Annotated in this window: 49 protein-coding genes, 2 tRNA genes and 5 pseudogenes (2 of these 56 running past the window's edge); 18 read left to right on the top strand and 38 right to left on the bottom strand. The window is 40.3% G+C overall.

The window, feature by feature from the left end:
- Together msbA and P4S60_RS07065 are read right to left on the bottom strand one after the other, a co-directional pair.
- Positions 1–69, bottom strand: partial view of a lipid A export permease/ATP-binding protein MsbA gene (gene msbA, locus P4S60_RS07070; RefSeq protein ID WP_337115472.1) — the beginning only. The gene continues 1,674 nt to the left of window position 1, outside the view; only the first 69 of its 1,743 coding nucleotides appear in the window; it begins with the start codon at positions 67–69; its stop codon lies beyond the left edge, outside the window.
- A 59-nt stretch (positions 70–128) separates the two neighbouring features.
- The gene (locus tag P4S60_RS07065) at positions 129–2,018 is read right to left on the bottom strand and encodes a DNA internalization-related competence protein ComEC/Rec2 (RefSeq protein WP_337115471.1); all 1,890 of its coding nucleotides are present in this window, start codon (positions 2,016–2,018) and stop codon (positions 129–131) included.
- Between the two features lie 360 nt (positions 2,019–2,378).
- Between P4S60_RS07065 and P4S60_RS07060 the strand changes: the two genes are divergently transcribed.
- Positions 2,379–2,888 carry a DUF2062 domain-containing protein gene (locus tag P4S60_RS07060; RefSeq protein ID WP_063706174.1) on the top strand — a complete coding sequence of 170 codons (510 nt, stop codon included), beginning with the start codon at positions 2,379–2,381 and terminating at the stop codon, positions 2,886–2,888.
- A gap of 91 nt (positions 2,889–2,979) precedes the next feature.
- On the opposite strand, the gene P4S60_RS07055 is transcribed toward P4S60_RS07060, so the two are convergent.
- From P4S60_RS07055 to P4S60_RS06955, 21 genes and pseudogenes are all read right to left on the bottom strand, one after another.
- Entirely contained in the window at positions 2,980–4,716 is a 1,737-nt protein-coding gene (locus P4S60_RS07055) for a DUF3466 family protein (RefSeq protein ID WP_337115470.1), read from the bottom strand.
- Positions 4,717–4,727: 11 nt separating this feature from the next.
- Complete coding sequence (gene uup / locus P4S60_RS07050; RefSeq protein WP_188727750.1) at positions 4,728–6,638, bottom strand: ATP-binding cassette ATPase Uup; 1,911 nt, start codon at positions 6,636–6,638, stop codon at positions 4,728–4,730.
- A 14-nt stretch (positions 6,639–6,652) separates the two neighbouring features.
- Positions 6,653–6,886: a glutaredoxin family protein gene (locus P4S60_RS07045; RefSeq protein ID WP_337115469.1), complete on the bottom strand. Its 234-nt coding sequence runs from the start codon at positions 6,884–6,886 to the stop codon at positions 6,653–6,655.
- Entirely contained in the window at positions 6,879–8,996 is a 2,118-nt protein-coding gene (gene rlmKL, locus P4S60_RS07040; protein ID WP_337115468.1) for a bifunctional 23S rRNA (guanine(2069)-N(7))-methyltransferase RlmK/23S rRNA (guanine(2445)-N(2))-methyltransferase RlmL, read from the bottom strand. The genes P4S60_RS07045 and rlmKL overlap by 8 nt, the downstream gene beginning before the upstream one ends.
- A 78-nt stretch (positions 8,997–9,074) precedes the next feature.
- Positions 9,075–9,605 (bottom strand): cell division protein ZapC domain-containing protein, encoded by a 531-nt coding sequence (locus tag P4S60_RS07035; protein ID WP_337115467.1) that lies wholly within the window; start codon positions 9,603–9,605, stop codon positions 9,075–9,077.
- A gap of 120 nt (positions 9,606–9,725) precedes the next feature.
- Positions 9,726–10,736, bottom strand: coding sequence for a quinone-dependent dihydroorotate dehydrogenase (gene pyrD / locus P4S60_RS07030; protein ID WP_337115466.1), 1,011 nt, complete (start codon positions 10,734–10,736; stop codon positions 9,726–9,728).
- Positions 10,737–10,851: 115 nt separating this feature from the next.
- Entirely contained in the window at positions 10,852–15,690 is a 4,839-nt protein-coding gene (locus P4S60_RS07025; protein WP_337115465.1) for an NAD-glutamate dehydrogenase, read from the bottom strand.
- A gap of 212 nt (positions 15,691–15,902) precedes the next feature.
- On the bottom strand, positions 15,903–18,227 hold the full coding sequence (locus tag P4S60_RS07020) for an efflux RND transporter permease subunit (protein WP_337115464.1): 2,325 nt from the start codon (positions 18,225–18,227) through the stop codon (positions 15,903–15,905).
- Entirely contained in the window at positions 18,227–19,231 is a 1,005-nt protein-coding gene (locus tag P4S60_RS07015; RefSeq protein WP_337115463.1) for a WD40/YVTN/BNR-like repeat-containing protein, read from the bottom strand. Before P4S60_RS07015 ends, P4S60_RS07020 begins: the two co-directional genes overlap by 1 nt.
- Positions 19,232–19,355: 124 nt before the next feature.
- Positions 19,356–20,720, bottom strand: a complete 1,365-nt coding sequence (locus tag P4S60_RS07010) for a DUF1329 domain-containing protein (protein ID WP_337116836.1) — start codon at positions 20,718–20,720, stop codon at positions 19,356–19,358.
- Between the two features lie 12 nt (positions 20,721–20,732).
- A pseudogene (locus P4S60_RS07005) lies at positions 20,733–22,816 on the bottom strand (DUF1302 domain-containing protein).
- A 288-nt stretch (positions 22,817–23,104) separates the two neighbouring features.
- Complete coding sequence (locus P4S60_RS07000; RefSeq protein WP_337115462.1) at positions 23,105–23,326, bottom strand: DUF2835 domain-containing protein; 222 nt, start codon at positions 23,324–23,326, stop codon at positions 23,105–23,107.
- On the bottom strand, positions 23,326–25,920 hold the full coding sequence (pepN, locus tag P4S60_RS06995) for an aminopeptidase N (protein WP_337115461.1): 2,595 nt from the start codon (positions 25,918–25,920) through the stop codon (positions 23,326–23,328). The genes P4S60_RS07000 and pepN overlap by 1 nt, the downstream gene beginning before the upstream one ends.
- A gap of 41 nt (positions 25,921–25,961) precedes the next feature.
- Positions 25,962–27,443, bottom strand: coding sequence for a Na+/H+ antiporter NhaC (gene nhaC, locus P4S60_RS06990; protein ID WP_063705570.1), 1,482 nt, complete (start codon positions 27,441–27,443; stop codon positions 25,962–25,964).
- Positions 27,444–27,621: 178 nt separating this feature from the next.
- Complete coding sequence (gene prc, locus P4S60_RS06985) at positions 27,622–29,646, bottom strand: carboxy terminal-processing peptidase (RefSeq protein WP_337115460.1); 2,025 nt, start codon at positions 29,644–29,646, stop codon at positions 27,622–27,624.
- A gap of 27 nt (positions 29,647–29,673) precedes the next feature.
- Positions 29,674–30,324 carry an RNA chaperone ProQ gene (gene proQ, locus P4S60_RS06980; protein WP_063705575.1) on the bottom strand — a complete coding sequence of 217 codons (651 nt, stop codon included), beginning with the start codon at positions 30,322–30,324 and terminating at the stop codon, positions 29,674–29,676.
- Between the two features lie 14 nt (positions 30,325–30,338).
- Complete coding sequence (locus P4S60_RS06975; RefSeq protein ID WP_063705577.1) at positions 30,339–30,617, bottom strand: hypothetical protein; 279 nt, start codon at positions 30,615–30,617, stop codon at positions 30,339–30,341.
- A complete protein-coding gene (locus tag P4S60_RS06970; protein ID WP_063705580.1) occupies positions 30,614–31,075 on the bottom strand; it encodes a GAF domain-containing protein in 462 nt (153 codons plus the stop codon). Before P4S60_RS06970 ends, P4S60_RS06975 begins: the two co-directional genes overlap by 4 nt.
- 123 nt (positions 31,076–31,198) lie before the next feature.
- The gene (locus tag P4S60_RS06965; RefSeq protein ID WP_337115459.1) at positions 31,199–31,594 is read right to left on the bottom strand and encodes a hypothetical protein; all 396 of its coding nucleotides are present in this window, start codon (positions 31,592–31,594) and stop codon (positions 31,199–31,201) included.
- Between the two features lie 152 nt (positions 31,595–31,746).
- Positions 31,747–31,837 (bottom strand) — tRNA-Ser (locus P4S60_RS06960).
- Between the two features lie 40 nt (positions 31,838–31,877).
- Positions 31,878–31,968 (bottom strand) — tRNA-Ser (locus tag P4S60_RS06955).
- A 258-nt stretch (positions 31,969–32,226) separates the two neighbouring features.
- On the opposite strand from P4S60_RS06955, the gene P4S60_RS06950 reads away from it, so the two are divergent.
- From P4S60_RS06950 to P4S60_RS06895, 12 genes and pseudogenes are all read left to right on the top strand, one after another.
- Positions 32,227–32,892, top strand: a complete 666-nt coding sequence (locus P4S60_RS06950) for a Bax inhibitor-1/YccA family protein (RefSeq protein WP_063705584.1) — start codon at positions 32,227–32,229, stop codon at positions 32,890–32,892.
- 55 nt (positions 32,893–32,947) lie between these two features.
- On the top strand, positions 32,948–33,301 hold the full coding sequence (gene tusD / locus P4S60_RS06945; RefSeq protein WP_337115458.1) for a sulfurtransferase complex subunit TusD: 354 nt from the start codon (positions 32,948–32,950) through the stop codon (positions 33,299–33,301).
- Positions 33,298–33,654 carry a sulfurtransferase complex subunit TusC gene (tusC, locus tag P4S60_RS06940; protein WP_337115457.1) on the top strand — a complete coding sequence of 119 codons (357 nt, stop codon included), beginning with the start codon at positions 33,298–33,300 and terminating at the stop codon, positions 33,652–33,654. The genes tusD and tusC overlap by 4 nt, the downstream gene beginning before the upstream one ends.
- Positions 33,651–33,917, top strand: a complete 267-nt coding sequence (gene tusB / locus P4S60_RS06935) for a sulfurtransferase complex subunit TusB (protein ID WP_337115456.1) — start codon at positions 33,651–33,653, stop codon at positions 33,915–33,917. Before tusC ends, tusB begins: the two co-directional genes overlap by 4 nt.
- Before the next feature lie 3 nt (positions 33,918–33,920).
- The gene (tusE, locus tag P4S60_RS06930; RefSeq protein ID WP_063705594.1) at positions 33,921–34,250 is read left to right on the top strand and encodes a sulfurtransferase TusE; all 330 of its coding nucleotides are present in this window, start codon (positions 33,921–33,923) and stop codon (positions 34,248–34,250) included.
- Complete coding sequence (locus tag P4S60_RS06925) at positions 34,250–34,897, top strand: pseudouridine synthase (RefSeq protein WP_337115455.1); 648 nt, start codon at positions 34,250–34,252, stop codon at positions 34,895–34,897. Before tusE ends, P4S60_RS06925 begins: the two co-directional genes overlap by 1 nt.
- On the top strand, positions 34,890–35,324 hold the full coding sequence (locus P4S60_RS06920) for an NUDIX hydrolase (RefSeq protein ID WP_337115454.1): 435 nt from the start codon (positions 34,890–34,892) through the stop codon (positions 35,322–35,324). The genes P4S60_RS06925 and P4S60_RS06920 overlap by 8 nt, the downstream gene beginning before the upstream one ends.
- 87 nt (positions 35,325–35,411) lie before the next feature.
- On the top strand, positions 35,412–36,512 hold the full coding sequence (gene mnmA / locus P4S60_RS06915; protein ID WP_337116835.1) for a tRNA 2-thiouridine(34) synthase MnmA: 1,101 nt from the start codon (positions 35,412–35,414) through the stop codon (positions 36,510–36,512).
- Positions 36,512–37,113: pseudogene (hflD, locus tag P4S60_RS06910) on the top strand (high frequency lysogenization protein HflD). Before mnmA ends, hflD begins: the two are co-directional and overlap by 1 nt.
- A 33-nt stretch (positions 37,114–37,146) precedes the next feature.
- Positions 37,147–38,517 (top strand): adenylosuccinate lyase, encoded by a 1,371-nt coding sequence (gene purB, locus P4S60_RS06905; RefSeq protein WP_063705605.1) that lies wholly within the window; start codon positions 37,147–37,149, stop codon positions 38,515–38,517.
- 73 nt (positions 38,518–38,590) lie between these two features.
- Positions 38,591–39,735, top strand: a pseudogene (locus P4S60_RS06900) (JmjC domain-containing protein).
- Between the two features lie 12 nt (positions 39,736–39,747).
- Positions 39,748–40,206: a GNAT family N-acetyltransferase gene (locus P4S60_RS06895; protein WP_063705610.1), complete on the top strand. Its 459-nt coding sequence runs from the start codon at positions 39,748–39,750 to the stop codon at positions 40,204–40,206.
- Positions 40,207–40,276: 70 nt separating this feature from the next.
- Here P4S60_RS06895 and P4S60_RS06890 read toward each other — a convergent pair whose 3' ends face one another.
- From P4S60_RS06890 to P4S60_RS06865, 6 genes and pseudogenes are all read right to left on the bottom strand, one after another.
- On the bottom strand, positions 40,277–40,723 hold the full coding sequence (locus P4S60_RS06890; protein WP_063705612.1) for a DUF4826 family protein: 447 nt from the start codon (positions 40,721–40,723) through the stop codon (positions 40,277–40,279).
- 113 nt (positions 40,724–40,836) lie between these two features.
- Positions 40,837–41,367 (bottom strand): DUF924 family protein, encoded by a 531-nt coding sequence (locus P4S60_RS06885; protein WP_337115453.1) that lies wholly within the window; start codon positions 41,365–41,367, stop codon positions 40,837–40,839.
- Positions 41,368–41,376: 9 nt separating this feature from the next.
- Entirely contained in the window at positions 41,377–42,621 is a 1,245-nt protein-coding gene (locus P4S60_RS06880) for a lipoprotein-releasing ABC transporter permease subunit (RefSeq protein WP_063705616.1), read from the bottom strand.
- Positions 42,611–43,309 carry a lipoprotein-releasing ABC transporter ATP-binding protein LolD gene (lolD, locus tag P4S60_RS06875; RefSeq protein WP_337115452.1) on the bottom strand — a complete coding sequence of 233 codons (699 nt, stop codon included), beginning with the start codon at positions 43,307–43,309 and terminating at the stop codon, positions 42,611–42,613. The genes P4S60_RS06880 and lolD overlap by 11 nt, the downstream gene beginning before the upstream one ends.
- Positions 43,302–44,518 (bottom strand): annotated as a pseudogene (locus P4S60_RS06870) (lipoprotein-releasing ABC transporter permease subunit). Before P4S60_RS06870 ends, lolD begins: the two are co-directional and overlap by 8 nt.
- A gap of 89 nt (positions 44,519–44,607) precedes the next feature.
- Positions 44,608–45,488: pseudogene (locus P4S60_RS06865) on the bottom strand (LysR family transcriptional regulator).
- A gap of 110 nt (positions 45,489–45,598) precedes the next feature.
- On the opposite strand from P4S60_RS06865, the gene P4S60_RS06860 reads away from it, so the two are divergent.
- Both P4S60_RS06860 and fghA read left to right on the top strand, forming a co-directional pair.
- The gene (locus P4S60_RS06860; protein ID WP_063705626.1) at positions 45,599–46,720 is read left to right on the top strand and encodes an S-(hydroxymethyl)glutathione dehydrogenase/class III alcohol dehydrogenase; all 1,122 of its coding nucleotides are present in this window, start codon (positions 45,599–45,601) and stop codon (positions 46,718–46,720) included.
- Positions 46,721–46,775: 55 nt separating this feature from the next.
- The gene (gene fghA / locus P4S60_RS06855; RefSeq protein ID WP_337115451.1) at positions 46,776–47,612 is read left to right on the top strand and encodes an S-formylglutathione hydrolase; all 837 of its coding nucleotides are present in this window, start codon (positions 46,776–46,778) and stop codon (positions 47,610–47,612) included.
- Positions 47,613–47,626: 14 nt separating this feature from the next.
- On the opposite strand, the gene P4S60_RS06850 is transcribed toward fghA, so the two are convergent.
- The 3 genes from P4S60_RS06850 to P4S60_RS06840 form a co-directional block, all read right to left on the bottom strand.
- A complete protein-coding gene (locus P4S60_RS06850) occupies positions 47,627–47,935 on the bottom strand; it encodes a hypothetical protein (RefSeq protein WP_337115450.1) in 309 nt (102 codons plus the stop codon).
- Positions 47,925–48,266 carry a hypothetical protein gene (locus tag P4S60_RS06845; protein ID WP_337115449.1) on the bottom strand — a complete coding sequence of 114 codons (342 nt, stop codon included), beginning with the start codon at positions 48,264–48,266 and terminating at the stop codon, positions 47,925–47,927. Before P4S60_RS06845 ends, P4S60_RS06850 begins: the two co-directional genes overlap by 11 nt.
- A gap of 75 nt (positions 48,267–48,341) precedes the next feature.
- Positions 48,342–49,835: a BCCT family transporter gene (locus P4S60_RS06840; protein ID WP_337115448.1), complete on the bottom strand. Its 1,494-nt coding sequence runs from the start codon at positions 49,833–49,835 to the stop codon at positions 48,342–48,344.
- 227 nt (positions 49,836–50,062) lie between these two features.
- Here P4S60_RS06840 and P4S60_RS06835 point away from each other — a divergent pair, with 227 nt between their 5' ends.
- The gene (locus P4S60_RS06835) at positions 50,063–50,479 is read left to right on the top strand and encodes an MgtC/SapB family protein (RefSeq protein WP_063705635.1); all 417 of its coding nucleotides are present in this window, start codon (positions 50,063–50,065) and stop codon (positions 50,477–50,479) included.
- An 80-nt stretch (positions 50,480–50,559) separates the two neighbouring features.
- On the opposite strand, the gene P4S60_RS06830 is transcribed toward P4S60_RS06835, so the two are convergent.
- Positions 50,560–51,561 carry an energy transducer TonB gene (locus P4S60_RS06830; RefSeq protein ID WP_337115447.1) on the bottom strand — a complete coding sequence of 334 codons (1,002 nt, stop codon included), beginning with the start codon at positions 51,559–51,561 and terminating at the stop codon, positions 50,560–50,562.
- A gap of 102 nt (positions 51,562–51,663) precedes the next feature.
- On the bottom strand, positions 51,664–53,562 hold the full coding sequence (locus tag P4S60_RS06825) for a beta-ketoacyl synthase (protein ID WP_337115446.1): 1,899 nt from the start codon (positions 53,560–53,562) through the stop codon (positions 51,664–51,666).
- Positions 53,563–53,689: 127 nt separating this feature from the next.
- Between P4S60_RS06825 and P4S60_RS06820 the strand changes: the two genes are divergently transcribed.
- The gene (locus P4S60_RS06820; RefSeq protein WP_337115445.1) at positions 53,690–54,700 is read left to right on the top strand and encodes a GlxA family transcriptional regulator; all 1,011 of its coding nucleotides are present in this window, start codon (positions 53,690–53,692) and stop codon (positions 54,698–54,700) included.
- A 119-nt stretch (positions 54,701–54,819) separates the two neighbouring features.
- Complete coding sequence (locus P4S60_RS06815; RefSeq protein WP_337115444.1) at positions 54,820–56,019, top strand: GAF domain-containing sensor histidine kinase; 1,200 nt, start codon at positions 54,820–54,822, stop codon at positions 56,017–56,019.
- 10 nt (positions 56,020–56,029) lie between these two features.
- Here the strand turns inward: P4S60_RS06815 and P4S60_RS06810 are convergent, their stop codons facing one another.
- The 4 genes from P4S60_RS06810 to P4S60_RS06795 all read right to left on the bottom strand — a co-directional run.
- Positions 56,030–56,470, bottom strand: a complete 441-nt coding sequence (locus P4S60_RS06810; protein ID WP_337115443.1) for a GNAT family N-acetyltransferase — start codon at positions 56,468–56,470, stop codon at positions 56,030–56,032.
- Between the two features lie 3 nt (positions 56,471–56,473).
- Positions 56,474–56,770 (bottom strand): hypothetical protein, encoded by a 297-nt coding sequence (locus tag P4S60_RS06805; protein ID WP_337115442.1) that lies wholly within the window; start codon positions 56,768–56,770, stop codon positions 56,474–56,476.
- A 122-nt stretch (positions 56,771–56,892) separates the two neighbouring features.
- Entirely contained in the window at positions 56,893–57,387 is a 495-nt protein-coding gene (locus tag P4S60_RS06800) for an MgtC/SapB family protein (RefSeq protein ID WP_063705648.1), read from the bottom strand.
- A 30-nt stretch (positions 57,388–57,417) separates the two neighbouring features.
- On the bottom strand, positions 57,418–57,671 hold the 3' portion of the coding sequence (locus P4S60_RS06795) for a GNAT family N-acetyltransferase/peptidase C39 family protein (protein WP_337115441.1). Its footprint extends 850 nt past the window's final position; 254 of the gene's 1,104 nt are visible here — the last part of the coding sequence; the start codon falls outside the window, past its right edge — the gene reads right to left on this strand; its stop codon occupies positions 57,418–57,420.

The following is a 57,671-nucleotide window of genomic DNA, read 5'->3' as shown; positions in this document are numbered from 1 at the left end:
CGCGATTAACTTATAATCACCCACATAACTGATTAATCGCTTATAGATTTGGGATGTAGTTTGATCCATAACACTCTCTTATTCATAGACTTCGACTATTGTAGCCTCATGGGGTTAAAAACAAAACGTCAATCTTGTTCGAACCAATAACTTTCCTGCTCGCGGGCAAATTCTAAACGATAACTATCACGATAAAATAGAATACGAATGTGCCCCTGCTCGGCGGTAGAGAATTGAGGTATATGGCGTTGCTGATAGCGTTTTACAACCTCTGGGTGCGGAAAATGCCATTGACCTTGATAAGCCGATGAATGAATCACCATTTCTGGGTTTACAGCATCAATAAAACGAACACTCGATGATGTATTACTACCATGGTGAGGACTCAATAAAACAGTCGCGTGCAGGTCAACGCCCTTTTCAATCAGGGTTGCTTCTGCCAAAGCGGAGATATCACCTGTGAACAACACTGAATAATTTGTAGAACTAATTTTTAGTAAGCATGATTGGTCATTTCGATTATCACCATTCACATCAGCATGAAAGCTATTTATGTTTAGCCCTTCAAATGTCAAACGTTTACTATCACAAGGTTTTCTTAGCCCCTCAGGATGAAAGGTTGAGAATGTATCGCGGTACCCAGCACGGTACCAAGAACTTAAACCACCCGCATGATCATTATCTAAATGACTTATTAGTGTCGCCGAAACCGTTAATGCGTGTTTATTAATATTCCTAACTAACACCCTATTGATGTAATCATAGCGAGAAAAGTGCCTTGGCCCTAAATCATAAATTAGGGCATGCTCATGTGCACTTATCATCACCATAAGGCCATGGCCTACATCAAAGACATCCACTTGGAATTGAACCTGTGGCTGTAGCTTGCAATCAATGAAATAGATAAGAAGTGGAAGTACTGATAAGTACTTCTTTGGGCTAAACAGTAATATGAGTAAACTAAGATAACTAATGGTCAATAGTGAGGAATTAACCTCGGAGAAAGAAAACCAACGCCAATGCTTTGGAATACTAAGTAGTAATTGATAGCCAAAACTCAGAACACTATCGACTAGAGACAGTACACTTACCACATCGATAAAACTTGAAATCAGACTATAAAATATCAACAAAGGGAGTAACACCAAGCCAACAAGTGGCACGGCGATTAAATTGACTATAAGACCAATTACACTGGTACCGTCAAAATAAAATAATGACAATGGCAATAAGCCAAAGAACAAGGCCAACTGAACATACATAAGCTGGCTGATACGCTTTATCAAACCGAGTTTTATATCTAACGTCTGCTTCGTTAATAAGAAAATAATTGTCACCGCAGTAAAACTAAAATAAAGCCCCGGGTTTAAAAGCGCAAATGGGTCAATCAGCAGCACAAGTGTCAAAGCATACAGAATAGAGCGCCAGCGCGACGGGTTTTTACCTAACTGATATATGATCAAATAGCAGCCGAGCATAACAAGGGCACGCGTTGCTGAGACAATAAAGTCGCTCAAGTAAACATAAATAAGTGCACAGCTAAAGCCAAATAAAACAAAAACGTTGTTCAACTGAAATGCTTGATTTATTTGTAGCTTACTTATTTTTACCAGCCATTTGCTCGTATAGAAACCAATTGCGTAGATAAGTCCGATATGAAGTCCAGAAATCGCGAGCAAATGCGTTAGGCCTAACTCTCTTAATTGTGTGTTATCGTCATAGGAAATTTTGCTTCTATCACCTGTAAGTAAAGCATAGTAAAGCCATTGCAAATGTGTATTCTCAGTGATGCTGGAAATGTACTGCCGATACCGTACTCGAATATTATTTCCCTGTTGGTGACCATAAGAGCTAACTTCACCGACACTTCGACCTTTGTAAAATATCCGTTCTTTAAGCGCATTTCTTTCACTATCAAAACTGTCGAAATTTTTTATAGAACGATAACGCTTGAGTTTTACTTTGCCTTCTATTAACTCACCAGAGAGAAGTGGTTTATCTGATGTAATACTGAGCATGGCAAGTGGTGCAGGACGAATTATTCTTTCACAGGATTCTATATTTATTAATCGCGCTTTGATGTAAAAAGGACTCTTCGCACTAACGCTTTCAATTACCTCAAATTTGACAACTCTAGTGAGTTGGTAGTTTATTTTGCAATCACTCACGGAGTAAAAAATTAGGTAATGAAAAATCACTAAAAAAATAGCGCAAATAAACCCTGACAATAGAATCAAAAAAGGCTTAAAATAAGCACCTGCTAATAATATAGCAAAACTCATTATATAGAACGCCGCAGTGCCAAATGTATATAGGGTGATAAAACAGCCTATGACAAAACCGCTGCATAACCAAATTGATGTAAATGGTTGCTTTAAATGGCTAAAAAAACGATCCAACGGTTTTTACCTGATCATAACAAGGTAAGAGAACACAAGTATTTAAGAATTTTTGGTCGTTTATTGCATGATGCCAATTTGTGGCACTTAAATAGACGCTCTGCACGCGGTGCATTTGCGGTTGGTTTATTTTTCGCATTCATCCCTGTTCCTTTTCAAATGGTTCTTGCAGCCGCCTTGGCTATTCCATTTCGAGTGAATTTACCTATCTCTGTTGCGACAGTGTGGATCACAAACCCACTAACAATGCCTCCTATTTTCTATTGTTCATATATTGTTGGCACGATTGCCCTAGCCCAGCCACCTCAACATTTCCAATTTGAACCAAGCTGGCAATGGTTCATCGAAAGTCTGACAACTATCGGCCCTGCGTTTTTAGTTGGTTCACTTATTTGTGCAACGGCTGCAGCTATTATTGGTTATTTTGGTATCGACATGCTTTGGAAGCGCTCTGTGCGTAAAGCCTGGATACATCGCCATAAAAAATAATATTAGCAATTTATAACTTCAGTATAGACAAAAAACCCAGCTTGACGCTGGGTTTTTTAATATTGATTAGTAAGTCTCGATTACGAAACGATTACTTTTTAAAGAAGCGACGTGCTGCTGCAAATGGTACTAACAATAGTGCATACCAAGGGAAACTGGCAGATTGACGCTCATATTGTTCAATCTCTTCCGCTGGACACTCTTCTACACTGCCATCAATTGGCGTTAATTTAACAGCAACTGCAATACTTTCATATTCGATATTACCATCAACATCGACAACTACATTGCCAAATGAATCAGTCTTTTCGACTGTTTTAGTCGCAACACCGAAGATTTCATTATTGTTGTTTATTGATTTAGCTTCAGCAACCGTATACTTAAAGCGTGTCTCACCATCTTCTTCGTAACATGGTAATAAATCGTTTAAGTTAACAACTTTATCTTCACCAATGGTGTACATGAAACCTTCACGACGACGCGTAGAAGTATTATAAATGTCAGTTTCACCTTCACCAACAACGATCCCATTGTCATTAACATCATTTGCTAACGAGCTTGAGCTTGAGAAGTAATCCGTTGGGAAAACAACACTGTCACTTTTCTTATCGTAGTAGAAGAATTTTGTGCGCGTTGTACCATCAATACGCTTGCTCGCGTAACCAACAACAACATCGTCATTGTTTACTGCAAGTGGTTGACCCGAAATCCAATCGTCTTCTTGATCGATAAACTCTTTTACTTCACCATTTTCGAAGATAACAGGCATAGTGATGCGGGTGCTATTGCTTTTATAACGAACATCAGAAGTACCTACAACCAGACCATTTTCGTTGATGGCTAGAGCGTTACTACGAAAAGCAAAATCTTCATCATCTTCAGGTGTTAAACCTAAACCAAAAATTTCAGTGTTAGTGATATTAAGACTACTATCAAGCGTCCATTTCACAGCGCGTTTGTTATAGATACCAGTTGTATAAGTACGATTATAAGCTTCTACACAGTCTGAAACTGGCTCATCTTCACCATCACAGTTATCGGTAATATCATCAAGTGGGTCAACCGCGATATCCGTTGATACTGTACCTACAACTTCATAGCCATTAGCTGTTTTAATAATGTCATTTGCCGAGCTAATCCCGCCGTAATCATCAAACTCAGGTGCGAGTTCAACTTTCACTCCATCTTCTGAAATTACAATCGCACGACTAATAAAGTCTCTTAAGAAGTGTGTTTCTTCTTCGTCTTCATCTGTTTGTGTAAACGATGTTTTTTCGTAAGGTGCACTACCCCAACCAACCATCACACCGTCATCTGTTACTGCATTTAGTAAGTTAGACGTCGAACGTGTTAAGCCGTCAAAATCAAGCGATTGTTCATCAAATAATACTTGCTCAGTTGAACCTTCAGATGAAAATACCGTCGCTATAGCGCTTGATAGTTTTTGATATTCAGAATCAGTTGAACGACCTGTTAAAAAACTAACCATAAACGAATGTGCATCGGCATTGGTATTTACCGCATCGTTATTCGCAATATCATCAAGTGTGAAAGTAATTTCTTTATCAATGAGTTTATATTGCGCTTCTGCTGTATCGTAAGCTGATTCCAGAAGGCTATCATCAGTGAAATCTATATATGAGATATCAATAGGTAGCTTATAAAGACCGTTTGCTAAGCCTATGATGTGACCGTTTTCACTAACATCTGTTACGTAGTTAAATTTAGCGCCATCAACACCACCTAATTCTTCTAATTTATAGGTTGCGCTCATCGCTGAGGTACTTAGGGTGGCTAAAATACTGGCAGCGAGTAATTTGTATTTCATTTTAATCCTTACTACTGATTCTTTAAATCTTCGAGTTCTTCCCAGCGCTCAAAAGCGGCTTCAAGCTCAGACTCTAACTCGGCTAAATGGTTCAATGCTTCTGTCGTAATTGCAGCATCTTGCTTAAAAAAGTCTGGGTCATTAACCACAACTTGCTGAGCGTCTAACGCTTTTTCAAGTTGTTCCACTTTACTGGGTAATTCTTCTAATTCAAGTTTTAATTTGTAAGAGAGTTTATTACTTTTCTTTGGTGTTTTATCTTGGCTAACAACGGACGGCTTTTCTTGCTTAATTTGTTGCTGTTGTTGTTTTTCTTGCTCAGCTAAATGAGCAGCATATGCTTCATAGTCGCTATAGCCTCCGACAATGTCAGTGATCTTGCCGTTACCTTCAAATGCCCATACAGAATTACAAGTATTATCGATAAATTCACGGTCATGGCTTACAATCAGCACCGTGCCCTGATATTGGTTAATAATCTCTTCTAAAAGCTCTAAGGTTTCAATATCAAGGTCATTGGTTGGCTCATCGAGTACGATAATATTCGATGGCTTTAAAAATAACTTTGCTAACAATAAGCGGTTTTTCTCACCACCCGACAATGCTTTTACCGGTGTACGCGCTCTTGCCGGCGGAAATAAGAAGTCTTGTAAGTAACCTAAAACATGACGTGAGCGCCCGCCCATCATCACTTCTTGCTTACCTTCAGCTACATTGTCTTGCACTGTGGCTTCTTCATCGAGCTTTTGACGATACTGGTCAAAATAAGCAAACTCTAGGTTAACACCTTGCTTAACACTTCCGCTATCTGGCGTTAAGTCACCAAATAAAATTTTAAGCAGTGTTGTTTTACCAATACCATTGGGTCCGACCAGGCCAACGCGATCGCCACGCATAACAAGTGTTGAAAAGTCTTTTGCAATCACTTTATCTTTAAATGCATGACAAATGTTCTTCGCTTCGAATACTAACTTGCCAGAACGGTCCGCTGTTTCAATATTGAAATCAGTTTTACCAACTTGATCAACACGTTGCTTACGCTCTTTACGTAATTCTTTTAAAGCACGTACGCGCCCTTCGTTACGTGTTCTACGTGCTTTAATACCTTGGCGGATCCACGCTTCTTCTTCTGCTAAGCGTTTATCAAATAGTGCGTTTTGCGTTTCTTCGACTTTTAAATCATGTGCTTTTTGTTCAAGGTAAGTCGCGTAATCACCAGGATACGAAACCAGCTTACCACGGTCTAAATCAAGAATACGGGTTGCAACTGCTCGAATGAATGCACGGTCGTGAGAAATAAAGACGATACCGCCTTTAAACTCTTTTAAAAATTGCTCAAGCCAAATAACACTACTCATGTCTAAGTGGTTGGTAGGCTCATCAAGTAACAGTAAATCGGGTTCACTGACCAAGGCTCTCGCTAACGCAACTTTACGTAACCAACCACCCGATAATGATTCAAGCTTGGCTTCTGGGTCTAGCTCTAAACGAGATAAAACAAGCTGAATACGGGTATCAAAACGCCAGCCATCAACGGTTTCTAATTGATTAGATAAGCGTTCTAATTTGTTGAGCAATTTATCGTTATAGTCTGTTTGCATTTGATTACTAACTTGATGATATTCAATCAGTAAGTTAGCAATGTCAGGCATGCCCTGCGCTACATAATCAAATACTGAACCTGCGGCCCCTTTTGGTGGGTCTTGCTCTAAACGAGAAATACGGATACCACCTAATTGGTTGATTTCACCATCATCTAATGTCACTTGGCCATCAAGCACTTTTAGCAGTGTTGATTTACCTGCACCGTTTCGACCAACGATACATACGCGCTCACCTGACTCAATAACGGCATCGGCATCATCTAGTAGCGGATGCGTACCATAAGCGAGTTGAGCTTTGGCTATTCTGATTAAATCCATCGTGATTACTACTCTTATTCTTTCTTATCAGCAATAAATTGCGCTAATTGCTCTGCATCAAAAGGCCAAAATAATTTCTCGCCTTGATGAGATTCCACAACCGGAATACTGGTTTGGTATAGGTCAATCAGCTGCTCACTGTCCATAATGTCTTTTGCTACAAACGAAGCGTTTGCAGCAATTAATAATTCTTCGGCCATGTCACACAGATGACAGCCATCAGTGTGATACAGGGTAAAATTAGCCATGGGTAATAAGCCAGCTATTATGAATTTGCTTATTACGCTTAAAATCTGGTGATAAGGTCTTGTCAGAAATGTTTTCTGCTTTCAGGCCTAGGCCCATTAACCCGACTTCATCCATGCTAAAGCCACGCTTATTGTTTGAGAATATAAGCGTACCGTTCGGGCTTAAAATCTTCTTAACCCAAGTAAGTAGTTTGATATGGTCACGTTGTACATCAAATGCATCTTTCATACGCTTTGAATTTGAGAACGTCGGTGGATCTAAGAAGATTAAATCGTATTGACCTTGAGCATACTCAAGCCATTTCAAGCAATCAGCTTGTTCAAAACGATAACGCGTATTACTTATGTCATTAAGCACAAAGTTTTCTTGTGCCCACTTTAAATAAGTTTTTGACATATCAACCGTGGTAATCGCTTTAGCGCCACCAACAGCAGCATGTACAGATGCGCTGCCAGTATAGGCAAACAAGTTTAAGAAACGTTTACCTTGTGCGTTTTGTTGAATATAACGACGTGCCAAGCGGTGATCTAAAAATAAACCCGTATCTAGGTAATCAAATAGGTTCACTTTAAATTTCGCACCAAATTCTTCTACCACTTGTGTGCGATTTTGCTTTGATACCTTCGTATATTGCTCTTCACCTTTTTGCTTTTTACGCACTTTAACCGCAATATTTTCAGGGGCAATTTCTAACTGCTCAGCGGTCAGACTAATCACATCTTGTAGACGTTTTTGTGCTGTATCGTCATCAATTTCTTTTGGCGCAGCGTATTCAAAAATAACCGCTGAATCATCGTATACATCAACAGCTACGTTATATTCTGGAATATCCGCATCATAAACACGATAACAGCTTACTTCATTTTGCTTTAACCAGTTCTTTAAGTTTTGCTTGTTTTTCTTTAAACGATTTGCAAACGCTGTTGAACCTTCATAATTAAGAGCTGGTTTATCTTCTTTACTAAGTTCTACTTGTTTATCGTCTAATTGGTATAGATTTAGTACCACATCTAACGGGCCATTTTTAAACTTATAGCGTTTTAACTTAACTAACTTTAATAACTTAAATAAGCTTTCATCGGTGCCAAGCAAAGCAAGTTTCCAATGATTAAAGTGCTTTTTAAAGCCTACACCTAAGCTACGGTGTAAGTTCACCAGCTCCGCCATTGAACCTAATCGTTCACCATAAGGTAAGTTCGAAATCACTACACCAGGAAGTTTTGCAACAGACGTTAGTTTAGTCGCATCGCTTTGTTTAAATTTAATCACACTACCAAGGTCTGCGCGCTCTGCGTTTTCTTGCGCTTTTGCAATAACACTACCGTCAATATCATGACCAATAAGCCAAAGTTTAGGAGCAGTAATTTGTGCCGTTAATTCAGCTTTTAATTCTTTGTACTTTTGAATACGGAAACTTGGTAGACGCTCAAAGGCAAAACCTTCGCGGAATAAACCCGGCGCTTCATTGCGCGCCATGCTTGCAGCTTCAATTAAAATAGTACCTGAACCACAGCATGGATCGAACAAAGGTTGTTGTACGTTTTCAAGCCAGCCACTTCGTTTCACTAGTGCTGCTGCTAAGTGCTCTTTAATTGGCGCTTTACCTTGATCTTGACGATAACCACGCTCAGATAAACGCGGGCCAGAATAATCGATATAAAGCGCAACACCTTGACGGTTCAACCTTGCTACAACACGAACATTGGCATTGTATTTATCAACATCTGGGCGTTGTTCGAATAAATCTGTAAAATAATCAACAATCGCATCTTTTACAACAAGACCTGAAAATTGTGTATTTTTTAAATCGTTATTGGTGCCGCTAAAATCAACAGCGAAAGTTTGTTTAGGACCAAACCACTCTTGCCAAGGCTGCAGTCGCGCAAATTGATAAAGGCTGTCTTTGTCTTTTACGCCTTCCTTTTCTTCTATCAGCATCATGATACGAGTCGAAAAACGGCTCGATAAACAAATCTTTTGTGCTAATAAGCTATCTGCTTCAAAACGTACAGAGCCCACGGTTTGTTTAGAGACTTCTGCACCGAGTGTAGTAAGCTCATCAACAAGTAAATTTTCTATTCCGATAGAGGTAAGTGCGATAAATTGCAAAGTAAAAACCCTTAAATGCTAATTGCGCAGGATTATAGCATAGCTTGGCGAACAAAAACGCCAACATTTGCAGGGATATTAGGCAGATTTAAACTGTTTTTGTTGAATATAAACAGGATGGATACGGTTATTTAAAACCTTAATAGCCTCAAACTGTTCAAGAGAAAGGTTTTCGTCTAGTTGAAAGTGTTGGCTTAGGTTAATACAAACCGACGCTTCACTTGAATGATCAACAATTAAAAACTCACCTTCTTGTGCCTGTGAACACAATTTAACAACCGCTTCAACGCTCGGCTGGCTGCCATGATACTCATGAAAGAACCAACTTTTTGCAAGTACTGGTTTCAAATGAAATTTAACCGCTGTAGCGTTAAGGGCAATTTGACAAAGCTGTGCTGGGTTCCACAGTGAGAATGTTTCGAGGTATTGATGAACTTGCTGATAGAAAGCAGCATCTTCAAGGCTGAAGTTTGGTTGTTCTAATACTGCATCAGTGAGTTGGCGAAGTTTATAAGGTGTGCACAGTTGCATATCTTGGTCAAGGTCAACCAAAAGACGATTATTTTTCGCACAAGCAAGCCATTTCCATTGCTTAGATGCTTGTAACATGTCTCCTCCCTAACGAATAAATACTGTGCGCTTAATCATAAATTATAACTAAAGCAGACCATTAATAAAATGATTTCTTAGAACATTTTATTAATGATCAATTGCTTAGATAACTGATCCTTATAAGCTATTTAGGATCGTTTTTACCAATTCTGGGCCTTTATAAATGAAACCAGTGTAAACTTGTACAAGGTCTGCACCCGCTGCAAATTTCTCTTTTGCCGAATCAGCATCGTCAATGCCACCCACACCAATGATAGGTAGTTTACCTTCGGTTAAGCGCTTAAGTTCACTAACCACGTGGGTTGAACGCTGACGCACAGGCTGGCCTGATAAACCACCTGCTTCATTTGCGTATTGTTGACCTTGTACCATCGCGCGCTCAAGAGTGGTGTTTGTAGCAATAACACCATCGATCTTATTAGTGATCAATGAATCACTTACCTGGGCAATTTGCACTTCATCAAGATCAGGGGCGATCTTAACCAGCATTGGCACTTGTTTGTTGTGTTTAGCAATTAGATCAAGTTGCTCGTTCTTTAAGCTTTGTAATAAGTCATCCAGCGCCTCACCATATTGTAAGTCACGAAGGCCTGGGGTATTCGGTGAAGAAATATTTACTGTGATGTATGATGCATGCTCAAATACTTTGCGCATACAGTGGATGTAGTCATCTTTACCCTGCTCGTTTGGAGTATCTTTATTTTTACCAATATTAATACCTAGAATACCGTCGTATTTAGCCGCTTTAACGTTGTTAACTAAGTTATCAACGCCCTTATTATTAAAGCCCATACGGTTAATAATCGCATTTGACTCAGGTAAGCGGAAAATACGTGGTTTATCGTTACCTGCTTGCGGACGTGGCGTCACAGTACCTACTTCTACGAAACCAAAACCCATTTGCGAAAATGCATCAATACATTCAGCATTTTTATCTAAACCTGCCGCTAAACCGACTGGGTTTTTAAATTCTAAACCTAAAAAATTAACAGGTTTATTAGGGACAGTTTGTGACCATGCTGCACTCAATGGAGTATGAGCAAATCGGCGTAAATTATTAAGTGCAAATTCATGAGCCCACTCCGCATCACGGGTAAACATAAAACGGCGAGCTAGATCATAAAACATGGTTTGTTCCTTAGGTAAAAATAAACAAGGTAGCCGTTTATGAAACGGACCATTGCAAATTAAGGGCAAAAAAATACCCCAGCGAGCTGGGGTATGTATTTTAACGACTTTTCACTTATTTGGAAGTGTCACAGTTGTGGCTTAACAACATTAGTTCACGTAGTGCCACTGAGAACTTCGCGAAATCGTGACTTTGCGATGTTTTGAACTCAGATAACATTTGTTTCCAACGTTGTAGAAGTAGATCTTGGTTATCCATCCACTCATCAATTTGTGCATCAATGTCTTTGCTATCTGCTGCAAAGCTATTCAGTACCACAGCTGATAAGGTACGTTGTTGCCAATCAAGCTCTTCACGGTATGAAGCACGAGCAAGTGCTTGCCAGTGGTTTGCTACTGGTTGGTTAGTGATTTGGTCAAGGAACCAATGTAAGCCCATACGCGCACCTAACTTGAAGTAGGTATTAGAAACCATATCAATGCTACGCTCTGAATTGTTAGCAATTTCAGCTAAGTCCATTACAGAGAATAAGCTTGATAGTGAAACTATACGTGTCGCAAGTGCTTTTGGTACATTGCTGTCAATTAGCTTGTCAGCTGCTCTAACCAGACGCTCGCTTTCTTTTTCAACCATGTAACTGTTTAGGTTTTCACTTAAATCAGCAAATGTTGGTGCGAAGAATTCAATTGCTTGCTCAATAGTTTGTGCTTTATTGCGATGACGTAAGAACCAACGTGTTGCACGACGAACCGTACGACGTAGTTGATATAGCATTTCTGTTTGTACAGCTGCTGGGATCTTATTATCAAGTGCAACAATAGATGACCATGTTTGTGGCATCTCGAACACTTCTTTTGCGATTGAGTAGCAAAGAGCGATTTCAGCTTCGTTTGCACCTGTTTCTTCGTGCATACGAACCATAAAGTTAAGGCCCATATCATTGACGATATTATTCGCAAGTTTTGTTGCGATAATTTCTTTACGAAGTGGGTGGTTATCCATTGCATCGTTGAACTTCTCACGAAGTGGTACCGGGAATGAATTAACTAATAACTGACGGTAATAAGGGTTTTCTGTGATTTCATCAACCACTAGAGACTCTTTAAGAACCATTTTCGCGTAAGAAACAAGTACAGAAAGCTCTGGACGAGTTAAGTCTTTACCCGCTGCTGCGCGCTCTGCAAGTTCTTCATCTGTTGGGATGAACTCGATTGCACGGTTAAGCTTGCCGTCTTTTTCAAGGGCATGGATAAAGCGTACTTTTTCTTTAAGCGTAGATGTACCTTTTGATTGTGTAATCGATAAGGTATGTGTTTGACGATAACAGTCTTTTAATACTAACTCAGACACTTCATCAGTCATTGAATAAAGTAACTCATCACGTTGTTTACGCGTTAAATCACCTTCAGCAACTAGACCATTCAGTAAGATCTTAATGTTTACTTCGTTATCTGAACACGCAACACCACCTACGTTATCGATGAAGTCAGTGTTAACACGACCGCCTTTCGCAGCAAATTCGATACGACCAAGTTGCGTCGCACCTAAGTTACCACCTTCACCTAAGATCTTCGCACCTAGCTCAGAGCCATTAATACGAAGTGCATCATTCGCGCGGTCACCCACATCAGCATCTGTCTCTTTAGAGTTCTTGATGTAAGTACCGATACCACCATTCCAAAGTAAATCAAACTCCATCATCAGTGCAGCTTTGATTAACTCGTTAGGTGTCATGCTTGCTTTTTTAGTGCCAAGCATTTTCTTCATTTCAGGGCTTAAGCTAATTGATTTAGCCGCACGAGAGAATACACCACCGCCTTGTGAAATAAGGTCTTTGTTGTAATCTTCCCAAGAAGAACGCGGTAGATTGAATAAACGCTCACGCTCTGGGTAAGATGCCGCTGCATCTGGGTTTGGATCAACGAAGATATGCATGTGGTTAAATGCAACTTGTAAGCGAATGTGCTTAGAAAGCAACATACCGTTACCAAATACGTCACCTGCCATGTCACCGATAGCCACAACAGTGAAGTCTGTTGTTTGACAGTCAATATCCATTTCGCGGAAATGACGTTTAACAGATTCCCAACCACCTTTAGCAGTGATACCCATTTTCTTATGGTCATAACCAACTGAACCACCAGATGCGAATGCATCCCCTAGCCAGAAGTTATATTCATTTGCGATGCCGTTAGCGATATCAGAGAAAGTCGCAGTACCCTTATCGGCAGCAACTACTAAATACGGATCATCTTCATCATGACGAACAACATCAACTGGTGGCACAATCTCACCACGTTCGATGTTATCTGTGATATCTAATAAACCACGGATGAAGATTTTGTAACACTCTTGGCCTTCTTTAAAGAACGCTTCACGGTCTGTCGGTAGCTGTTTACATACGAAACCACCTTTAGAACCTACTGGCACGATAACCGTGTTTTTAACTTGCTGTGCTTTAACAAGACCCAGTACCTCAGTACGGAAGTCTTCACGACGGTCAGACCAACGAAGACCACCACGCGCAACTTTACCACCACGTAAATGCACACCTTCAACGCGCGGTGAGTATACGAAAATCTCAAACGCTGGAAGCGGTAATGGCATTTCTGGGATCATAGAAGGCTGAACCTTGAACGATACATATGACTTAAATTGGCCATCCGCTTCTTTTTGGAAGAAGTTCGTTCTTAGTGTCGCGATGATCATGTCTACGTATAAACGAATGATACGGTCATCATCCAGGTTCGCTACGTTTTCAAGTTCTAAATAAATTTGTGCGATTAGCTTTTCTAAAACTTTTTCACTGCCTGGGTTCTTAACTGAGAACTTTTTAGTGAATAAGTTTACGATTTGCGATGCAATGTGTGGGTAATTTGCAAATGTGCTTTCAATGTAAGTTTGTGAGAACGTTACACCAATTTGACGCATGTATTTTGCATAGGCACGAAGAATAGACGCTTCGCGACCCGTTAAACCACCCATTAATACTAAGCGGTTGAAACCATCGTTTTCTAAACGGTTATTCCACACATTTGTTAATGCAGCACGGAAACGCGCTGAAACTTTATCAAAGTCAGCAATGCCTTTGTTGTCAATTAGCATGGTGAAGTCCATGATCCAATTAACTTTACCGTCAGTTGTTTTAACTGAGTAAGGCGTTTCACCCACGACACGTAAACCAAAGTTTTCTAACATTGGCATGACGTCAGATAAGTGGATTGGCTCATCTTTATGGAATAAGCTTAAGCGAACTACATTGGTATTTGCTTCTTCTTGTGGACGATAGAACAACATTTCTAGTTTGTTTTCGTCATTCAGAAGTTCAAGTTTTTCAATATCAACAACCGCAGCACTTGGTAGAACCTGATCTTTGTACGCACTTGCAAACGCTTGCGCATATTTACGGTTTAATTCTTTACCACGTGCTTCACCTGCGCTTTCTAGAAGTGCAGATTGGAGTCTATCTTCCCATGTACGGGCAGCTTCAATTAGGTTGTTTTCGATGTCTTTCACGTTATATTCAATATTATTGTCAGTCACACGCACCGTGTAGTGTGTACGGGCTAATGTTGACTCAGAGAAGAAAGTAGTAAATTCGACTTTATCGTCAGAATTAAATGCATTGGCTAAGATACGTTGCGTTTCACGACGAAGGGCCGTGTTGTAGCGCTCACGCGGTACGTAAACCATGCAAGATAAGAAACGACCATAAGCGTCTTTACGAACGAACAAGCGACACATATCACGCTCTTGAACTTGCAATACACCCATCGCAACTTCAAGAAGCTCTGTTTCACGTGCTTGAACAAGCTCATCACGTGGATACGTTTCTAGAATATTCAATACCGCTTTGTATGCGTGTGTACCTTTTGCAAAATCACACATCTCCATAATGCGGTTAATTTTACTTTTTAGTACCGGTACATCAGCAGCGCTGTTGTTATAAAAGCTTGATGAGAATAAACCAATAAAACGGTCTTCACCAATTACATTGCCTTTGTCATCAAAACGCTTAATACCTACGTAATCGATATAAGCTGGGCGATGAACGCGAGATACTGAGTTAGTTTTAGTTAAGATCAGTAAGTTATTGCTACGTGCTTCTTGACGAGCAACTTCAGGTAATTCTGATAATAAACGGCTGTGCTCTTCATCTGAATTTTTCATCAGACCAAGGCTTGTGCCCTTTTTACCTTTTAATTGATAATCACCTTTAACCGCTGATAATTCGTACTCACGGTAACCCATTAAGGTAAAGTTATCTTTTGCTAACCAGTCTAAAAACTCAACGGTTTCAGCAACTTCACTATCGTTATTATTATGATGGCGTTTTGGTAGCTCTTTGGTTACCGCAATCAACTTGTCACGAATTGGCTGCCAATCTTCTACAGCAATCGATACATCAACAAGCACAGATTCAAGTTCTTCTTTGAAAGACTCAATCACTTTTGCATCTGTTTGACGGTCAATTTCGATAAAGAACACAGTTTTTGTCGACGTTGATTCTTGCTCAGCCTTTAAGCTTGAAATACCCGTGATTTTCGCGTTTTTATCACGTTGGATTTTCAGCGGAGAGTGAAGTAATAAGTGAGAAGCGATGTTTGCGCGAGTCATGGCCATACGCACAGAATCAACTAAGAAAGGCATGTCTTTCGCGATGATTTCAACAATAGTGTGCGATGACTGCCAGCCATCTTTTGCTACTTCTGGGTTGAAGACACGGACAACCGCGTCATCAGAATTATTTTTTTCTAGCGAGTTCCATAGGCTTAGTGCAGCGCCATATAAGTCACTATCGTTGCGATGTGCCAAATCCTCTTTAGACATATTGCTGTACAAGGCTTTGGCGAATTTCTCAACGAGTAACACATTATCAGCGTGAACTTTTTTCTGGATCAGCTTACAGACATTATCTAAGATAACCGAGGCTTGCCCTTCATTTCGTGTCATTGTATGTTCCTTAATCTATACTACTTATCGATTAGTAGAATATTTGTACAGCCATTTATTAGCGTGGAGTCAGGTAAATTCTAACTCTTTTACAGCTAATAAACAGCCTTTTCGATGAAATCATTTTAAGCTTTTCAGCTATTTGGTCATCTATTCACAAAATATAGATATAAATGGCCATTACTGGCCATATTGGAGCACAATTATTCACATTATTTTTTCTGGTCAGTCCAGAGGAAGCTACCAATTGCAGGTAAAAGTAGTACTGCACCCAACATGTTAACCAAGAACATGAAGGTCAAAAGTATACCCATATCTACTTGGAACTTCAGATCAGAGAAAATCCATGTGCTGACACCGATAGCTAAGGTAATACCCGTGAATAACACTGCGCTACCACGCTCTGCTAATGCATTGCGATAAGCCACTTCCAGTGCGACACCTTGTTTTAGCTGCCCCATCATTGATGACAGTATATAAATCCCATAATCAACACCAATACCAACACCTAAAGCGATAACTGGTAGTGTCGACACTGTTAAGCCAATTTCTAACTGTACCATCAACGCTTGCGCTAACGTCGATACGATGTACAGAGGTAATACTACGGCGATTGTGGCCTTCACACTTCTAAAGCTTATTAAGCATAGCAGGATTACGGCGCCGTAAACGTAAAGCATCATAGGTAGCTGCGCAGCTGATACTGATTCGTTCGTTGCAGCCATTACACCCACAGGCCCTGATGCAAGTTTAAACTTCAACGTGTCAGTTTCTTCGCCAGCAGCAAACTCTTTAACTTTAGCAACAACGTGGTCAATCGTTTCTGCTTTGTGGTCATTTAAGAAAATAATCACCGGCATGACAGAACAGTTTCCATCAAGTAAGCCTGAGCTTGTTTCAACACGCGATGTTGATTGCACTAAGCTCGCGGTGTTTCGCGGCAAGCTTTGCCATTTTAAGTTACCTTCGTTAAAGCCTGCATTCACAGATTGTGCAACTGAGCTTAAACTCACAGCCGATTGCACCCCTGCTACGTTTTCCATTTGCCATTGGAAACGACTAATACGTTCCATCACATCATGCTCAGTACATGCTGCAGGATAGGCTTCAACAATCACTTTTAGGATATCTGAAGATATGGTGTATTTATCTGATATTAAGAAAGTATCTTGGTTATAACGGGCATCTTGATGTAGTGATGGTGCACCAGCATGTAAATCACCGATACGCATCTTATCAGCTTGCCAATAGCCCACAGCGAATAACACGGCTGTCAGTGCAATGATGAACACAGCTGTTTTACGGTCTGTTGCTTTAACTAAAAGTTCACGTAGTTTATCTAAGAAATTCGGTTTGTCTGTATGTGTACCCGCTTGAATATGCACTGAACCTTCGAAGTGCATATACGAAGCCCAAACCGGCAATAAGATTAAGTTTGTGAAAATAATAACCGCAACACCTAAGCTCGCGGTAATAGCAAGCTCACGAATAATACCAATATCAATCGTCAGTAAAGTTAAAAAGCCCACGGTATCAGATAACAGAGCAATACCACCTGGAATAAGTAGTGCTCTAAAGCTTGCCTGACAGCACACTCTGGTTGAGCTGCCTGATGTGACTTTTTTACCGATATCATTAATCATTTGCACACCATGGCTTACACCAATGGCAAACACTAAAAACGGCACCAAAATTGACATAGGGTCTAAACCAAAGCCTAGGCTTGACAGCAAGCCTAACTGCCAAACAACAGCAATGATCGAACAAGCAATCGGCAAAATAGTCAGTTTTAAAGAATGGCAGAACAGCCAAACCATCACAAATGTGAAAGCAATAGCAATAGCAAAGAATAACAGTACGCCCTTAGCGCCCTCTGCGACATCCCCAGCCATTTTTGCAAAACCGATAATATGAATACTGACCTTGTCAGTACTTAGCGGTTCACGTACTTGTGTTTCTAACTTTTCAGCAAAGGCTAACGTGTCGAGTTTTTCTTGTGTTTGTGGATCAGTCTCGAGTAGCTGAGCAGTTACCATTGCACACGAGTAGTCGCTTGCAATCATGCGACCAACTACTTTTGCTTTTTCGATGTTTTCTTTTACAACCGCAAGACCACGTTTGTCTGCTGTAAAGTTTGCAGGAATAATGGGACCACCGGCGAAACCATCTTCAACCACTTCAACGAAACGCGCACTCGGTGCAAAAATTGAATTTACTAAGGGACGGTTTACCCCTGGAATAAAGTAAAGCTGGTCGTGAACTGCTTTCAGTTGAGTAAAAAATTCTTCATTAAAAATATCACCGTCTGCATCACAGACTGAAATTAAAATACTGTTAGCGCCACCAAACTGCTTTTCGTGTTTAGTGTAAACTTTCATGTAGTCATGATTGAGCGGAATATTTTTGTTAAACGACGCGTCTAATTGAATTTGCGTTGCTTTGAATAATAAAAAACAGGTGATCAAAGCAAAAGAAATAATTGCGAACAAGCGATGGCGAAACACCGCTCTTTCTAAGATATCTAAAAATCCACGCATTACGGATTCAACTCCTTCACTTTAATGCCATTTTCTGAAGCCATAATCAGTTTGTTTTGAAACACAACGCCATCGAGTAATGACTTACCATCTGCCATTTGTTCTTCTGAGAGTTGATCATTTTTGATATGGAAAATCACGCCACTGTTTGCAAATAATAGCCATTCATTATTGTAATTAATTACGCTATTCACGGTTGCATAATTGCTGTGCGGGATTTGCTGCCACTGTTCACTGTCGGCTTGACGAGTAAAAATATTGCCTCGAAGTCCTGCAACGATGTCTTCGCCTCCCTGATCTGCAGTTGACGCAAACGTAAAGAAAGAGCCCATATAGATCTCTTCGAGGCGTTGCCATGTTTGGCCATTGTCGACACTTTCTGCCATCAGACCCATTTCACCGGCTAAAATCAAACGCTCACCGGCTTTAACGATGCGATTAAAATGTGGCAGTATTGATGCTGTCTCGACTTCATAACCCTCAGGATCATTTTCTTTTAAGTCATTTAAATAATCACGGTCATCTTCAAACAGTAAACTATCTAAAAAGCGCTTTTGCCAATGCTCACCACCATCATTGGTTTCAAAAAACATGCCATAAGCGCCAACGGCATAACCGTGCTTTTCTGATGTAAATAAGATATCCAAACACGGTTTATCCATGTTTGGTAAAGATTGTTGTAACTGCCATGTTTTACCTGCATCCACTGTGTTAATGATGGTTGCATCATGACCACATGCCCAGCCTAAGTCGCTATTGTAAAAATCAACGGCTGTGAGTAGTACTTGTGTTGGGACACTCGCTTGTTGCCAAGATTGCGCATCTGAGCTTGTAATAACCACACCATGTTTACCTACAGCAACCAGCTGTGAACCTGCTAATTCAATGTCAGTAAGAAGAGTTTTGTTCGCATTAACAGCGCTAACGGCGTGTTGCGCTACTGGCATGTCTTGAGAAAAACATGAAGCACTATAAGCAAGACAGGCATAAAGCAAATACTTCATAAAGATAAATCGCCTTCGAAATGATAAAAAGAGAAGTCAAAAAAGCCACTGGGAAAACCAATTGCGTGTCCTGATGACTTACGCGAATTGCAAAAGGCACCTGTTAGCAGGTGCCTTATTTTGATTAACGACCTTCGCGACGTAATGCGCTTGAAGTAAACTCGTTATCGTTGAATGATTTAGAGAAATCATACATTTTTTCTTGGTTATCTAAACCAATTGCTAAATAACGACGTGAGTTAAGATCATGGTAAACTTCTAACGTACTCCAATGAGTTGGTACTTCATAGTAGTTAAGACCATGTGCCATCGCTACACGATACATTTGATCACGGTTATCGTAGATATCCGTTACATGTACTTGCCAGCTATCTTCATCAATATAGAAAACACGTTTCTTATAAATGTGACGCGTGCCCTCTTTTAGATTCGCTTCTACAACCCAAACACGGTGTTTTTCATAACGAACATGCTCAGGGTTGATATGACCAGCTTGTAAAATGTCATCATAGCTCAGTTTGTCACTGTGTAGCTTGTAGCTGTTATAAGGAATATAAAGCTCTTGCTTACCTTTTAATGTCCAGTTGTAACGGTTCGGTGAACCATTGAACATATCAAAGTCATCAGTTGTACGTAAGCTGTCAGCCGCTGTTCCTGGTGCATCATAAGCAACATTAGGTGCGCGACGAACACGGCGTTGACCTGAGTTGTATGTCCAAGCTTGGCGTGGCGTTAAGATTTGGTCCATGGTTTCATGAACTAATAACGCAGTACCAGCAAGACGCGCAGGCTCAGTTACTTTTTGCTTAAACTTAAACAAGATATTTGATTCTTGTAGTTTTTCAGGTGTCGCTTCAGGAGATGAATACTCAACTAACAATTGCTCTTCAAAACCAACGTAGTTATAAGAGCCTGATGCTGTTGGTGCTGCTTGACCACCAGAGCGCTCGATTGATAAACCACGGAAACGTAATAAGTGGTTCCAAATAGCTTCTAAACCATCTTTAGGAATTGGAAACGGCACACCTACAGCGGTATTTTTAATACCATTACCACCTTCCACTAATTCCGCTGTCGTTGCATATTTTTTCGTTGCATCATATACAAACTGCGGATAAGACGCGCTACGACGGGTTGGATAGATGTTCATTTTGAATGTGTCAGGATAGGTATTGAATAATTCAATTTGACCTGGGCTCAAGTAATCTTTGTACTCGGCAACATTCGATTTATCAATCGTGAATAAAATTTTATCATCTGCATACGGATCAGGATGATGCATACCTGGCTTATAACTAGCCGGTGGCGTTGTAATGCCGCCAGTCCAAGCTGGAATTGAGCCGTCTTTATTCGCTGCTTTTTCTGCACCAATTGGCGTTAAATCATTACCTAAACGTGCCGCTTCATCAGCGGTAATTTTTGCAAGTACATTCGAGCTTGCGAAAATGCCACAAAATGCTGCAGCAATGAGGGTAGGTTTTCTAATAATCATAATTTACCCTTAGATTGAATATTTAATATTGAAAGAAACATAATCGCGGTCAGAGAAAGTATTCGTTGCACCACCACCCCAGAAAGAGTTGTAGCTAAAGTCGAACGACCACGCATTTTGATAGTTGAAGTTCATAGTAACACCGAGCGATTTACGGTCTTCAACAAATAAGAACATTGGATCTGGTGTAATACCATTCACGTCATGTGAGAACACAAAACGTGGCGAGAAGTTAACACCATTAAAAATGTTGTAGTAATCACCTTTCGCAATAAGACGATAACCCCAAGCCGATGCTGTTGGGAATGGGTTCGTCTCAGGACCATTAGACAGACCTAGGTGAAGTGTTGAGTAATCATCACTTAACGGGCCTTGCATGATACCGCTTCGACCAGTACCCGCTACGTTTAAACGAAGCTCGTCGTAGTCAGGCATATCGTTAATGCGTACACCACCAATTTCACCAACAACTGCCCAGCTATCAGCACCTAATGATGGGCCAAATAGATGTGTTGCTGTAAATTGTAACTGTGCTGTATTACGCAGGATGAAACCTTGTGCAACTTCACCAGGACCTACAACACTTGTCGCATCGCCAAGACTCATTTGCGAAATACCAGCAAAGTCAGGACGAATACCCGCAACAGCTAGTTGCTCAGGCATACCCGCATACAGTAACTCTACGTCATCAATTTGTAGAGGCTCATCTTGACGGAAGGCAAATTCACCGGCAAATGCTGTTTCACCTAGCGAGGTATTGAAGCTGATACCGTAAAGTTTAATATCTTCAGGGTATTCTAACTGGCCTTTAGTGAATGCTTGTAGGTTTGTTACGTTATCTTCAGTGATATCTGTTGTTAAAAGCATACCGATATCGGCAGCGATTGCTTCACTGGTAAAGTTTGAAACCTGACCAGAGATTACCGGGCGACGGCTATGATAGTTAATGTGATATAGCGCTAACTCAGTATCATTCAAATCAGGTAAGAACATACCTAAACGTAAACCGTATTGGCCACCGTCATCAGGTTCGTTTTTACCAGCACCACCTTTGCCTTTTAACGCCACTTTAGTTGGGTAAGCTAGGTACATTTGTGCCATCATTGCTCGGCCTTGTACTGATGTAGGATCAACACCTTGCGAGCGAACAATGTCATCTAAATTATTTAAGCTTTCAGTTAAGAATGCTAAGTCGATATCTGGGTTAGACGTGAAGCCTAATTGGATATTTTGTTGATAACCATTTTCAGATGCGAAATCGTTGGTCGAGAAGTACGTACCAGCCGCAGGAAGGCGCGTTTCATGCCATTGATATTGGTAAAAGCCTTCAAGGGTTACATTATCAGTAATACCTAAAGACGCCCAAAGCATACCAACTGGAATAAAGGCTTCTTTTAATTCAGCACCAGGGGCTTTTAAACGATCGATATCAACAGGGTTTACGTTAATACCGTGAGAAATTAAAGTACTCTCCCCCAGTTAACAACTTGTTGGCCTAAACGAATAGACAGCGGGTTACGACCTTCATTTAAATCAAAGTTTGCCCATACATAAGCATCTAATAAACGCAGATCAGCACACACTTGTTCTTTGGTGTCGTCATCATCACATGGGTCTACTTTTTTACCTGATGTTGGATTGCTATACGCAAAATCACCATCCATTAGGGCGAAGTCGTAGAAATACATGAAGCGAGTAAATAAACCAAAGTTATCTTTGCTGATTGATAGCTCATGGTTACCTTTTAATAATTTTGAAAATGAATCACCACTATCAAAATTAAGGTTACCTGCATCACCATTATTTGAGTAAGCACCCGGTTGGTTCCATACATCAGCAGAAGAATAAATTGGATTTAGCGCAGAGTGATAACCCGTCCAATCAAATGAAGGATTATTACTTTTACCAATATGTTGGAAATCACGGTCTTCAATTCGTATGCTTTGACCATAAGAAAAGTTAGAGTCAAATCGAACGTCGAAGCCACCTAACTCAAAATTTGCCGCATGCAAAGATGTGCTTGAGAGTCCGAGTGTAGCTGCAGCGAGTCCCAAAGCTATTTTGTTTTTAACAAAAAGCGATCGTTTTATCATTGTGTTCATCCCCCTGTAACGGGTTGTTTTGTGATCAAATTGTTGTTTTTAGTATCTTTCTAACGATAGAAGCGAAACGCTAAAATTACAATACGGAACGCGTTCAATCGGTTAATATTTATTTAAAAATGTGACGTTTACGTATTGGTAAGACGTCATACCAGATATTTTATACACGTAAATTAACAATAGAACAAATCGAATTAACAAAAATATAATAAATTTAGCGAATTGGGGACAGTGAAAATTAGCTTTTTAGGTGACAAAAAAGCAGCCGAAGCTGCTTTATTAACTGATTTTTTCGAGTTTTAAGAATTGATTATCTGCGGTTAACGTTAATCTAAAACGCCCTCTTATTCCTAACGATGAAATAAAAGGACGTAAATGACTGGCAGCAAATCGGAGTGTCTTGCCACCATCTTCTGTGACTTGTACCGATTTATATTTACCGTGGTAGTAATCAAGACATTCTGAGTAACTCAGATACAATGCAAAATAATATTCTGTCATTAACTTTCGAGTGCTTTCTCTACTTTTTCAAACAGATCATCACTGAGTCCATCTAAATCAGCTAAACGTTGTAGTTGTGCTTTCATTGCCGCAGAACGATTTTCATCATAGCGTTTCCATGACATAAATGGCGTCAGCATACGTGATGCATTTTGCGGATTAATATCATTAAGCTTCACTAATAAGTCACCCAACAGCTGGTATCCTTTACCATCTGCACGATGGAACTGAGTGATATTAAAGTGACTAAAGCTGCCAACTAAAGCACGCACGCGGTTAGGGTTACCAAAGTCAAAACTTGGGTGTTCATAGAGCGCTTTAATATCGTTGATACTCGTTGCAGAATCTTTCATTGCTTGCAACGCAAACCATTTATCCATAACGAGCACATCATGGCGCCACTTTGCATCAAACTCTGTTAGCAGCGTATCACATAGTGAATGGTTTGCTTTTACCACCGCACTCAATGCGGCAAGGGCATTGGTCATATTAATACTGTGTGCAGATTCTATGATGAGGCTATTAACGTCGCTATGATTCGTTTTCGCTAAATAATGTAAACAAAGTTGCTTAAGAGCACGTACGGCAACAGCTGTCGCAGATGTTGAACCATCGTCTTCTAGCGCGTTATAACAATTTACCAATGATTCTGTTAGGTGAGTTGCTATTTGTGATTCAAATGCATTTTGTACAGCAATAATGTCATCAACAGGGATAACTGCATATTCTGCTGCGAGGGTATCGTAGCTAGGCAGTTTTAAAAGCTCAGCAATTAGAGCAAGATCACCCTTTCGCTGATCAATTAATGCTTTTAATGCGAATAAAATGTCATCCGATAAACAGGCTTCACCACTGGCAATCGCCGCTTTCATTTCATTAGTAAATAAACGCTGCTGAGCATCCCAACGTGAAAAATCACTGCGAGCAAAACGGATGATATGTAATAGATCAGCAGCAGATGTATCTTGATTAACAATACACGGCGCAGAGAAATCTTCTAGTAGCACTGCTACAGGGCGCTGTTTAATGCCCTCGAAAACAAACTGCTGCGTTTTTTCAGTGACATTTAATACCGAACCTTGGACCTGATTATCAATTATAAGAGGTAGCGACTGCCCTTCACTATCTAATAGCTCAATAGCAAATGGAATATGTAATAAGGCATTGTTAGGCTGATTATCAGGTGCAAACTGCTCAATACTTAATGTAAAGGTCTGATTCTTTTCATCAAACTCTTGTTCTACACTGAGTTTAGGCGTTCCCGCTTGGCTATACCAGCGCTTAAATTGCGTTAAATCGATGCCTGAGGCATCACTCATTGCAGCTACAAAATCGTCACAAGTAACAGCTTGTCCGTCATGACGTTCGAAATATAATGCCATACCTTGCTGGAACTTTTCTTCGCCCAGTAAAGTATGCATCATGCGAATAACTTCAGCCCCTTTGTCATACACAGTCACCGTGTAAAAGTTATTCATTTCAATGACTTTTTCAGGGCGAATTGGGTGTGCCATCGGCCCTGCATCTTCACTAAATTGGTGAGTACGCATGACTTTAACTGCATCGATACGGTTAAGCGCACGAGAACCTAAATCGCTACTAAACTCTTGGTCGCGGAAAACCGTTAAGCCCTCTTTTAACGACAGCTGGAACCAGTCACGGCAAGTAACACGGTTGCCGGTCCAGTTATGGAAATACTCGTGCCCTACAATTGATTCAATCGTATGATAATCTTTGTCAGTGGCTGTTTCTTGATTCGCCAGAACACATTTAGAGTTAAAGATATTCAAACCTTTATTTTCCATTGCGCCCATGTTGAAGAAATCAACGGCAACAATCATGTAGATATCTAAATCGTATTCAAGGTTAAAGCGCTCTTCATCCCATTGCATTGATTTCTTTAAAGACGTCATAGCATGAGGCGTCTTAGATAAATTACCTTTATCAACAAACAAAGCTAATTCTACTTTTCGACCAGACTGCGTCGTGTAATGGTCACGAAATACGTCAAAGTCACCGGCGACTAATGCAAATAAGTAGCTAGGCTTTTTAAATGGGTCTTGCCATTTTACAAAATGACGACCGTCATCTAAGTTACCTGATTCAATTTGGTTACCATTAGACAGTAAATGAGTGTACTTTTTGTCGGCAATAATGGTTACATCAAAGCTGGCAAGTACGTCTGGGCGGTCAAGGTAATAGGTAATCTTTCTAAAGCCTTCAGCTTCACATTGCGTACAGTAAGCTCCACCCGACAAGTACAAACCTTCTAACGAAGTATTCGTTTGTGGATCAATATAGTTTTCAATTTTAAGAATAAAACTTGCAGGCAGGTTATGAATAATCAGCTTTTCATCTTCAAGCGTGTAATCATCATACGCTTGATCATCAACCATCACTGAGATAAGTGTTAAATCAACACCATCAAGCGCAAGATCAGCATTGCTCTCATCGGTACGGTTGATTGTCATTGTTGACTGTACTGATGTTTTTAAAGGGGCTAATTCGAAACGTAAATTGATGTGCTGGATTGAAAATTGTGGGGCTTGGTAATCTTTTAAATATTGAGCTTGAGGTTTAGTCATAGTAGACATAACTGACTCCAAATGGCCCTGCACTGCAGGGCCTATATAGTTTATTCAGCGTTAGCTTCTTGTTTAAGGTGCTTTGGGGTAATACGTAAAATTTTAATACCTAAATAAGCGTAAACAATCGCTAAAAGTGGATTAATTAAATTAAAGAATGCATACATGGCATAATCAAATGGATTGATTAATAAAACACTTTGCATGTAGGCACCACAGGTGTTCCATGGGATAAGTGGGCTGGTAATTGTGCCGCCATCTTCTAGTGTGCGAGATAAGTTAACCGGCTTTAAACCGCGTTTTTCGTATTCATCTTTAAACATACGACCAGGAACAACAATCGCGATATATTGATCCGCTGCAACTGCATTCGTACCAATACATGTTGCAATCGTAGCAGTGATAAGTGAGCCGGTGCTTTTAGCAATTTTTAAAATGCTTTTAACGAACATATCAAGTAAGCCGGTTTTTTCCATGATAGCGCCAAACATCAAGGCCGTCATGATCAACCACGTTGTTGTTAGCATGCCAGCCATGCCACCACCGCTTAATAATGAGTCCATTTTTTCATCGCCAGTATCAATGCTGAAACCGTCAAAGAACGTTGTCCAAACTAGTTTGAAGTAACCAATAGCATGACCTTGTGATGCATCAATTTGGCTATTGATTAAATCTGATTGAAATAACATAGCCCAAATTGCACCTAACACGGCACCAATCGAAATAGCAGGGAAAGCAGGCATCTTACGTATTGCTAAAAATAACAGCACCACCAGTGGCACTAGCATTTCAAAACCAATATTAAAATTTTGTTCTAGTAAATTCACGATTTCGTCAATACGACCTGCTTCTGCTGAACCGCCAGCATTAAAGCCCATAAATATGAAAATGATTAATGCGATAATGAAGCTTGGTACCGTTGTCCAAAGCATGTGATGAATATGGTCAAATAAATCAGCCCCTGCCACTGCCGGCGCTAAATTCGTTGTTTCAGAAAGCGGGCTTAATTTATCACCAAAGTAGGCACCTGAGATAACCGCACCCGCCGTGACAACTTGTTCAAGACCAAGACCAGTTGCAACACCTAATAACGCCACACCAATGGTTGCAGCCGTTGTCCAAGAGCTACCGATACTCATAGCGACAATGCCACAAATCAAGCAGCTAGCGGCATAGAACCAGCTAGGGTTGATAATTTGTAAGCCATAGTAAATTAGAGTAGGTACGGTGCCTGATAACAACCAAGTACCAATTAAGGCACCCACCATTAATAGAATAATGATTGCTCCCAGGGATAAGGTGATCCCCTCAATCATAGCTTGTTCTAGTTTCTTCCAGGTGTAACCATTTTTTAAGCCTATTAATGCCGCGGTAAATGTAGCGAATAATAAAGCGATTTGGTTAGGACCTGATGATGAATTATCACCGAATAAATAAACAGCAGCGCCTAATAGGCACACGAGCACAGTAATTGGGATTAAGGCATCTAAAAAACTGGCCTGTTTAATTGGCTTCTCTTCAATTGAATTCAAAAGATAGTCTCCTACACGTCTTATGTGGCGTGTTTAATTATTATTGTAAGCTTTGACGCAAAACTTCAGTGGCCTTATGCAGCCAAGTATTGTGATTATACCAATATGACCTGTTTTAGGTAGCAAAAAAGGCGCTGAGGCGCCTTTTTATTAATTTATATTGCTAATTAATTGCTAATTATTTCTTAGCGATACGACCATATTTTATATAATCTTGGGTGATTAATGCCGCTTCTTCTAAGAAAGGGTCTAGTTCATCAAGGCTATCTGGTAAATCATCAAGCTTCTCAACTGGCTTTTCACCTAAACGAACAAGTCGTTCATTAGCACGCTCTAAGGCACGCTCTTCACCTTCATCTTTCTCTTTTAGACGGGTCGCTTCAACCAATGAAATAGTCTTACGGTCTTTCTCTTCTTGGTAGCGCTTAATGTCATCAAACACATAGCCAAACTCAGGCTCACCGGCAATACGCGTATCATGAAGCTTATTAACGTAAGCAATCGCTGGTTTTAGGTTATCAACCGAATTGTACTTAGCACGGATGATGCTATCCCAAGGTAATGCGTTATCTTGCTGGCTTTCGCCCCACTCTGATGGGTCAATTGCCGATGGGAACGATACATCTGGGATCACGCCTTTGTGTTGTGTGCTGCCGCCGTTAATCCGGTAGAATTTTGCAATGGTATATTGCACGCTACCTAAAGGGTGATCGTATAAGTCATAAGCACGGCCAAGTGGTTTGTGCTGTTGAACGGTACCCTTACCAAAGGTTTGTTCACCAATCACAATTGCGCGGCCATAGTCTTGCATTGCAGCTGCAAAAATCTCTGATGCAGATGCACTGTAGCGATCAACTAACACTGTAAGTGGGCCATCATAAAAAGTGACACCGTCACGATCTTTTTGCTCTTCAATACGATTATTCAGGGTATGAATTTGTACAACTGGGCCTTGGTCGATGAACAAGCCAGATAACTGAGTCGCTTCGTAAAGTGAACCGCCCCCGTTTTGACGTAAATCGATGATGATGCCGTCTACTTTGGCTTCTTTTAATTTCGCAATTTCAACTTTAACGTCTTGCGATAAATTGTTATAAAAACCAGGGATTTCAATCACACCAATTTTGCTGGTTAAGTCTGAGTATTTTGCTTCAAATACTTCAGATTTTGCAGCGCGATCTTCTAAGCGAATTTTATCACGCGTAATCTCAACCACTTTCGGTGTGCCGTGAGCATCTGCCCCTTTAAGATATTGCAGACGAACTTTTGTGCCTTTAGGACCCTTGATCAAATCAACGACGTCATCTAAACGCCAGCCAATTACGTCAACAAAGTCTTCGCCTTCTTGAGCAACACCAATAATACGATCATCTGCTTTAATTTGTTCTGATTTATCAGCTGGGCCACCAGGCACTAAACTACGGATAACTGTGTAGTCTTCATCATAGCTAAGCACCGCACCAATACCTTCTAACTCAAGATCCATATCCATCTTGAACTGTTCAGCGCGTCGTGGTGATAAATAAGAGGTATGTGCTTCGATGCTTCGTGCGAATGAATTCATCACAATTTGAAACGCATCTTCACTGTTTGTCTGTACTAAACGTTTTTGCGCATTGTGGTAGCGTTTGGTCAGAACATCTTTGATGCCCTGCCAATCTTTACCGGTCATTTTTAAACGTAACGCATCATATTTAACGCGTTGACGCCAAAGTTCATCAAGCTCAGCTTGGCTTGTTGCCCAATCAGCGTCTTCACGATCAAATACGTACTCATCTTCATTATCGAACTTCATTTCATTTTCAAGTAGCGATAAAGAATAATCGTAACGTTCAAAACGACGTTTTAAGCTTAAGTTAAAAATATCAAAGGCAAAACCCAATTTACCTGTCGACAATGCATTATCAAACTGGTCTTTATATTGCTCAAACGAGGCAATGTCAGACGCTAAAAATACACTTTTGTTGTAGTCGAGAGATTCAATGTAGCGATCAAAAATCTGTTCAGATAATTCATCGTTAAATTTAATTGGTTTGTAGTGTGCACGAGTAAATAAGTTTGTCACCCGTTTGCTTGCTGTACTATGTTGGCTTTCTTGCTTGAGTACTGGCAAATCTTTTTCTGTCAGATTATCTGACGATGCCAATAATGAACCTGAAAACAGGGCAGCGACTAACGGAATGAGCGTAAACTTTTTACTCATACACAACTCCTTTATTTTTTACAGCTATTAAATGATATACAGGCTGTCTGCTTTGGTCTTAACTTGCATCCCAGTTACTAACTCAACGTGAACTTCATCTTTATTCACTTCAGTAATAACTGCGTTAACAAGTGCTTGGCCAAGTTTAACTTTAACTTTGCTATTTACCTTGACCTCAGAGGCAGGTAAAGGTTCAACTTTTCCTGAACGTTTTACAGGAGCAGCTTTAGCAGGCTTATTACTTACTTTAGCGCCTTTTTCGCCAGATTTAGCGTGATGACCTGTATTCTTTTTGTAAGATTTTGTGTCACCGTCTTTGCGTGGACGTTGTGGCTTTTTACGCTTCGCCATTTTAGCGCGGCTTTCTTCTAACGCTTTTTGCGCGTGTTCAATGTGCTCTTGTTCCACTTTTTCGTCTTGATTACCATCAAGGTCGATACGGAACTCAGACTTAGTCACGGCTTCTAAATAGCGCCAGTTTGAGGTGTATTTTCTTAGTGCTTGACGTACCTGAGTCTTACTTACTTTCTCAGAACCTTCAATGCGCTCAGCAATATCTTTAAAGATACCGACTTTAAGCGGTTGAATGCCGTCTTTTTGTTTAAAACATTGTGGAAATTCTTGGTATAAGAAATCCAGTACTTCATTAATATCTTTTAGCTTGTTTGTGGTTTCCATGTTAGAACCTTTTATTACATCTTTTCATCTAATGATGAATCGACATAGTGTGTTACCCAGTCGGTCAACTCTTCGAAGTCCGCTTCAATAAGCGCTAAATCACCACGAAGGTGTTCCCAAATACCATTTATAATTTCATCAATTGATTCACAGTCAAGGTCATCCGGTAGACGATCCCAAGCCATGTGAATCAAGTCGTTGAGCCTTTCGGCAACAACTTCTTCTTCCCCTTCCCAATCACCAACATCAGCAATTGCAAAGAGGTAATCTTGCACATTTAGCAGATCTTTCATTTTAGATTTGCCTCAAAGCATTTTACCAATGCTTCTAAACCAGCTTGATCATCAGCGTCGAATCGCGCAATGCTTGGGCTGTCGATATCAAGTACAGCAAATACTTTACCGTCTTTGAAAATCGGCACAACGACTTCAGAATTCGATGCAGCATCACAGGCAATGTGCCCAGCAAATGCATGAACGTCTTCAACGAGTTGTGTTTGTTGTGTTTGCGCGGCAGTTCCACATACCCCTTTACCTACTGGAATACGGATACATGCAGGATTACCTTGAAACGGCCCTAGCACTAATTCTTCAGGTGAATCCATTAAATAAAAGCCCGCCCAGTTTATATCCTCTAAAGAGGTAAATAACAGCGCACTAATATTTGCCATGTTGGCAATAACATTTGATTCACCAGTGATTAGCGACTCAGTTTGTTTAACTAATGACTGGTAAAAATCTTGCTTTTGCATACCAAACTACTTCTTATTAAACATACAGTAGCTAAAGGTACTCTTTGTAGACGACAAATGAAACCTTTTAAGGGCAAAAAAACATTTTGCCCTCAATTTCAGTCAGCTTGATTAAATATTCTGCTATTGATGAGAAGATTGTGTTGTAAGACCCTGTCTTAAACCAAATAAAAACAGACCCGCTGCAAGTGCAGACATCACAGCATTGACAACAAATGCCATGCCTGTTGTCGCACTTAATAGGTAACTAAAGATGGCACCACCTAATAGACCTAGCGTTAATACACCTGAATAATTTACCTTTGCATACTTATACATAAGCAAATATCCCGGTACTACAAAGGCTGCCATAGTTAACCCAACGATATGTGCATTGGCTATTGCGCTAACAAGAAGGTTAAAGAAAATGCTTAAGCCATTTCCCTCAAGTGTAAATGCATAATAAAGGCCTAAGATACAACCGATGATCACAGGCGATAATAAAGAAAGTCCTACACTCTTTGCTAAACGATGTTTCATAAATTCCCTAATTTCACAAAGATAATACGAGAAGTAATAAGCATGGACTAACTAGTTGAAATGCGAAATATCGACAATAGTCGTAATTTGAAGGCTGAAGAAAAAGCGCTAGAAACAAAAAAGCCGCTGAATAAATTCAGCGGCTTCAATGATGGTGGAGAGATAGGGATTTGAACCCTAGAGGGGCTACAAACCCCTGCCGGTTTTCAAGACCGGTGCATTCGACCACTCTGCCATCTCTCCGAATGCGAAACATACCGGCTTACGCCAGTAGTAAAAATAATGGTGGAGAGATAGGGATTTGAACCCTAGAGGGGCTACAAACCCCTGCCGGTTTTCAAGACCGGTGCATTCGACCACTCTGCCATCTCTCCGACGGCGTGCATAATAGATAAAGCGGCCGTGCTTGTGAAGCTTTTTTTTCAAAAAACTGTTTAAGTGATTAAAAAACAACTAAATCGTTCAGCATTAACACAATTAAAGTCAAAATATAATCGATTTGAACTTTTCAATTATTTATCCTGTCTATTGATCCACAATAGTTTGCCCAAATATATAACTCTTGATAGGCTTAGTTCAGTTTAACAATTGGAACTAACGAACGTATAAGTTCATTTAAAGGAGCTCTAACAATGGCGTTTAATCAATCGTACAATACTGCTAGACCAGTAATGTCGACTATTGAAACCAATAAAGTTTTAAAAAACACCTATTTTTTACTCGCAATGACACTTGCTTTTAGTGCAGTCACTGCCGGTATCTCTATGGTAATGAATCTACCTTATTTTATGGGGTTAGTATTCAGCTTGATTGCATTCGGCGTACTTTTTGTTGTTAATAAAAAGGCCGACAGTGCGTCAGGTGTTGCTTGGGTATTTGTTTTCACAGGTTTGATGGGCGCAGGGCTTGGTCCAATGCTTAACTACTACGCAGCAATGCCAAATGGCCCATTCCTTATTATGCAAGCGTTAGGTTCTACCGCGTTAATCTTCTTTGGTTTGTCGGCTTATGCGCTTACCACTAAAAAAGACTTCTCATTTATGGGCGGCTTTTTAACTGTTGGTTTAATCGTGGTTATTATTGCAAGCCTGGTTAACTTATTTATCGGCAGCTCAGTTACCTTTATGGTTATCAACGCCGCTGTTGTACTAATTATGTCTGGTTTCATCTTATTCGACACCAGCCGTATTATTAACGGCGGCGAAACCAATTACATCCGTGCAACGGTTGCTTTATACCTGAACATTTATAACTTATTCACATCACTTCTACACCTACTTGGTGCAAGTGATGACTAATTAAATAGTTCTGCTAAAATAGCCCCTTTCTAGGGGCTTTTTTATTGGATGCGTTTTGGCACAATTTGTACTTTCTCTTCATACCGCACCGACCGATCACGACACAACTCAACGGCTGATTAAATTTGCACAGGCTTGTCTTGATTCTGGTCACTCGATTGCAGCTATTTTTCTTTATCAAGCAGGTGTTTATCACGCAAGTAACCATTTAGAACTTGCCAGTGACGAGCTACCAATTAATCGCTTGTGGCAGTCGCTAGGTGAGCAAAACATCCCTCTACTGCTATGTGTAACGGCCGCTGAAAAGCGTGGCTTAGATACCGCTAATACAGGTGTGTTTACCGTCGCTGGACTCGCTGAATTTGCAATGCTTGTCAGTGAAGCAGATAAATGGGTGCAATTTAAATGAAAAACATTTTAGTAATAAGTCAACATGGCCCATTTGATGATCAGCATATTCGTGAATCACTCGATACCACACTGATTTTTGCCGCTATCGAACAGAACATTAGCTGGCTTCTGAGTGGTGAAGCTGTATTGGCTTTGAAAAAAAATCAACAACCAGAATTACTTGGTATTAAAAACTATTTTAAAACCATTAAAACCCTTGAGTTATACGATGTTGAAAACATTTATGTATGTGAAAAGTCGTTAATGGATTTTAACTTAACAAAAGACGTGTTAATGATTGATGTCAAAGTAGCTAACTTTGAACAACAGCGAGCGTTGATTGCACAGCAACATCAGGTGGTTACACTATGAGTACCTTGCATATTTTTTCAAAACCCTTATCGCATTACTGCAACAATATGCTCGCTAATTTGATTACTGCACAAGATTCTGTGCTACTTGTCAGTGACGCATGTTATAACAGCAGGCAATTTAAACAGTTTTCTTCTCCACTTTTTTTACTGAAAGAAGATGCAGAAGCGCGCGATATTTCATTTAGTCATAATGAATCAGCCTTAGACTACAGGCAATTTGTAGAATTGACTATAAACGCAAAGAACACGATTACTTGGTAAACCATGCTTGAATTTAATAACAAACAGATTGAAACAGATAAACAAGGCTATTTACTTGATTCAAATGATTGGAGTGAAGAGCTCGCACCTATTATTGCTGAACAAGAGAACATTACCTTAAGTGAACAGCACTGGGAAGTTGTCCATTTCGTGCGTGATTTTTACGTAGAGTATAACACCAGCCCTGCTATTCGCATGCTGGTCAAAGCCATGGCCCAAAAGCTAGGTGAAGAAAAAGGTAATAGTATGTATTTATACAAACTGTTTCCTAAAGGCCCCGCTAAGCAAGCGACTAAAATTGCTGGTTTACCTAAACCTGCTAGGTGCATTTAATGGTTAATAAAACCAATAGCAAACCACGTCGCAGTAGCGGTCGCACTTATTCAAGACCAACACAAAAACGTGAAGTTAAAAAAGCAGTTAGCCCTGAGCAGCGCAAAGTGGTGCTATTTAACAAACCATTTGATGTCCTTTGCCAATTCACCGATGATCAAAACCGCAAGACGTTGGCAGATTATATCACAATTAAAGACGTGTATGCAGCAGGACGCCTAGACAGAGACAGCGAAGGGCTTTTGTTACTTACTAACTGTGGAAAGTTGCAACACACCCTTACTGAGCCCAATAAGAAAACAGCTAAAACTTATTGGGTGCAAGTAGAAGGTAATGTCAGTGATGAGGCTATCTTTGCGCTTAACAAAGGCGTAGCACTGAAAGATGGCATGACCAAGCCAGCCAAGGTTAGACGTATTAATGAGCCATCCGTTTGGCCTCGTACCCCGCCCGTTCGCGAGCGTAAAAACATTCCAACCAGCTGGTTAGAAATCTCTATCACCGAAGGGCGCAATCGCCAAGTTCGCCGCATGACAGCACATGTTGGCTTCCCTACTTTGCGATTGATTCGTTACAGTATTAGTAACTATACCCTTGATGGCTTAGAGAGTGGTCAATTTAACGTAGTGAACAACCCAGATGCATAAACCGAATGTCACAGTGGCTGCTATCGTCACATGCCAAGACAAATTTTTACTTGTTAAAGAGCGCGATAAACACACAGGTGAGATTTGCTACAACCAGCCTGCCGGCCATTTGGAAGCCAATGAAACCTTAGCTGAAGCAGCTCATCGCGAACTTATTGAAGAAACGGGTATTAGCCTTCATGCCAGTCACCTTGTAGGCATTTATAATTTGCATGCCGCGAATGGTGTCCACTATATGCGTTTTAGCTTTGCTTTTAATTGCCCAGAGCCCGTTGAAACATCACCACAAGATAATGACATTTTAAGTGCAGATTGGTTTAGCCTTGCACAAATTAAAAGCATGCCACTGAGAAGCCCTCTGGTTTTAAAATGCATTGAAGATCATTTAGCTGGTAAAGCCTACCCACTTAGTTTGATTTACCAATAACCGCTGTGATTTTGGCTGGTTTGGGCGTCTAAAAGCATGCTATAATATCGGCCTTTCCATAGCAGTTAAAAAATGACAGCGAATATTATGAGCGAAAATAGTCACATTAAAGTCATCGTGGGCATGTCCGGCGGTGTTGATTCTTCAGTATCAGCGTATTTATTAAAGCAGCAAGGCTATCAAGTTGAAGGCCTGTTCATGAAAAACTGGGAAGAAGATGATAATGATGAATATTGCGCTGCAGCTGAAGACCTAAAAGACGCACAAGCAGTGTGCGACAAGCTAGGTATTGAGCTTCACACTGTAAATTTTGCAGCCGAATACTGGGACAACGTGTTTGAGTACTTTTTAGCAGAGTACAAAGCAGGCCGCACGCCCAACCCAGACATCATGTGTAATAAAGAAATCAAATTCAAAGCATTCTTAGAATTTGCAGCACAGGCACTGGGTGCTGATTATATTGCTACAGGTCACTATGTACGCCGCGAAAAACGCGGTGATAATTTTGTAATGTGTCGTGGCCTTGATGACAACAAAGATCAAAGCTATTTCTTATACACGCTAAGCCATGAGCACATTGCGCAAACGCTTTTCCCTGTTGGTGATATTGCTAAACCTGAAGTTCGTCGCATCGCTGAAGAGCAAGACTTAATTACCCATGATAAGAAAGACAGTACCGGTATTTGTTTTATCGGTGAGCGTAAATTTAAAGATTTCTTACAAAAATTCTTACCAGCACAGCCAGGTAAAATTGAAGATACCGATGGCAATGAAGTGGGCGAGCACGAAGGCTTAATGTACCACACGCTTGGTCAACGTAAAGGCCTGTTAATTGGCGGCATGAAAGAAGGCTCAGGTGAACCTTGGTACGTTGTAGATAAAGACGTTGAACGTAACGTGTTAGTCGTTGGTCAAGGTAAAGACCACCCTCGCCTATACAGTAATGGCTTAAATGCAAACCAGCTTCACTGGGTTGACCGTGAAGGCCCTAAAGGGACCACACGCTGTACTGTTAAAACTCGTTATCGCCAAGAAGATATCAGCTGTACTTTACTCGTTGGTGAAGATGGTATGGCACGCGTACTATTTGATGAGCCACAAAAAGCGGTTACACCGGGCCAATCAGCCGTATTTTACGCTGACGAAGTCTGTTTAGGTGGCGGTATTATTGATTCGGTGATCAAGTAATGACAGAGCACCAAGTCATGGCTTTAGCTGCCATGTGTCAAGTTGCTAAACAAGTACAAAAAGTTGCGCAATATGGCCAAGGCAGTGATCACGAATTAGAGAAATTACTAAACTGTATTGTCGAAACATCACCAAATAGCCCTGAAGACGTGTATCAAGGTAAGCATAATTTACGAGAAGGCTATCGCATTTTGATTGCACAGCTTTCAGCCGGCGCAGACAAAGACGTCGAAATCGTGAAGTATGTAGGTGGTTTAATGCAATTAGAACGTGCATTAAGCTCAAAACAAAACAGTTTAAATGAATTAGGTCGTCGCATTGATGATGTTAAACGTCGCCTCGACCATTTTGCTATCACAGATGATACTGTTGTAGCAGCGCTTGCTGATATTTACTCATCGGTGCTAAGCCCCTTGGGCATCGTATTCAAGTGTACGGCAAGCCAGAGTTATTAAAACAGCAGCTCACGCAAAACAAAATCCGCGCCCTATTATTGGCCGGAATTCGTAGTGCCGTGTTATGGCGACAAATGGGCGGTAAACGCCGTCACTTTTTCTTTGCAAAAAGAAAAATCCTCGCCATTGCTAAACAATCAATTTAATTATCGTTCAAACTAGACAATTTAGGAGTCATTATGGAGCTTTCAGCGTTAACCGCTATCTCTCCGGTAGATGGTCGCTATGGCAGCAAGACCACGGAACTACGCAGCATTTTCAGCGAATTTGGTTTAATCAAATACCGTGTAACTGTTGAAGTTCGTTGGTTACAAGCTTTGTCTGCAGCAAGCGCAATCGCAGAAGTACCGGCATTTAGCGACGAGGCTAATGCTTTACTTAATGCCATTGTTGATAACTTTAGCGAAGCGGATGCAGCACGCGTTAAAGAAATCGAGCGCACAACTAACCATGACGTAAAAGCGGTTGAATACCTACTTAAAGAAAAAGTAGCAGACAACGCAGAGCTTAACGCAGTAAACGAATTTATTCACTTTGCATGTACTTCAGAAGACATTAATAACCTATCTCACGGTTTAATGCTAACAGAAGCGCGTGACAAAGTTTTACTTCCATACTGTGACCAACTTCTAAATGCATTAAAAGAAAAAGCGGTTGAGTACAAGTCAGTTGCGATGATGACGCGTACCCACGGTCAACCTGCTACTCCTTCTACAATGGGTAAAGAATTTGCTAACGTATACATGCGCTTAAAGCGTCAACGTGACCAAATTGCTAACGTAGAAATGTTAGGTAAAATCAACGGTGCTGTAGGTAACTACAACGCTCACTTGAGCGCATACCCAGATTACGATTGGCACAGCCACGCTGAACAATTCGTAACAAGCCTTGGTTTAACATTTAACCCGTTCACAACTCAAATTGAGCCACACGATTACATTGCTGAGTTATTCGATGCGATTGCACGTTTCAACACTGTATTGCTTGATTTTGACCGTGACGTTTGGGGCTACATTGCGCTTAACCACTTCAAGCAAAAAACAATTGCAGGTGAAATTGGTTCTTCAACCATGCCTCACAAAGTAAACCCGATTGATTTTGAAAACTCTGAAGGTAACTTAGGTATTGCGAACGCAATTTTTGCACACCTTGCGCAAAAGCTACCTGTATCTCGCTGGCAACGTGACTTAACTGACTCAACAGTTTTACGTAACCTGGGTGTTGGTATGGGCTACACACTTATCGCTTACCAAGCGACATTAAAAGGTGTTAGCAAGCTTGAAGTAAACGAAGCGCGTTTACTCGAAGAGCTAGATCAAAACTGGGAATTACTAGCAGAGCCTATCCAAACGGTAATGCGTAAATATGGTATCGAAAAGCCATATGAAAAACTTAAAGACCTTACGCGTGGTAAACGTGTAAATCAAGAAATCATGGCTGATTTCATCGATGGTCTTGAGTTACCTGAAGAAGCAAAAGTAGAAATGAAAAAATTAACACCGGCTAATTACATTGGTCGTGCTGTTGAGTTCATCGACAACTTAGCTTAAATTCAAACTAAGATTTTAAAAAGCGAAAGGCCTTCCTTTCGCTTTTTTTATACCACTTCGTTTAGGTCATGTTATGTATCAATTAACTATAAACTCATTAACCCAAGAGCAGTTTTTAGCCGAGTACTGGCAAAAAAACCATTACTTATTAAGCAAGGCTTTAAGGATTTTTCTGATCCTATAGAGCCTGAAGAACTTGCCGGCCTTGCCATGGAAGAAAGTATTGAATCACGCATTGTCACCAATCACTCAGATGATTGGCAAGCATACCATGGCCCATTTGAAGACTTTAGTTTGCTAACTGAAAAGAACTCAACACTACTCGTACAAGCCGTTGACCATTGGCATAACGATGCTGCGCAATTACTGGAACCATTTCGTTTTATTCCAAACTGGCGTATCGATGACTTGATGATCAGCTACTCTACGCCGGGTGGTGGCGTGGGACCGCATTTAGATCAATACGATGTATTTATTATTCAAGGTGAAGGTAAACGCCATTGGCGCGTTGGTTTACCTGATGCGAACTTAAAACAATTCGCACAAAATAAAAGCCTATTACAAGTTGAGCAATTTCCTGCCGTGATCGATTGTGTGTTAGAGCCGGGTGATATTTTGTATATCCCACCTGGTTGTCCGCATGAAGGCTATGCCGTTGAAAACGCGCTTAATTACTCTGTGGGTTTTAGAGCGCCAAATCAACGCGATTTACTCTCTCAATTTGCCGATCACTTGATTGATACTGAGCTTGGCAATCAACGATATGGTGATGCAGAGCTTAAGTTGCGTACTTCTAAAGGTGAACTTAGCCAAGCTGAAGCTGAAAAAATAAAGCAGCTTATGATTGCTGCGATTAATGATGACGCAGTATTCAAGACTTGGCTTGGTAACAGTATGAGCCAGCCAAAGCATGAAATGGATTTAGCCCCGCTAGAAGACCCTTATTCATTAGATGATGTAATCGAGTTACTCAATGATGACGAGGTTGTTTTTGAGCGTTTAGGCGGTACGCGAGCTATCTACCAAGTTATTGACGATAAGATACTTTTAAGTATTAATGGCGTTAACTACATGCATGATTTAGATGAGCTTGAATTGATAACCAAGCTCACTGATCAAACTTGGCTGACCGCAGCTGACATAAATAGTTCAAAAAATAATCACATTTTCTTGAAAACCTTTACTACACTTTTAAATGAGGGTATTTGGTTTTGTTAGGAGCGTGCGTTTATGGGCTATCATATAGATGAAGTTGAATGGAGTATCGACAAGGAACTCTTACAACAAATCCGAGAACGGGTATTTGTATGCGAATTACATATCCCTAAACACATAGAGTTTGATCACCTAGATAAAACAGCACACCACGTACTCGTTACAGATGAGTGTAAATGCCCGGTTGCAACCGGGCGTTTATGTAGTGATGGCCTCATTGGCCGTATTGCCGTTTTACCTGAGCATCGCAATCGCTCAGTTTACAAATCATTACTGACATACTTAGTCAATATGGCAGAAAAACAAGGCTGCGACTGTGTCAGTATTAATTGTATTTTGAATGAAGTTGATCGATTTAAACGTAATGGCTTTTCAGCAGATGGCTTAGTATTTATGGAAGCCGGTATTCCAAGACAACGAATGCTGTGCCCTATCAAGCAATTTGATACTAGGCCGTTTACTTTAGTGCATTAAGCGAATTAGCATCAATAAAAAAGCTGAATAACATTATTCAGCTTTTTTCATAGAAATTATGCAAATTGAGTTATGCTGGCTCGTTTTGCCACATTTCGTCTTTTTCAAAAAGTTCATATAAGCCATGAGCACGATTGATGAGTAGATTTGCAAAATCAACTTTGGTTTTATCTACCGCACCTGACTGCATCAGCTGATCAGCTTTCAATTGCCATTGCATTGAGAAATAACGTAATACTTCACGCGCGTTGCTAGCTGCACCAGCCTCAGCATGATCGGTTGGTAAACGACCGGTGATCACCCAATAGCTTTTACCGTTTTGTGCTCTAAATTTCCAAATTGCTACTAAAGGCGCAATAAAACGGCTTTCTTTTTCTACAACAGTTTGCGGAATAACGCCTTTTTCTGCTAAATGCTTTTGTGCATTTTGGAAACATTCTCTTTGCCAAATAACACTTTGTTTTTGCGCTTCGGCTTGTTCTTCTGGTGTTAATGGTCTTGCTTGTTTTTGTTCCATGGTGGTTACTCTTTTACAACATTTATGACACTTTAAGGTTTAAAATGGCGCCGTGCAAGTGTTTACGGGCTATCAAAGAGCATTTTAAATTACTTGCCTACTATTCAATCAAATCAGAAAGAAGAGTTAGGCTCAGTTAAAAATTGCAGCTCTTCGGGAGTTGATTCACGGCCTAAAATCGCGTTTCGGTGTGGGTAACGACCAAACCTATCAATAATCACTTTATGCTTTAGTTCAAATTCATAATTACTCATGCCTTTAAACAATTGTTCAGCATGTTGATGAATGACTTTCGATTCACTGTGCATAAACGGCATATAAATAAACGCCGCTTGAGAGCTAGGTAATTTTTTATCAAAGCCAAGTTCAATTGCTCTTTGCGCTAAGCTTAGGGCTTGTGGATCTTGGCTAAAAGCCTGTGCAGTGTTTCGATAAATATTCCGTGAGAATTGATCTAACACAATAATTTCAGCTAAGGAGCCTTGGGCATCAAGTCGCCAGTCAGCATGCTCGCCAGCAATAACCTGCAAAAGACATTCTGAAAACTCACGTGTAATTAATGCATCAATGTCATCAGACTGTTTATACCAAGCTTCTGGGCCTAATTCATTAAACCAAAAATCGATAATCCTTTGCTTATTCATAAACTCTCCTTAATTACCCAGTACTTTTGCCGGATCTACCCTAGTGGCTTGCCACGCAGGATATAAGGTTGCCAAAATAGCGAGAACAAATGTAACAATCACCGTGATAACGATATCTTGCCAAACTAATTTACTGGGTAAAAACTCTATAAAATAAACACCTTGTAACGGGTTATCGCCAAATAAGTTACTTGCCCAAGTGAATAGTTCACTGATGTTTAACGCAAGCATTACGCCGATAATAGTGCCTAAGATCACACCAATTAAAGCTTGTGTAAAACCTTGCATTACGAAGGTTGCTAAAATGGTGCTATCTTGTGCGCCCATGGTTTTTAAAATCGCAATATTTGCTTGTTTTTCACGTACTTCCATCACTAATGAAGAAACGATATTAAAACTCGCTACGGCAATTATTAAAAACACCACGATATACACAATGGTGCGAACCATTTGAATATCTTGATATAAGCTACCCTGCGTTCTAAACCAACTCGAGACATAGACATAATCTGGTATAACTTGCCCCACACGCATCGCTGTTTGATGAGCCGCAAATACATCTTCTACTTGTAATCGTAATCCGGTTACTTGGTTTTCATCGAAACTCAGCACACTTTGCGCTTTATCAAGGCGAATGAAAGCAGCCGTTTCATCAATTGGGCCGCCCATTTTTATAATACCCGCAAGATTCAAGCTCACCCGCTTTGGTGCCAGTAAAGTGTTACTTTGCTGGTTTATCTGTGGGATTAATAAGGTAACTGGGTCGCCAATCTTAAGACCTAATCGGTTCACTATTTGCTGCCCTAACAGTACATCTTCTTGTTGTAACTGACTGACTAAGCGCCCTTCTGTGAATTGGTTTAATGCCGACACTTGGTTTTCAAATTCGGGGCTAACACCACGCACTTCAACCGCTTTTAGCTCGCTTTTATATTGTGCCATGCCGTTAACACTAATAAATGGCGCAGCACCTGTAACACCTGCTTGAGAACGCAATAAAGCAACTTTTGACTGCCAGTTATTGATTGGTTTGTTAGGGGCAACATATTCAACCTGTGGAACTACCGATAAAAGTCGATGAACTAATTGCTGCTCAAAGCCATTGATCACTGAAAGCGCAACAATTAATACGGCGACTCCCAAAAGTATGCCGATTGTCGATGCTTTAGCGATGAAGCTAACAAACCCGTTTTGTCCGTCTTTTTGGCCACTATGGGCACGAAATCGTTTTGAAATAAAGGCACTAAGCAACATGCTGAGACTCTTTAATAGCAAGCTTACCATCATCTAAATAGGCAATTTTGCCTAGTTTATCTGCAAGCTCTAAATCATGGGTTACCACAACAAAGCTGGTTTTTAAGCTGGTATTTAGCTCTTTAATTAAATCGTATATCTTAATAGCGTTTTGTTTATCTAGGTTACCCGTAGGTTCATCGGCTAGTACTAAAGCAGGTTCGGTTACTAATGCACGTGCTATTGCAACCCGCTGCCTCTCACCACCTGACAACGCCGATGGTTTATGTTCGCTACGATGAGATAGCCCTACTTTATTTAGCATGTTACGGGCTTTCTCTGTTGCCGCTTTTGCGCTTAAACCTTTAATTAAAAGTGGCATTGCAACATTTTCAATGGCAGTAAATTCCATTAATAAATGATGAAATTGATAAATGAAGCCCAAATTTTCATTTCGGAAACTGGCTTGTTGTTTACGGTTTAATTTAGCAACTTGTTGGCCTTTAATTTCAACTTTACCAGAGCTTGCATTATCCAAGGTGCCTAATATGTGCAATAAGGTACTTTTACCGGAGCCTGAGCTACCAACAACGGCTAACATCTCACCTTGTTTAAGCGCTAAATCAACCCCTTTTAAAACAGCAACTTCGTTATCACCATCTTGATATACTTTGTTAAGCTGCTGACAATTGATAACTAAATCACTCATAACGTAATACCTCTGCTGGATTCACTTTTGCAGCTTTTCTGGCAGGATACAAGGTAGCTAAAAAGCTCATTGCAATACTCCCTGCGGCAATTAAACTCAAACTCATCACATCAAATTTAACGGGTAAACTCACACCAGCTAATAAATTGATGCCTAACATATTCAATAATTCATTAATGTTGCTACTTAATACCACGCCAAGTAACGCACCAATGCTGGTACCGATTAGACCGTTGTATAAGCCTTGGATCATAAACACATGCTGTACTTGTAGTGGAGTTAAACCCAGTGTTTGTAAAATAGCGACTTCACTTTGTTTTTCACTGACCATCATGGTTAATGCTGACACGATATTAAACACCGCAACGAGCACGATTAAGCCAAGTAACATCGACATAATGCGCTTTTCCATTGCGACAGCAGCAAATAATGTGCCTTGGCTAGCTCGCCAATCAGTAACAGCGTAATCATTTAATATAGCTAATTGAGATTGCAATACTTGCTCAACGGCAAAAGGTTCATATAGCGACACACTCAAATTTGGCGCGACGGATTTTGGCAGCTTTAAAACCCGTCCTAACGAATAACCACTGGTAAATGCCAATGACATATCAATTTCTGACTGTGTTTCATACAGTGCAGCAACGGTAAACAAGCGCTGACTCGGTACTCGACCAAGTGGGGTGTACGAACTAGCATTAGGCATGATCACCCGTACTTTATCCCCAAGCGAAATACCCAATTTGCGGCTCAAATAGCGGCTAATCGCAATGTGATAGTTGCTATCCATTACTTGTGACCAATTGCCGGCAACAATTTTATCTTTTACGTTATAAAGGGAATTTCCTTCATCATAGAGCCCTTGTAACAACACACCATGCAAATCTTGGTTAGTTTGTAAAATGGCTTCACCATGACGATACAGGTTAACTTGTTTAATATCTTGAGAATTTTCTAGTTGCTGCTTTAACTGCAACATGGTTTCTTTCGAATTACCTTCAGCTGATACTTCAATATGAGGAATTAAACCGAGCATGTTGGTTTTAAGGTTATTCTCAAAACCATTCATAACCGAACTAACTGTAAACAAGGCCATTAAGCCGATAGCAATGCCCGCAATAGAAAAAAAGAGATGAATGAGATAAAGGCATTACCCTTTGAGGAGCGACTATATCTCAGCCCTATAAAAAGGCTAACAGGTTGAAACATAATGAGTTGTGGGTATTCCAAGGGCTAAATATGCGCCCATGTTAGCATACATTTAGCCAGCATGGGATGCGTGAAATTGTAAAAAATAATTATAAATCTGATACTTGAACACTAGCTACTAAATGGTCTAGCAATGCTTTTACATTGGTTGCTATAAATTGCCTTGGCGGGTATACCCCCATACTCCTTCAGGTTCAGGTGCAACATTCGAAAGTACAGCTGTCAAACGGCCATTGGCTAGATGTTCATTTACATAGTAATCCGGTAATTGCACGATGCCTAACCCTTTTATTGCAGCATCAACCAATGCCCAACCACTATTACAGGCTAAGCGCCCAGCCACTTTAATATGCTTATCTTGGCCCTGCTCTTTTACCCGCCAATAACTGTTATTACCGATAAGGCAATGATGTTGATGTAATTCACTGACACTGTGTGGTTGACCAAAATTATTAATGTATTCTGGACTACAGCATATAACGAGTCTGCGCTGACTAATACGGCGTGCTTTTAATGTTGAATCTTTTAAGTGACCAAGTCGAATTGCTAAGTCATACCCTTCTTCGAGTAAATTAACTTGCTCATTACTTAAATGACTGATCACTTCAATATCTGGGTGCTTTTGCATAAACGAGTGCACTGCTGGCATGATATAGCTTTCACCGTACATCACAGGAGCCGTTAATTTTATACTGCCTTTAGGTGTCAGTTGCTGCTCTGCAAGTAGTGCCGTGGCATCATCCATGGCATGCTGTAATTGTTTTGTTTGATGCGCAAACACTTGACCCTCTTGTGTTAGCACAACTTTACGCGTCGTTCGGGTTAGCAGCTGTGTGTTTAATCGCTCTTCCAATTGACTCACATACCGGCTTACATGCGCCACTGACATACCCAGTAGTTTACTTGCTTTTGTAAAACTGCCCGTCTCTGCTACCGCTAAAAACTCATCAATTCCGTGCCAACGATTCATTATTACAATACTGTAAAAGTGTTTTAATAAAACGGAGATTATCATTCATTGAGAAATAAATAAAATAGACTAGGTTTAATACTTACTTCCAACAACTATAAGGGAACGTTATGACTGATTTTATTAAATCAAAAGCGGCTATCGCTTGGGGTCCAAATCAACCACTATCAATTGAAGAAGTGGATGTAATGATGCCTAAAAAAGGCGAAGTGCTTGTAAAGATTGTTGCTACCGGTGTTTGTCACACAGATGCATTTACTTTATCTGGTGAAGACCCTGAAGGTATTTTCCCAGCAATCCTTGGCCATGAAGGTGGCGGTATCGTTGAAGCCATCGGTGAAGGCGTAACGCACGTTGAAGTAGGCGATCATGTTATTCCTCTTTACACTGCTGAATGTGGCGAGTGTAAGATGTGTAAATCGGGTAAAACAAACTTATGCTCTGCGGTACGTGAAACGCAAGGTAAAGGTTTAATGCCAGATGGCACAACGCGTTTCTATAAAGATGGCCAGCCAATTTATCACTACATGGGTTGCTCTACGTTCTCTGAGTACACTGTATTACCAGAGATTTCACTTGCTAAAGTAAGTAAAGAAGCGCCGCTTGAAGAAATTTGTTTACTTGGTTGTGGTGTAACAACCGGTATGGGTGCTGTTACTAAAACAGCAAAAGTTCAAAAAGGCGATACTGTCGCTATTTTTGGCTTAGGTGGTATCGGTTTATCAGCGATTATCGGGGCGAAAATGGCGGGTGCAAGCCGTATCATTGGTGTTGATATCAACACCAGTAAATTTGATCTTGCTACTAAATTAGGCGCAACTGATTTAATCAATCCAAATGACTTCGACAAACCAATCCAAGAAGTTATCGTTGAAATGACTGATGGCGGTGTTGATTTCTCATTTGAATGTATCGGTAACGTTAATGTAATGCGCTCTGCTCTTGAGTGTTGTCACAAAGGTTGGGGTGAATCGGTAATCATTGGTGTTGCAGGTGCAGGCCAAGAGATCTCTACTCGTCCATTCCAACTAGTTACGGGTCGTGTATGGCGCGGTAGTGCATTTGGTGGCGTTAAAGGTCGCTCTGAATTACCAGAGATTGTTGAGCGCTATATGAATGGTGAGTTTGCGTTAAATGATTTCATTACGCACACCATGAAACTTGAAGATATCAATGAAGCTTTCGACTTAATGCACGAAGGTAAGAGCATCCGCTCTGTAATTCATTATTAATCTTTTAATTTGGCGCTAGGTATCAACCTAGCGCCTTTGTTTCAAGGATGTGGTTATGCTAGAAAACATAAGCTCAACAAAAGTCAGTGGTGGCTGGCATAAACAATATACCCACCAAGCTAGCAGCACACATTGTGCTATGCGCTTTGCAATATTTTTACCACCTGGTGCCAGCGAAACCAATAAAGTACCCGTCATGTATTGGTTGTCAGGTTTAACCTGTACTGATGAAAACTTTATGCAAAAAGCCGGGGCATTTAAAAAAGCGGCTGAACTGGGTATTGCGATTGTCGCTCCAGATACTAGCCCGCGCGGTGAAAATGTTCCTGACGATGAAAATTACGATTTTGGTCAAGGTGCTGGCTTTTATGTCAATGCGACTCAAGCGCCTTACAATGTGCATTACAACATGTACGACTATGTGGTTTCTGAATTACCTGCACTTATCGAAGCACACTTCCCTGTGACGACCAAAAAAGCCATTGCTGGTCATTCTATGGGTGGTCACGGCGCACTGATGATTGCACTTAAAAACCCTAAACAATACGTCAGCGCCAGTGCTTTTAGCCCGATTGTGAACCCGATTAATTGCCCTTGGGGTGAAAAAGCATTTAGTAATTACCTAGGTGGGGATAAAGCAAGTTGGCTTGAATACGACAGCTGTGAATTAATGAAAAAAGCCATCGCTGAAGATTATTTACCCATGCGTATTGATCAAGGTGAGGCTGATAATTTCTTAGCTGAGCAACTCAAAACCGAGCACTTATTTGCTGTCGTAAACGAGAAAGATTACCCAGCCGAAATTAACATGCACGCGGGTTATGATCATAGTTACTTCTTTATCAGCAGCTTTATTGATGAACACCTAATGTTTCATAAAAAATATCTGTGATTAATATATCATTTTTAGTGTGAGGGCTTAGCTTCCTCACACTCTTTAATACTGCGTGTAATTTGCCTACAAACCAAATGTGGTTGTTGTTCTTCTGGTTTGAGAAAACCAATAACAGCGCTATCAATTTCAAAGCCTAACTTTGCAAATGAAAAGCCGTCGGCATCGGTTACAGTTCTGTTAGTTTGATTTGCATTTGTGGTTGCAAGGTTTGTTGGTTGTGAGTTTTTTGCATAGCCATCGACTAATGACCCTGCCACTGTACATCCAACTAATTGGTAACTAACCAAGAAAATAACAAGTTTTAGACTGTTACTCATCATTAAAACTATCCATTAATGTGGGCCTTTTTTTCGGCTCAGATTTAACCTCAACACATTCTTTTACTGCGCGACTAATTTGACGACATTTAAGCTCAACATCCTTATCTTTGCTGCCATTCTCTAAGCCTTCAATAATCGCTTTGTCGATTTCATAACCTAGCATTGTCATGGTCATACCATAGTTGACTCGGTCGGTATCTTTTTTGTCTGCATAGGCACTTGCAGGCTGTGCTTGGCTAGCGCGCCCACCAATACCATCAGCAACTAGGCCGATTGCAGTACAGCCACTGAGCAAACTAACAGAAAGTATAAGATACAGAGATTTAAGCATCGGTCCTCCAATACACTTAAGCTTATTTTGTAAGCATAATAACAAACGCGTAATTTAACTGTAAAAAACTGTAGATTAATCACAAATATCGCGAATAAACTCTTTTAAAAAACCGACTAACTGTAAAAGGAATATTAATAAAAAAGGTAAAGCACCTAAAATTGCAACGCTACGATTTAACGGCTCATCTTGTAACAGTAATAATGCAAAGCTGCATATGAATAATGCTAAACACCATGCGTAGAGTGTCACACGGTTATTTTGCTCAGAGCCAACCAGCTCTCTTATGACTAAAATTGCAGAGTCAGCGGATGTAGCAACAAATATCAATAGTAATAACAAACTTGCCCAAATAAACACGGTTCCTTGCCAGTCTAATTGATTAAAAAATACAAACAAGCCTTGGCTATAATCCTGTTTTATTGCGACTAAAATGCCCGCTTGATTGAGTCTATCCCATTCAATTGCTGCGCCAGAAAAGGCCGCAAACCAAATAATAGTGACTAAAGTTGGAATACACACAACCGCCAAAATAAATTGCCAAACCTTGCGCCCCTGACTAATTTTGGCTAGGAACACACCAACAAATGGCCCCCACGCTAACCACCAAAAGTAATAGTTATATGTCCAATGAGTGGCCCAGTCAGGCGTTTTTAATTGGCTATCAAATTGCCAAGTTCCGGTCGCCAGTAACTGTAAATAGTAGCCGGTTCCATCTAATGCAATTTTAATAATGGGCGCAATCGGCACAACAGTTAATAACCAGGTTAGTAAAGCAAAGGCCAAGACCACATTGAATATACTCAGTGACTGTACCCCGCGTCGTAATCCAAATTTAACCGACAGCGAATAAATAACGGCTAACAAACAAACGATTAATGAACCCACTAATAAAGTTGAAGTAACCCCCAACTCTATTTCAACACCTTTACTGATCAGTAAAGTGGAATTAGCTATGGTGCCGACGACACCAAAAAAAATAGCGATTACAGCAATTAACTTCACAATAAACGACACAGTAAATTTTGCAGACTTATCAATGCAATTACCAAGCGCCGTTAAAACAGGGGCACAAATATCTCCTGACTTCCCACTGTATTGCGTTAATCCGCCAAGCACTAGCGCAAAAACAGCATAAAGTGCCCAAGCATGGGCGCCCCAATTCACTAGGGTTAAAGCGAGGCTACTGGCTAGTCTATCTGGGTATAAGCTTTGTTTAAGCGGTGGGTCGAGAGAATGTAATGCAGGCTCTGCTACGCCCCAAAAAACCAAGCCAGACCCCATTCCCGCTGCAAACAACATAGCGAACCAGCCAAAATTAGAATACTCGACCACAGCCTGCTCGCCACCAACTTTACGGCTACCGAGTGGGCTAATGGCTAAAATAATGATGGCAAACAATAAAAAATTAACCAATAAGAAAAAACCACTACCAGTCCACTTTAAAATCATTTGTACAAACGGCTGAACTTGCTCAGTGATAACATCAGGCAAAATCACAGCAATCAATGCACCAAACATACATAGTGCAAGCGCGGTCTTTTCTAGAGAGGAGATGGAATATTTCAATGTGAAGCCTATTTAGTCAGCGTGTTTAGCATACTGTTAGCATGGCTAAAATTCAAACAGCCAAAAGGCTGAAAAAATGACATAGCACTGCGTAAAAATCGCAAATTATACCAAGCCCTCCTTTTTTAAACCCGGCTACATGTCCCTAGTTTCCTCATTTTATTCAATTTGTTGATCGGGTATTGAAATTGCAACGCAATCATAATCTAGATAGCAAGGAGCAAAGCATGGACTTTAATCTCGATTGGCATGAAATACTCGATAACTTAATTCATTTAGGAATTGCCTACTTACTTGCCCTCCCTATGGCATTTGATCGAGAAAAAACCAGTAATGGTGCAGGTCTTCGAACATTTCCTTTAGTTGCCGTTGCATCATGTGGTTATGCATTAGTTGGGATGTCTGTATTAACAAGCTCTGAAGCTGAATCAAAAGTGCTCGAAGGGATTATCACGGGTATTGGTTTTATTGGCGGTGGCGCCATTTTGAAGAATAAGAATTCAACGTATGGAACAGCCACAGCAGCCAGTATTTGGAACATGGGACTCATCGGCATTGCTGTGGCATTTAGTCGTTACGAAATCGCCTTTTTAATGGCACTGATTAACTTCGTAACGCTTAAGTATGTAAAACGCTTAAAGTAAGCAATTAACTGGCGTCAAATTTTGAGTTAACGATGGCATAACCAGTTTGTTTAACTTTAATCTCAGCTGGGTTTGCAGATTTAACTAATAAACCGCGACTGTCTGCTTTGCTCATCAATAACGTAGTTAACTGACTCACTTGCTTCAAGATCAACGACTTGATCAGCACAGCGGATCTGCAATTTAGAGACATCGCTCGCGCCTTCAATTTTGATTGAACCGCGAGATAAAGATAAATAAGACAGCTTATCTTTTGAAACATTAATTTGTGAATTGATCTGCGGTGTATGGGCTAATAAGTCATCAATTTGCTTGATGGTGGCAAGTTTGTTTTCTTCTGAAAACTCTTTTCCTTCAATATTATCCAATGCATAAATTGCATTGTAAGCAAGGTTAAAATCGCCCTTAAAGCTGTACCATTGTAGAGCACTTTTAGCGACTAAATACTGTATATCAGTTGGCAGTTTTGCTCGCAGTAAATAGGCAACAGATAACTGTTCGTCAAAGCCAAACCATTGTTGTTGATGGTAATAATATTGGCTTTTCAACCAAGCAAATAATGCCTGCTCAGAGGTGTTTTTAGTATGATCTTTATATAACTCAGCCAATGCTAATTCAGCTTTTTTAAACTCTTTCGCTTGTAGCAATTTATTGATTTCATCGTATTCATTAATAAAACCACGGCTCGCTTTATCATTAGAGTACCCGTTAAAATACTTACCTACTTCAAATGAAAACAGGTAACCACCTTCAACTGTTTTGCCTTCTTTTGTCGCGGGGGCAAACTCTAAGTTTGTTAAATATTTCTCTGCGTTTTCTTCGCTACCGCGAGTATCAGATGCCATGATCACTTCAATGTCTTTTGCCTTACCTTGCGTATCAACCACATAAGACATTAATGCCCAGCCTTCTAAGCGAGAGCCATTGTAACTACCGGGATAACGGGGGTTTGTATTTTTAACGATATAGGCAGAGGTAGCAGCTTGAACATCAACGCCTAAGTCATTGACATCTCGAGCTAAAGCCTGAGTAGGTAATGCGATAAGTGAACAAAGTACAGCGAGTTTAGTTAATTTAATCATGAGTAATTGCTCCAATTCCCTTTGATAGGAACATTTATAGCACTAAAAAAGGCGCTTTAAAAGCGCCTTGCAATCAAGAATGTGCTTAAACATGCCTTGATCTTAAAACATATCCTGATAAGGATTTGATTTTGATAATAAAACTTTTTTATCAAAACCTGGGATTGTCATTGAATCTTCACTAATTTCAATGTCATTTTCGTCAATTAAGCCATCACCAAAGCGATAAATAAGTTCATAATGACCTAAATCAGCCTGATGTTGGTAGTCAGCTTGCGCTTGGGCTACCTGAGTGTGACGGTCTTGATATTGCGCCATAACCTCATCACCATGACGCTTTGCGAGCATCTTCAATGTAATTGCCGGTGATAACACAGTCGCTGTAGCATTGTTACCGCCAAACCCTTTGGAGTTAATGAATGCAATGTCCATTGCATCACATTGATAATGTTCTGTACGAATATCTAAATGTTGGCTGTACACATCATCTGCTACTTTATCGATTGTCGTAATACCCGGCATAATGTTGTGACTAAATACACCTAATGCCATAGCCAATTGATCACCACTGGCAGGCGCAATGGTATGGCCAACATACGCTTTAGGCGCAGCAACCTTCCAATTATCAATTGCAAATGTCTCTGCCACTTTATGATAGATAAGTGATTCTGTTACGCGGTTTTGCGGTGTACTTGAGCCGTGTGCCAAAATAAAGCTACGCTTTTGTACCGCCTCTTGACCAACAATACTGCTGGCTAGTGCAACAGATTTTGCCATCGTAATGTAGTTACCAGGGCCAGGTGCTGTAATTGATTTTTTAATACCATCAGCATTAACGAACACATCTGCAACGCTGCCTAACACATTTGCACCTAACTCTAATGCCAATGCATCATCCATTAATATAGCAACTTGTGCACCTTCACCAATTGTAAAGCCACAGTTTTCACCAAATGGACGGCTGGTACGGCGATGATCAACCACATCTGAATTATCAAGACGCTTTAAACCCTCTTCATTCGCAAGAGCGCTCATATTGCCAAAGCCTTCAACGATTTCAGGTGTAATTGCACACTCAACAGACGCCACAATAGCGACACGCGTACGTCCCGCTTGAATATCGTTTACTGCTGCACGTAAGTTATATAAAAACGTGGCACATGCCCCTGATGTGGTAAAGGTTGTACCCACATTACCTGTTACATAGGCATTGATAAAGTCAGTCGACATGGTGTTTAAGCCAAGTGCAAGTTGCTTTGTGCTCACACGGTCGCCCTGCTGACGCGCACGAATAAGTCCACCAAAGCCTTCATCATCAACTTGACCCGCCACAGAAGCTGAGTAAGTGCCAATTTGATCTGGCTCAACGCTGTTCATTACCTGCTGCCATGGCAGACCTGTCGAACGAATTGCATCGGTTGCGGCAAAGATAGTCGCTTGCAGGCCTCTTGGTTGATAACGGCTGTTATACATAGCCGAAGGTTCAAAACCTGTTGGTAATTGGCCTGCTGCTTTAATTGGATTATCACGGGTACTGTCATGCTTAATAGCAAGATCTGCACTAATTGTGACTTTCACTTTTTTATCGCTTAACTCTTCAACCTGCCAAGCACTTGGTACTGGGGTTGGTAAATCACGGCGGCGCGTTTCAAAAACAATCTGCTGCTCATCTGACGCTGTTAACGTCATTTTTTGCTGCCATGGCGTTGCATCCACATCGAAGTGATTTTTTTCAATTTTACGAATAAGTGTGCCAGCTAAAATTTGTTCACCGAACTTAGCTTCGATGTCTGATTCGGCAATGGTATTGCCTTGGGCATCTTTAAGTACACCTTCAGTAAGAGTGACTAAGTTCATTAAAGTCGCTAAGCCTAAAAATGTCTCCTGACGGGCTTTAGCGTCCAAGCTGTCTAACACGATACGACGATAACCTTGATGAAAAGAAGTGCGGCCTGCGGCATTAATACCACCCATACCAACAATAACGGGTAATGCTGTCATAAAAAACCTTGAGAAAACGTGTTATGAGAATTAAGCCAAGTTTAAATGGATTAATTAACACGCTTTATGCTTAAATAGCCAAATAACATGCACAATAGGCCAAAAACAACTGGTCGGAGCAATTTAAGTGACGAAACTTCAACAAGTAAAAGCCATTGAAATTAGTATTTTGGTTTATCCCCATTTACTAATAACCAGTTTAACCCTGCCTATTGAAATGCTCAGAGCTGGTGAGGCCTTTGCAAAAAGCCATCGTCAGCAGAACGAATTTAAACCTCTCAACATCAATTTAGTGGCAAGTAGTCTAAAAGCGATCCCTAATCGTACCGGGCTTTCAATTATGCCCGATTGCGAAACCGTCACAGCGCCTGCTAGTGACTTAATTATTGTGCCTGGGATTTGGCGAAACCCGCGTCCTGTGGTGAGCAAGCAGCAAAGTTTGGTGAATTGGCTTGGTGATTCTTGGCAGCAAGGCAGCCATATCATTGGGGTTGGCACAGGTAATTGTTTAGTTGCCGAAGCAGGGTTATTGGATGGCCACCCTGCTACCACTCACTGGCATTACGCAGAGCAATTTAAACGTGACTATCCTAAAGTGCAGCTTAAGCCTGACTTTTTCATCACGCAATCTGAGCGCATGTATACGGTTGCGAGTTTAAATGCCCTTGCCGATGTTATTGTGCATATTATTAGTCAATATTACGGGCGAGAAGCTGCACAACATGTTGAGCGCAATTTCTCCCATGAAATTCGTAAACCCTATGAAGAGCAGCGCTACCTTGAAGGTGCCGTTGATAAACACCCAGATGAGCTCATTGCACAAATTCAATTTTGGCTAAAAAACAATTTAACCTCCGAACTGGCCCTGCAAGAAATTGCGGCGCAATTTAGTTTAAGCTACCGCACTTTTACGCGCCGCTTTCGTCAAGCCACCAGCCAAACCCCTGTTGAGTATTGGCAACAGCTTCGAGTACAAACCGCAAAAGAGTTATTGGCGTCTTCAAATTTATCAATTCAAGAAGTTGCCCTAGAAGTAGGTTATAACGACCAAGGCCATTTAACTCGGGTATTTAAGAAAGTACTCTCACAAACACCCAGTGAATACCGTACAGTCGTTAGACGAAAACTATTTGGCTAACTCTAAATAGCAAGAAATGTTCTAAGTCTAAGTCAGATAAATCATATTTAAGTTGCTGAATTAAAAATTATTACTAAGCTTTTAGTTAGTTGTATTGGTATTTGTTTGAGAAAGAAAAAATGTATCAGCTTGATTATGATGAATTAGTGCAAAGTTGGAATAAAACGCTCGAAGTTTTAGCCTTGTTTGCCGATGTACCCGTCGCCTTAGTAATGAAGGTAGAAAATAATATTATTAGTGTTTTTTCTAAAAACGATAATCAAGCAAACCCCTATGAAATTGGTGATAATGAAGAGTTAGAAGATTCAGGTCTTTACTGTGAGCATGTAATAAAAACCCAGAACTTACTGAATATCCCCAACGCACTTATTGATGAGGACTGGAAAGAAAACCCAGATATCAAACTTAATATGATTTCTTATTTAGGTTTACCAATATGTGCTGGAGACACCACACCATTTGGCACTATTTGTATCCTTGATAGCAAACCCCATGAATACACAGAGCCTGTAATAAAACTACTCGAAACCATAAAGCAAAGCTTTGAAACGCAACTCAAATTGTTATACCAACAAAAGCAAGCGTTTGAACAACAACAATTTGTTGAACTAGCCACTTTAATTAGAGGGATTGCGCACGAGCTCAACACCCCACTCGGTAACTGTATTACCGCAGTAGATGTTACTCAACTTGCTGTCAAAGAAACACAAACCAGACTTATAAAAAAACGACTTAGCCAACAAGCACTGCAAAATACTTTAGAGACATTGATAAATACCAACGAATTACTCGACAGAAACTTAACAGCTTGCGCTTATAAAATACGTATTTTACAAGATTTACTTTATACCAAGTCGCAATCAAGTAAAACAATCATGACGTTAGCTCAGCTTTCGGAGTCACTGTACAAGCATTTAGAAGAGCAAATAAAACATCGTGGTATCAAATTAGATATTAATTATCAAAACCCTCACAGCCAATTCGAAGTTGAAATAGACTTGCTAAAACAAGTACTTTTTATTTTGCAGCAAAACTCAATTGAGCATGCGTTCAACAAAATCGATAACCCTGCTATAGAAATTGATATTTATGATTTTGATGAGGTATTAAAAGTTCACTACACCGATAATGGCACTGGTATCAGCATAAGTGAACAAAACTCCATTTTCACCCCATTTTATAAAGGTAAAAACAACCAATCAGGTATAGGGCTTGGCCTCAGCATTGCGAAGAAAATAGTTACTCAACAACTACAAGGTGAAATCTGTGTACAAGAAAGTAACAACGGCGCACACTTTTTAATCAGCTTACCGAAGTAAGTAAATTAGTTTAAATGTCTTTTGTAAATATAATCTTGCTAGTCTTTGAGCAGCCTCTGTCTTCATAACCCACTATTGCATAGTCATTTTTGATAAGCAGACTCAGCATTGCAGGAAAACGGTTCATCGACTTAACTTTTATAGCTAGATAACTGTGGGCTTTAATCCATGCTTCTTGCGCGTTTAATAAAGCCTGCGCAATGCCCTGCCCTCTACATTCTGGCGCAACCGCGCCAAGCCAACTATAAAAGGTGTTTGAATCTAACGCATAACCCAGTTTGTAGGCCACAGGCTTATTATCGATATAGGCAACTAAAGCTAGGTGCTCAACATCTGCACACTGTGCTTGTAATTTGCTAAGGGTATTTCGGCCATCAAACTCAGGAATTTGACTTTCAACAAGTAACAAATCGTCTAAACGAGCTGGCTTAATTATGTAACTTTTTTCCATTCGCTACTTTGATGTATGGGTGCTTGAATACATGATCAAATTTTGTTGCTCTATTTGTTTGTATAAAGCAACTCGCTTTTGGATTAATACAATTTCATCTTGTAAATTTTTTTGCAAGTGTTGATAAACGTCTTTGTTATGTTCTGTTTTCAATGCAATTTCAACTTTAGAAAGTTGTTCATTTAACTGAGTAATGTGCACTAGCGCTGATTGGTAATATTCAGTGTTTGGTACAATCGCATTAACCATAGAACTTATAACAAAACAGAATGGAATCAGAATAAACAAGAGTAATTTCATATATAAGTCCCTTTCTTTGTGCCTTTTGAGCTAAAAGTATATTATTACCAAAAGAATTTAAAGGCCTATGGTTAGAAACTCACTTCTAACTGCTAACTTCTAACCTCTATTACCTTCTAATTTCACTTTTCTTTTCGATAATACAACTTTGAATAGCGTTTTACACGGGCATGCACGCCGCGACCTAAACTCTTAAATTTAGCTTCAAGTACATCTACACCATATAAAATACCTACTACTAGCACAGATAGTTTTATTGCAGCTAGTAAGTTGTCGGTGGCAATGACAACACCAATTGATGCTAATACCCAGATCGTTGCAGCGGATGTTACACCAACTACCGCGCCATCTTTTGCAAGCATTACTCCGGCACCTAAAAAGCCAATACCGGTGATAATTTGGCCCACTACACGAGAATGGTCTATCACATCGCCATGCAACATAAATGCAGTAGCAAGAAATAAGTAGGTACCTAACACAATTAATGCGGAGGTACGAATACCAACAGGCTTACCGCGTAACTGACGCTCCATACCAATAATTGCGCCGCAAAATGCGGCGCTACCAATTGCTGACCAAGAATAAGGGGCAATATCAAATAAACTACTCAGAGTCACTGTACTTCCAAATCAAACTAACAATTAAAATTATAAATAAAAGGCCATCGCAGTGCTGAGTCTTGATGAACCAAAACTCGCCATTTTGTTAAAATCAGCTTTGGCTATTGGGACATGCTGACAATCAATCGCCAATTGTTTTTCGTTTTCACAAAACGGGTCATGCACGTACAAGCAATGCTCATCAATATGCGTTACACACACCCAGTGCGGTGACTTTTTACCATCAAACCGATAGGTGCTGATCAATAACACCACCGCTTTACCCTCAGCAAGCCAATCTT

The organism is Pseudoalteromonas sp. Hal040 (assembly GCF_037162425.1).
Classification (GTDB): domain Bacteria; phylum Pseudomonadota; class Gammaproteobacteria; order Enterobacterales; family Alteromonadaceae; genus Pseudoalteromonas; species Pseudoalteromonas gelatinilytica.
The sequence above is the reverse complement of the archived record's forward strand: the minus strand, read 5'-3'. Positions and strand labels throughout refer to the sequence as shown.

Excerpts from the sequence above, each read along its gene's own strand:
- lolD (WP_337115452.1), bottom strand. The coding sequence starts at position 43,309 with ATGAGTGATTTAGTTATCAATTGTCAGCAGCTTAACAAAGTATATCAA.
- prc (WP_337115460.1), bottom strand. The coding sequence starts at position 29,646 with ATGAGTAAAAAGTTTACGCTCATTCCGTTAGTCGCTGCCCTGTTTTCA.
- P4S60_RS07060 (WP_063706174.1), top strand. The coding sequence starts at position 2,379 with ATGGCTAAAAAAACGATCCAACGGTTTTTACCTGATCATAACAAGGTA.
- P4S60_RS06925 (WP_337115455.1), top strand. The coding sequence starts at position 34,250 with ATGGTTAATAAAACCAATAGCAAACCACGTCGCAGTAGCGGTCGCACT.
- purB (WP_063705605.1), top strand. The coding sequence starts at position 37,147 with ATGGAGCTTTCAGCGTTAACCGCTATCTCTCCGGTAGATGGTCGCTAT.
- P4S60_RS07000 (WP_337115462.1), bottom strand. The coding sequence starts at position 23,326 with ATGACAGAATATTATTTTGCATTGTATCTGAGTTACTCAGAATGTCTT.
- pepN (WP_337115461.1), bottom strand. The coding sequence starts at position 25,920 with ATGTCTACTATGACTAAACCTCAAGCTCAATATTTAAAAGATTACCAA.
- pyrD (WP_337115466.1), bottom strand. The coding sequence starts at position 10,736 with ATGTTTTATGATCTAGCTCGCCGTTTTATGTTTACCCGTGATGCGGAG.
- fghA (WP_337115451.1), top strand. The coding sequence starts at position 46,776 with ATGCTAGAAAACATAAGCTCAACAAAAGTCAGTGGTGGCTGGCATAAA.
- P4S60_RS06975 (WP_063705577.1), bottom strand. The coding sequence starts at position 30,617 with ATGAAAGATCTGCTAAATGTGCAAGATTACCTCTTTGCAATTGCTGAT.
- P4S60_RS06880 (WP_063705616.1), bottom strand. The coding sequence starts at position 42,621 with ATGTTGCTTAGTGCCTTTATTTCAAAACGATTTCGTGCCCATAGTGGC.
- P4S60_RS06845 (WP_337115449.1), bottom strand. The coding sequence starts at position 48,266 with ATGCTTAAATCTCTGTATCTTATACTTTCTGTTAGTTTGCTCAGTGGC.
- P4S60_RS06895 (WP_063705610.1), top strand. The coding sequence starts at position 39,748 with ATGGGCTATCATATAGATGAAGTTGAATGGAGTATCGACAAGGAACTC.
- P4S60_RS06970 (WP_063705580.1), bottom strand. The coding sequence starts at position 31,075 with ATGCAAAAGCAAGATTTTTACCAGTCATTAGTTAAACAAACTGAGTCG.
- P4S60_RS06825 (WP_337115446.1), bottom strand. The coding sequence starts at position 53,562 with ATGACAGCATTACCCGTTATTGTTGGTATGGGTGGTATTAATGCCGCA.
- P4S60_RS06810 (WP_337115443.1), bottom strand. The coding sequence starts at position 56,470 with ATGGAAAAAAGTTACATAATTAAGCCAGCTCGTTTAGACGATTTGTTA.
- P4S60_RS06965 (WP_337115459.1), bottom strand. The coding sequence starts at position 31,594 with ATGAAACATCGTTTAGCAAAGAGTGTAGGACTTTCTTTATTATCGCCT.
- P4S60_RS07025 (WP_337115465.1), bottom strand. The coding sequence starts at position 15,690 with ATGACACGAAATGAAGGGCAAGCCTCGGTTATCTTAGATAATGTCTGT.
- P4S60_RS06830 (WP_337115447.1), bottom strand. The coding sequence starts at position 51,561 with ATGATTAAATTAACTAAACTCGCTGTACTTTGTTCACTTATCGCATTA.
- mnmA (WP_337116835.1), top strand. The coding sequence starts at position 35,412 with ATGAGCGAAAATAGTCACATTAAAGTCATCGTGGGCATGTCCGGCGGT.
- P4S60_RS07035 (WP_337115467.1), bottom strand. The coding sequence starts at position 9,605 with ATGTTACAAGCATCTAAGCAATGGAAATGGCTTGCTTGTGCGAAAAAT.
- tusE (WP_063705594.1), top strand. The coding sequence starts at position 33,921 with ATGCTTGAATTTAATAACAAACAGATTGAAACAGATAAACAAGGCTAT.
- P4S60_RS07015 (WP_337115463.1), bottom strand. The coding sequence starts at position 19,231 with ATGAAGTATTTGCTTTATGCCTGTCTTGCTTATAGTGCTTCATGTTTT.
- P4S60_RS07045 (WP_337115469.1), bottom strand. The coding sequence starts at position 6,886 with ATGGCTAATTTTACCCTGTATCACACTGATGGCTGTCATCTGTGTGAC.
- tusB (WP_337115456.1), top strand. The coding sequence starts at position 33,651 with ATGAGTACCTTGCATATTTTTTCAAAACCCTTATCGCATTACTGCAAC.
- P4S60_RS07065 (WP_337115471.1), bottom strand. The coding sequence starts at position 2,018 with ATGCTCAGTATTACATCAGATAAACCACTTCTCTCTGGTGAGTTAATA.
- tusC (WP_337115457.1), top strand. The coding sequence starts at position 33,298 with ATGAAAAACATTTTAGTAATAAGTCAACATGGCCCATTTGATGATCAG.
- P4S60_RS07055 (WP_337115470.1), bottom strand. The coding sequence starts at position 4,716 with ATGAAATACAAATTACTCGCTGCCAGTATTTTAGCCACCCTAAGTACC.
- P4S60_RS06860 (WP_063705626.1), top strand. The coding sequence starts at position 45,599 with ATGACTGATTTTATTAAATCAAAAGCGGCTATCGCTTGGGGTCCAAAT.
- P4S60_RS06885 (WP_337115453.1), bottom strand. The coding sequence starts at position 41,367 with ATGAATAAGCAAAGGATTATCGATTTTTGGTTTAATGAATTAGGCCCA.
- P4S60_RS06805 (WP_337115442.1), bottom strand. The coding sequence starts at position 56,770 with ATGAAATTACTCTTGTTTATTCTGATTCCATTCTGTTTTGTTATAAGT.
- P4S60_RS07020 (WP_337115464.1), bottom strand. The coding sequence starts at position 18,227 with ATGCGTGGATTTTTAGATATCTTAGAAAGAGCGGTGTTTCGCCATCGC.
- P4S60_RS06850 (WP_337115450.1), bottom strand. The coding sequence starts at position 47,935 with ATGATGAGTAACAGTCTAAAACTTGTTATTTTCTTGGTTAGTTACCAA.
- P4S60_RS06835 (WP_063705635.1), top strand. The coding sequence starts at position 50,063 with ATGGACTTTAATCTCGATTGGCATGAAATACTCGATAACTTAATTCAT.
- P4S60_RS06815 (WP_337115444.1), top strand. The coding sequence starts at position 54,820 with ATGTATCAGCTTGATTATGATGAATTAGTGCAAAGTTGGAATAAAACG.
- uup (WP_188727750.1), bottom strand. The coding sequence starts at position 6,638 with ATGGATTTAATCAGAATAGCCAAAGCTCAACTCGCTTATGGTACGCAT.
- P4S60_RS06920 (WP_337115454.1), top strand. The coding sequence starts at position 34,890 with ATGCATAAACCGAATGTCACAGTGGCTGCTATCGTCACATGCCAAGAC.
- proQ (WP_063705575.1), bottom strand. The coding sequence starts at position 30,324 with ATGGAAACCACAAACAAGCTAAAAGATATTAATGAAGTACTGGATTTC.
- P4S60_RS06890 (WP_063705612.1), bottom strand. The coding sequence starts at position 40,723 with ATGGAACAAAAACAAGCAAGACCATTAACACCAGAAGAACAAGCCGAA.
- P4S60_RS06950 (WP_063705584.1), top strand. The coding sequence starts at position 32,227 with ATGGCGTTTAATCAATCGTACAATACTGCTAGACCAGTAATGTCGACT.